Origin of the sequence: Weizmannia acidilactici, assembly GCF_008974185.1 — a bacterium.
GTDB lineage: Bacteria > Bacillota > Bacilli > Bacillales > Bacillaceae_C > Weizmannia > Weizmannia acidilactici.
Genome location: NZ_BKZP01000009.1, coordinates 1 through 57,671, shown reverse-complemented (window position 1 = coordinate 57,671; position 57,671 = coordinate 1). Strand labels below are relative to the sequence as shown.

Annotated in this window: 51 protein-coding genes, 1 pseudogene and 1 riboswitch; of the genes and pseudogenes, 16 read left to right on the top strand and 36 right to left on the bottom strand. The window is 48.6% G+C overall.

Annotated elements, in window-relative coordinates; translation table 11 throughout:
• Positions 1-1,281 precede the first annotated feature (1,281 nt).
• Together BpJC4_RS05800 and BpJC4_RS05795 are read right to left on the bottom strand one after the other, a co-directional pair.
• A pseudogene (locus BpJC4_RS05800) lies at positions 1,282-1,797 on the bottom strand (amidohydrolase family protein); the annotation flags it as partial.
• Positions 1,798-1,897: 100 nt separating this feature from the next.
• Complete coding sequence (locus BpJC4_RS05795; protein WP_253724293.1) at positions 1,898-2,365, bottom strand: PucR family transcriptional regulator ligand-binding domain-containing protein; 468 nt, start codon at positions 2,363-2,365, stop codon at positions 1,898-1,900.
• 197 nt (positions 2,366-2,562) lie between these two features.
• On the opposite strand from BpJC4_RS05795, the gene lutA reads away from it, so the two are divergent.
• From lutA to BpJC4_RS05780, 3 genes are read left to right on the top strand one after another with little or no spacing between them, the layout of a single operon-like run.
• On the top strand, positions 2,563-3,282 hold the full coding sequence (lutA, locus tag BpJC4_RS05790) for a lactate utilization iron-sulfur protein LutA (RefSeq protein WP_151679922.1): 720 nt from the start codon (positions 2,563-2,565) through the stop codon (positions 3,280-3,282).
• A gap of 26 nt (positions 3,283-3,308) precedes the next feature.
• Positions 3,309-4,730 carry a LutB/LldF family L-lactate oxidation iron-sulfur protein gene (locus tag BpJC4_RS05785; RefSeq protein ID WP_151679921.1) on the top strand — a complete coding sequence of 474 codons (1,422 nt, stop codon included), beginning with the start codon at positions 3,309-3,311 and terminating at the stop codon, positions 4,728-4,730.
• Between the two features lie 21 nt (positions 4,731-4,751).
• Positions 4,752-5,471 (top strand): LutC/YkgG family protein, encoded by a 720-nt coding sequence (locus BpJC4_RS05780; RefSeq protein ID WP_151679920.1) that lies wholly within the window; start codon positions 4,752-4,754, stop codon positions 5,469-5,471.
• Positions 5,472-6,235: 764 nt separating this feature from the next.
• On the opposite strand, the gene bcaP is transcribed toward BpJC4_RS05780, so the two are convergent.
• Positions 6,236-7,645 carry a branched-chain amino acid transporter BcaP gene (gene bcaP, locus BpJC4_RS05775; protein WP_151697634.1) on the bottom strand — a complete coding sequence of 470 codons (1,410 nt, stop codon included), beginning with the start codon at positions 7,643-7,645 and terminating at the stop codon, positions 6,236-6,238.
• 1,041 nt (positions 7,646-8,686) lie between these two features.
• On the opposite strand from bcaP, the gene BpJC4_RS05770 reads away from it, so the two are divergent.
• Positions 8,687-10,078 (top strand): tetratricopeptide repeat protein, encoded by a 1,392-nt coding sequence (locus BpJC4_RS05770; RefSeq protein WP_151679918.1) that lies wholly within the window; start codon positions 8,687-8,689, stop codon positions 10,076-10,078.
• Between the two features lie 323 nt (positions 10,079-10,401).
• Here BpJC4_RS05770 and BpJC4_RS05765 read toward each other — a convergent pair whose 3' ends face one another.
• The 5 genes from BpJC4_RS05765 to BpJC4_RS05745 all read right to left on the bottom strand — a co-directional run bounded on the left by BpJC4_RS05765 (position 10,402) and on the right by BpJC4_RS05745 (position 14,777).
• Positions 10,402-11,475, bottom strand: a complete 1,074-nt coding sequence (locus BpJC4_RS05765) for an ABC transporter substrate-binding protein (RefSeq protein ID WP_151679917.1) — start codon at positions 11,473-11,475, stop codon at positions 10,402-10,404.
• Positions 11,472-12,275: an ABC transporter permease gene (locus BpJC4_RS05760; protein WP_151679916.1), complete on the bottom strand. Its 804-nt coding sequence runs from the start codon at positions 12,273-12,275 to the stop codon at positions 11,472-11,474. Before BpJC4_RS05760 ends, BpJC4_RS05765 begins: the two co-directional genes overlap by 4 nt.
• 9 nt (positions 12,276-12,284) lie before the next feature.
• On the bottom strand, positions 12,285-13,076 hold the full coding sequence (locus tag BpJC4_RS05755; RefSeq protein ID WP_151679915.1) for an ABC transporter permease: 792 nt from the start codon (positions 13,074-13,076) through the stop codon (positions 12,285-12,287).
• The gene (locus BpJC4_RS05750) at positions 13,066-14,172 is read right to left on the bottom strand and encodes an ABC transporter ATP-binding protein (RefSeq protein ID WP_151679914.1); all 1,107 of its coding nucleotides are present in this window, start codon (positions 14,170-14,172) and stop codon (positions 13,066-13,068) included. The genes BpJC4_RS05755 and BpJC4_RS05750 overlap by 11 nt, the downstream gene beginning before the upstream one ends.
• 62 nt (positions 14,173-14,234) lie before the next feature.
• Positions 14,235-14,777, bottom strand: coding sequence for a helix-turn-helix domain-containing protein (locus BpJC4_RS05745; protein ID WP_172967521.1), 543 nt, complete (start codon positions 14,775-14,777; stop codon positions 14,235-14,237).
• A gap of 288 nt (positions 14,778-15,065) precedes the next feature.
• A riboswitch (Lysine riboswitch) is annotated at positions 15,066-15,260 on the top strand.
• A 101-nt stretch (positions 15,261-15,361) separates the two neighbouring features.
• Between BpJC4_RS05745 and BpJC4_RS05740 the strand changes: the two genes are divergently transcribed.
• Both BpJC4_RS05740 and BpJC4_RS05735 read left to right on the top strand, forming a co-directional pair.
• Positions 15,362-16,858 (top strand): amino acid permease, encoded by a 1,497-nt coding sequence (locus BpJC4_RS05740; protein ID WP_172968277.1) that lies wholly within the window; start codon positions 15,362-15,364, stop codon positions 16,856-16,858.
• A gap of 316 nt (positions 16,859-17,174) precedes the next feature.
• A complete protein-coding gene (locus BpJC4_RS05735) occupies positions 17,175-18,671 on the top strand; it encodes a peptide MFS transporter (RefSeq protein WP_151679912.1) in 1,497 nt (498 codons plus the stop codon).
• A 511-nt stretch (positions 18,672-19,182) separates the two neighbouring features.
• On the opposite strand, the gene BpJC4_RS05730 is transcribed toward BpJC4_RS05735, so the two are convergent.
• The 3 genes from BpJC4_RS05730 to BpJC4_RS05720 form a co-directional block, all read right to left on the bottom strand.
• Entirely contained in the window at positions 19,183-20,538 is a 1,356-nt protein-coding gene (locus BpJC4_RS05730; RefSeq protein WP_151697633.1) for an amino acid permease, read from the bottom strand.
• A gap of 433 nt (positions 20,539-20,971) precedes the next feature.
• The gene (locus BpJC4_RS05725) at positions 20,972-21,538 is read right to left on the bottom strand and encodes a nitroreductase family protein (RefSeq protein ID WP_151679910.1); all 567 of its coding nucleotides are present in this window, start codon (positions 21,536-21,538) and stop codon (positions 20,972-20,974) included.
• Positions 21,539-21,625: 87 nt separating this feature from the next.
• Positions 21,626-22,558 (bottom strand): aldo/keto reductase, encoded by a 933-nt coding sequence (locus BpJC4_RS05720; RefSeq protein WP_151679909.1) that lies wholly within the window; start codon positions 22,556-22,558, stop codon positions 21,626-21,628.
• Positions 22,559-22,709: 151 nt separating this feature from the next.
• Here BpJC4_RS05720 and BpJC4_RS05715 point away from each other — a divergent pair, with 151 nt between their 5' ends.
• Positions 22,710-23,204 carry a spore coat protein gene (locus BpJC4_RS05715; protein ID WP_151679908.1) on the top strand — a complete coding sequence of 165 codons (495 nt, stop codon included), beginning with the start codon at positions 22,710-22,712 and terminating at the stop codon, positions 23,202-23,204.
• A gap of 362 nt (positions 23,205-23,566) precedes the next feature.
• Here BpJC4_RS05715 and hxlB read toward each other — a convergent pair whose 3' ends face one another.
• From hxlB to BpJC4_RS16495, 11 genes are all read right to left on the bottom strand, one after another.
• Positions 23,567-24,118, bottom strand: coding sequence for a 6-phospho-3-hexuloisomerase (hxlB, locus tag BpJC4_RS05705; RefSeq protein ID WP_151697632.1), 552 nt, complete (start codon positions 24,116-24,118; stop codon positions 23,567-23,569).
• Positions 24,115-24,735, bottom strand: coding sequence for a 3-hexulose-6-phosphate synthase (gene hxlA / locus BpJC4_RS05700; RefSeq protein WP_151697631.1), 621 nt, complete (start codon positions 24,733-24,735; stop codon positions 24,115-24,117). The genes hxlB and hxlA overlap by 4 nt, the downstream gene beginning before the upstream one ends.
• Positions 24,732-26,036: an MFS transporter gene (locus BpJC4_RS05695; RefSeq protein WP_151697630.1), complete on the bottom strand. Its 1,305-nt coding sequence runs from the start codon at positions 26,034-26,036 to the stop codon at positions 24,732-24,734. The genes hxlA and BpJC4_RS05695 overlap by 4 nt, the downstream gene beginning before the upstream one ends.
• Before the next feature lie 24 nt (positions 26,037-26,060).
• Positions 26,061-27,020, bottom strand: coding sequence for a sugar kinase (locus BpJC4_RS05690; RefSeq protein WP_151697629.1), 960 nt, complete (start codon positions 27,018-27,020; stop codon positions 26,061-26,063).
• Positions 27,007-27,762 carry a sugar phosphate isomerase/epimerase family protein gene (locus BpJC4_RS05685; protein ID WP_151697628.1) on the bottom strand — a complete coding sequence of 252 codons (756 nt, stop codon included), beginning with the start codon at positions 27,760-27,762 and terminating at the stop codon, positions 27,007-27,009. The genes BpJC4_RS05690 and BpJC4_RS05685 overlap by 14 nt, the downstream gene beginning before the upstream one ends.
• A 108-nt stretch (positions 27,763-27,870) precedes the next feature.
• Positions 27,871-28,023, bottom strand: coding sequence for a hypothetical protein (locus tag BpJC4_RS16085; RefSeq protein ID WP_172967519.1), 153 nt, complete (start codon positions 28,021-28,023; stop codon positions 27,871-27,873).
• Positions 28,024-28,107: 84 nt separating this feature from the next.
• Positions 28,108-29,142, bottom strand: coding sequence for a LacI family DNA-binding transcriptional regulator (locus BpJC4_RS05680; RefSeq protein ID WP_061565037.1), 1,035 nt, complete (start codon positions 29,140-29,142; stop codon positions 28,108-28,110).
• A 449-nt stretch (positions 29,143-29,591) separates the two neighbouring features.
• Entirely contained in the window at positions 29,592-30,947 is a 1,356-nt protein-coding gene (locus tag BpJC4_RS05675) for a PFL family protein (RefSeq protein WP_151697627.1), read from the bottom strand.
• Positions 30,948-30,969: 22 nt separating this feature from the next.
• Positions 30,970-31,239 (bottom strand): ACT domain-containing protein, encoded by a 270-nt coding sequence (locus BpJC4_RS05670; RefSeq protein WP_151679906.1) that lies wholly within the window; start codon positions 31,237-31,239, stop codon positions 30,970-30,972.
• A 252-nt stretch (positions 31,240-31,491) separates the two neighbouring features.
• Positions 31,492-31,704 carry a carboxymuconolactone decarboxylase family protein gene (locus tag BpJC4_RS16500; RefSeq protein WP_253693473.1) on the bottom strand — a complete coding sequence of 71 codons (213 nt, stop codon included), beginning with the start codon at positions 31,702-31,704 and terminating at the stop codon, positions 31,492-31,494.
• A 124-nt stretch (positions 31,705-31,828) separates the two neighbouring features.
• Positions 31,829-31,936 carry a carboxymuconolactone decarboxylase family protein gene (locus BpJC4_RS16495; protein WP_253693489.1) on the bottom strand — a complete coding sequence of 36 codons (108 nt, stop codon included), beginning with the start codon at positions 31,934-31,936 and terminating at the stop codon, positions 31,829-31,831.
• Between the two features lie 197 nt (positions 31,937-32,133).
• On the opposite strand from BpJC4_RS16495, the gene BpJC4_RS05660 reads away from it, so the two are divergent.
• The gene (locus BpJC4_RS05660; protein ID WP_151697626.1) at positions 32,134-33,303 is read left to right on the top strand and encodes a MalY/PatB family protein; all 1,170 of its coding nucleotides are present in this window, start codon (positions 32,134-32,136) and stop codon (positions 33,301-33,303) included.
• A gap of 433 nt (positions 33,304-33,736) precedes the next feature.
• On the opposite strand, the gene BpJC4_RS05655 is transcribed toward BpJC4_RS05660, so the two are convergent.
• Positions 33,737-34,381 (bottom strand): SDR family oxidoreductase, encoded by a 645-nt coding sequence (locus BpJC4_RS05655; protein WP_151679904.1) that lies wholly within the window; start codon positions 34,379-34,381, stop codon positions 33,737-33,739.
• Positions 34,382-34,443: 62 nt separating this feature from the next.
• On the opposite strand from BpJC4_RS05655, the gene BpJC4_RS05650 reads away from it, so the two are divergent.
• A complete protein-coding gene (locus tag BpJC4_RS05650) occupies positions 34,444-34,728 on the top strand; it encodes a hypothetical protein (protein WP_151679903.1) in 285 nt (94 codons plus the stop codon).
• Positions 34,729-34,860: 132 nt separating this feature from the next.
• On the opposite strand, the gene BpJC4_RS05645 is transcribed toward BpJC4_RS05650, so the two are convergent.
• From BpJC4_RS05645 to BpJC4_RS05625, 5 genes are all read right to left on the bottom strand, one after another.
• Positions 34,861-35,949, bottom strand: coding sequence for a phosphomevalonate kinase (locus tag BpJC4_RS05645; RefSeq protein ID WP_253724292.1), 1,089 nt, complete (start codon positions 35,947-35,949; stop codon positions 34,861-34,863).
• Positions 35,950-36,185: 236 nt separating this feature from the next.
• The gene (gene mvaD, locus BpJC4_RS05640; protein WP_151679901.1) at positions 36,186-37,166 is read right to left on the bottom strand and encodes a diphosphomevalonate decarboxylase; all 981 of its coding nucleotides are present in this window, start codon (positions 37,164-37,166) and stop codon (positions 36,186-36,188) included.
• Between the two features lie 3 nt (positions 37,167-37,169).
• A complete protein-coding gene (gene mvk, locus BpJC4_RS05635) occupies positions 37,170-38,117 on the bottom strand; it encodes a mevalonate kinase (RefSeq protein ID WP_151679900.1) in 948 nt (315 codons plus the stop codon).
• A gap of 357 nt (positions 38,118-38,474) precedes the next feature.
• A complete protein-coding gene (locus tag BpJC4_RS05630) occupies positions 38,475-39,827 on the bottom strand; it encodes a tripartite tricarboxylate transporter permease (RefSeq protein WP_151697625.1) in 1,353 nt (450 codons plus the stop codon).
• 2 nt (positions 39,828-39,829) lie between these two features.
• A complete protein-coding gene (locus BpJC4_RS05625) occupies positions 39,830-40,069 on the bottom strand; it encodes a hypothetical protein (protein WP_151679898.1) in 240 nt (79 codons plus the stop codon).
• Positions 40,070-40,207: 138 nt separating this feature from the next.
• Here BpJC4_RS05625 and BpJC4_RS05620 point away from each other — a divergent pair, with 138 nt between their 5' ends.
• Complete coding sequence (locus BpJC4_RS05620) at positions 40,208-41,740, top strand: glycosyltransferase family 2 protein (protein WP_151697624.1); 1,533 nt, start codon at positions 40,208-40,210, stop codon at positions 41,738-41,740.
• A gap of 353 nt (positions 41,741-42,093) precedes the next feature.
• On the opposite strand, the gene BpJC4_RS05615 is transcribed toward BpJC4_RS05620, so the two are convergent.
• Positions 42,094-42,288, bottom strand: a complete 195-nt coding sequence (locus BpJC4_RS05615; RefSeq protein WP_151679896.1) for a hypothetical protein — start codon at positions 42,286-42,288, stop codon at positions 42,094-42,096.
• A gap of 110 nt (positions 42,289-42,398) precedes the next feature.
• On the opposite strand from BpJC4_RS05615, the gene BpJC4_RS05610 reads away from it, so the two are divergent.
• From BpJC4_RS05610 to BpJC4_RS05600, 3 genes are all read left to right on the top strand, one after another.
• A complete protein-coding gene (locus BpJC4_RS05610; protein ID WP_172967518.1) occupies positions 42,399-43,379 on the top strand; it encodes an NERD domain-containing protein in 981 nt (326 codons plus the stop codon).
• Between the two features lie 152 nt (positions 43,380-43,531).
• Positions 43,532-45,367: a glutamine--fructose-6-phosphate transaminase (isomerizing) gene (gene glmS / locus BpJC4_RS05605; RefSeq protein ID WP_151679894.1), complete on the top strand. Its 1,836-nt coding sequence runs from the start codon at positions 43,532-43,534 to the stop codon at positions 45,365-45,367.
• Positions 45,368-45,694: 327 nt separating this feature from the next.
• Positions 45,695-46,630, top strand: coding sequence for a cation diffusion facilitator family transporter (locus BpJC4_RS05600; RefSeq protein ID WP_151697622.1), 936 nt, complete (start codon positions 45,695-45,697; stop codon positions 46,628-46,630).
• On the opposite strand, the gene BpJC4_RS05595 is transcribed toward BpJC4_RS05600, so the two are convergent.
• Positions 46,616-47,101, bottom strand: coding sequence for a hypothetical protein (locus BpJC4_RS05595; RefSeq protein ID WP_151679892.1), 486 nt, complete (start codon positions 47,099-47,101; stop codon positions 46,616-46,618). The genes BpJC4_RS05600 and BpJC4_RS05595 overlap by 15 nt on opposite strands.
• A gap of 190 nt (positions 47,102-47,291) precedes the next feature.
• Here BpJC4_RS05595 and BpJC4_RS05590 point away from each other — a divergent pair, with 190 nt between their 5' ends.
• Positions 47,292-48,746 carry a S8 family peptidase gene (locus BpJC4_RS05590; protein ID WP_151697621.1) on the top strand — a complete coding sequence of 485 codons (1,455 nt, stop codon included), beginning with the start codon at positions 47,292-47,294 and terminating at the stop codon, positions 48,744-48,746.
• A gap of 475 nt (positions 48,747-49,221) precedes the next feature.
• Positions 49,222-49,863, top strand: coding sequence for an FMN-dependent NADH-azoreductase (locus tag BpJC4_RS05585; RefSeq protein WP_151679890.1), 642 nt, complete (start codon positions 49,222-49,224; stop codon positions 49,861-49,863).
• A gap of 42 nt (positions 49,864-49,905) precedes the next feature.
• On the opposite strand, the gene BpJC4_RS05580 is transcribed toward BpJC4_RS05585, so the two are convergent.
• The 5 genes from BpJC4_RS05580 to BpJC4_RS05560 form a co-directional block, all read right to left on the bottom strand.
• Complete coding sequence (locus BpJC4_RS05580; RefSeq protein ID WP_151679889.1) at positions 49,906-50,904, bottom strand: NAD(P)/FAD-dependent oxidoreductase; 999 nt, start codon at positions 50,902-50,904, stop codon at positions 49,906-49,908.
• A 69-nt stretch (positions 50,905-50,973) separates the two neighbouring features.
• Positions 50,974-51,972, bottom strand: coding sequence for a FecCD family ABC transporter permease (locus BpJC4_RS05575; protein ID WP_253724291.1), 999 nt, complete (start codon positions 51,970-51,972; stop codon positions 50,974-50,976).
• On the bottom strand, positions 51,969-52,997 hold the full coding sequence (locus BpJC4_RS05570; RefSeq protein ID WP_371862176.1) for a FecCD family ABC transporter permease: 1,029 nt from the start codon (positions 52,995-52,997) through the stop codon (positions 51,969-51,971). The genes BpJC4_RS05575 and BpJC4_RS05570 overlap by 4 nt, the downstream gene beginning before the upstream one ends.
• 30 nt (positions 52,998-53,027) lie before the next feature.
• Positions 53,028-53,957, bottom strand: coding sequence for an iron-hydroxamate ABC transporter substrate-binding protein (locus tag BpJC4_RS05565; protein WP_151679887.1), 930 nt, complete (start codon positions 53,955-53,957; stop codon positions 53,028-53,030).
• Between the two features lie 59 nt (positions 53,958-54,016).
• Positions 54,017-54,832 carry an ABC transporter ATP-binding protein gene (locus BpJC4_RS05560; protein ID WP_151679886.1) on the bottom strand — a complete coding sequence of 272 codons (816 nt, stop codon included), beginning with the start codon at positions 54,830-54,832 and terminating at the stop codon, positions 54,017-54,019.
• 236 nt (positions 54,833-55,068) lie between these two features.
• On the opposite strand from BpJC4_RS05560, the gene BpJC4_RS05555 reads away from it, so the two are divergent.
• Positions 55,069-56,577, top strand: a complete 1,509-nt coding sequence (locus BpJC4_RS05555) for a sensor domain-containing diguanylate cyclase (protein ID WP_151697619.1) — start codon at positions 55,069-55,071, stop codon at positions 56,575-56,577.
• Positions 56,578-56,666: 89 nt separating this feature from the next.
• On the opposite strand, the gene BpJC4_RS05550 is transcribed toward BpJC4_RS05555, so the two are convergent.
• A complete protein-coding gene (locus BpJC4_RS05550) occupies positions 56,667-57,551 on the bottom strand; it encodes a nuclease-related domain-containing protein (protein ID WP_253693461.1) in 885 nt (294 codons plus the stop codon).
• Between the last annotated feature and the right edge of the window lie 120 nt (positions 57,552-57,671).

Here is a 57,671-nt window from a genome sequence, read left to right as displayed (position 1 = left end):
ACCTTCTAGATTGTTCTCATTTCAATTCATGATATTATTTTAACGCATATCTTTAGTTTGATAAAATGGTAAATTGCTAATTGGATAAATAATATATGGGGATTTTTCCGTTATATGGCAATCAAGTAGGAGGAGGTGACTAACCTCCGTCCTCTCACACCACCGTACGTACGGTTCCGTATACGGCGGTTCCATGAAGTCAGTCGGATAGTGATTTGGTATCTCACTATCCGTTATGCTTTTCTGTCTCTCCTTAAACCACTTTAGTTCTCAGCCCTCTCAATGTCTCCCACAGAATTCACCGTTTCTATCCATTGAGTAAGTCCATCTTTGGATTGTCTGCTTCATTGAACAAAGTGAAATTCGAGTTTATTCCACACTCCTTCATGGTTCAGTCCTTCCAAATGAGGAACTACCTTATTTGTACTATGACCTCTGCTGACTTCTGACTGTTCAATAACCTATCACTAGGTTAGTTACCAACTGAGTCGGCATATCAGTCAGACCTCCCTGGGTAAGACTGCACTCTTTCCCTCCACCTATCTGCCTCATTTACGCTGTATCACCTTTGGCAGTACGGACTTTGCTTTGTTACGCAAGCTCATCCAATGATACCTAGCCTTGTATGAGGTTCATGTTCCTCAAGAATCGGAGGTTTGCCGCCCGCTTCCTTCAGATTCCGCATCACTACGAACACCCTTGCGTTAGGCTATCGCTACTACTGCCTTCGCGTTTCGGGACTTTCACCCTATAGCGTGCAGCCATGCTAGGCGCACCGTAGAAAAGCCCGGCAGCACCAGGCTGTCGGGCATTCAATGTTTGCATCATAATGGAAAGGCGGTTTTTTTACATTTTCTCTGTATATGACTCGTTGATGATCGCAAAATTCACGAGACTCCTGCGGGAAAAGCGAGCAAGAAGAGACCCCTCGTGCTGAGGGACGAGCGAGGAGGCTCTCGGCACGTGCGGAAAGCGATTGAATTTCGCGATCATCAACATTCTCAGATAACATTACCTTACATAAAAAAAGGGGTGCCCACTGGTCAATCTACTGACTTTTGGGACAGCTCCCTCTAATTCCTGCAATCACATTTTTAGCGGAAAATATTTTCTTCCTTCCGGCGTACGGCAGTATTGAAAAACCTTTATTTTTTGTAAAGGTGACAGCGGACCCATACACATCTTCCACCGCTTTCGAAATTTTAAATCCATTTTCGAGCAGATGTCAATCTCGGATTTTTCTTGTTTAAATAATTCTGATTCGCGCATGAACCTCCTCCTTTATACAGTGGCTGCAGCCGGGAACTGTAAAATGCCTTCATTGAATTTTTTCCATTTGAGATATTTTCCGCTCCCCGGTTCACCGACAAACTGTTTGTCTTTGATAACGAAATTTCCGCGGCATAAAACGGAGACCGGCTCCCCGATAATTTCCATCCCTTCAAATGCGCTGTAGTCTACGTTCATATGATGGGTTCTCGCGGAAATCACACGCTTCACTTCCGGATCAAAAATCACCAGGTCCGCATCTGCCCCTACTGCAATCGTTCCTTTCTCCGGGAACAAGCCGAACAGTTTCGCCGGCTGGGTGGAAACAATATCGACAAACCGGTTTAACGTCAGGATGCCTTTTTTCACACCTTCAGAAAAGAGAATGCTGATCCGGTCTTCAATAAACGGTCCGACGTTCGAAATTTTCGAAAAATAATTGCGCCCGAGCTGTTTTTTTCCGTTAAAGTTAAAAGAGCACTGGTCTGACCCGAGCGTTTGCAGAATTCCTGCTTTTAAAGCGTTCAATCGTTTGCGCAAACGGCAGCATATCCGGCTGCTCCATATCTCTTTGGGTGCATACAATGATGCCGTAATCCGCATTTTTCCCGAAACCGAATTTGGAAAGTTAGTTCTGGATATGCTCCTTATCCAACCCCGGATTGAAAAGCAGTTCCACGAGGGTTTGCTGTGCGAGGGTCTGCCTGTGTTGTTCCATCATCAAAAACTGCACCGTGATTTTGATCAAATCGGCAACCCTGAGTTCCCAAGGCATTTGAAAAACAGGGAAATGATGCACATCGGCGAACTGAAAGACCTTAAGCGGAATTTCCGGAATATAAGGGCCCGTATTGATGACGATCCCAGCCGCATGCCGCTGGAAAGCAAATTTGACCATCTCCGTTAATTTTTCCGGATCATTTGCCATGCTGATCCCAGTCGTGACAAGCAGCTCGTTCGGCTTGAAAAATTGCGCCCAGTCCACACTCTCCGTCACATTGACCCCCGCCACCGCCCGGCTGATCCCCGCTTTCCCGGAAACAAGCGCAATCCGGCTGAAGGCGGGCAGTTCAACAAGTTTTTCCAACGTCACCATAGTTCCACCCCCTCCGTAAAAAGCATTTATGTTGTATAATGTTTTTCAGTGGTCAAGACTTTCTCAAACGGTAAAATAAAAAGAAAAGGGTTTCATTTCTTGCAAACTCTTTCATTGCCAAGTTTTCACTATAAGGAGTATAATAATATAAATCCGATCATCTGATGATTTATCTAATTTTTAAGAAGGTGAAAACTGTGAAAGTGAGTTTGTTCATCACTTGTCTTGTCGATATGTTTAAAGCGGATGTCGGGAAAGCAATGGTGGAAGTGCTGGAAAGGCAGGGCTGTGAAGTCGATTTTCCAAAAGGCCAGATCTGCTGCGGGCAGCCGTCCTACAATAGCGGCTATTTGGAAGACACAAAGCCTGCGATGAAACAAATGATGAGAACGTTTGAAGACGCCGATTATGTTGTTTCACCGTCGGGCTCGTGCGCGTATATGTTCAAAGAATATCCGAAAATTTTCGCGGGAGACCCGGAATGGGAGCCGAAAGCGAAAGCATTGGCGGAAAAAACGTATGAATTTACGCAGTTCCTTGTGGATGTTTTAAAAGTCGAAGATGTCGGGGCAAGCCTGCACGGCAAAGCCACGTACCATCCTTCATGCCATATGACGCGCCTGCTCGGCGTGAAAGATGCGCCTATGAGACTATTAAAACATGTACGCGGCCTTGAATTTGTCCCACTGCCAAACGCGTTGACATGCTGCGGATTCGGCGGCACATTCTCCGTAAAAATGAGCGAAATCTCCGAGCAAATGGTCGATGAAAAAGTGGAACATGTTGAGGAAACGGGCGCGGACTATTTAATCGGCGGCGACTGCGGCTGTTTAATGAACGTCGGCGGCCGGATGCAGCGAAAAGGGAAACCGATTAAAATCATGCATATTGCCGAAGTCTTGAACAGCAGGGATTGAAAAAACACGGTAAAGGGGTGAAACAAATGGGTTTATCGATCAGTGACCAAAAGTTTAAAAGTAGAGTGGAAGAAGGCATCCGGGACGATTTTATGCGGGGCGCCGTCCGAAGTGCCCAGGAGCGGCTCCAGACAAACCGGCTGGCGGCTGCCAATGAACTGGGGAACTGGGAAGAATGGCGCTCGCTCGGCGAAGAAATCCGCCAGCACGTCTTAAACCATCTGGACTATTATCTCTATCAATTAAGCGAAAATGTTTCGAAACGCGGAGGCCATGTGTTTTTTGCGCAGACCGCTGATGAGGCAAGCCAATATATCAAAGAAGTCGTGCAAAAAAAGAACGCGAAAAAAGTGATTAAATCGAAGTCGATGGTGACAGAAGAAATCGGCTTGAATGAATACCTCCAGGAAGCGGGTTGCACTGTGGTGGAATCCGACCTCGGCGAATACATTTTACAGGTCGGGCAGGACCACCCTTCCCACATCGTCGCGCCTGCCTTACATAAAAACAAAGAACAGATCCGGGACGTGTTCAGGGACCGGTTGGGCTACACGGGGACGGAAAAGCCGGAAGAACTTGCCCAATTTGCGCGTGAGGTGCTGCGCAAAGAATTTTTATCCGCTGAAGTCGGCATTACGGGATGCAATTTTGCGATTGCCGAAAGCGGTTCTGTCGGCCTTGTCACGAATGAAGGGAATGCCGACATGGTCACGACGCTCCCGAAAACGCAAATCGCCGTCATGGGAATGGAACGGCTTGTCCCGACTTTTGAAGAATTTGAGGTTTTGGTAAGCCTGCTGACAAGAAGCGCGGTCGGGCAGCGGCTGACGAGCTATATTACGACAATTACCGGTCCGAAAGAAGAAGGCGATGTCGACGGTCCGGAAGAATTCCATCTCGTCATTGTGGACAACGGGCGTTCCGATATTCTCGGCACCGAATTCCAGCCGGTGCTGCAGTGCATCCGTTGTGCGGCCTGCATCAACGTCTGTCCGGTCTACCGGAATATCGGCGGCCATTCGTACGGTTCGATTTATCCGGGCCCGATCGGCGCGGTATTAAGCCCGCTGCTCGGCGGCTACGACAACTACAAAGAACTCCCGTACGCTTCATCGCTTTGCGGCGCCTGCACGGAAGTCTGCCCGGTCAAAATCCCGCTGCACGAGCTGCTGATTAAACACCGCCAAGTGATCGCGGAAAAAGAAAAACGTTCGCCGGTTGCAGAAAGGCTGCTCATGAAGGCGTTTGGAATCGGCGCTTCGAAACCGGGGCTTTACGGCATGGGGGCAAAAGTTGCTTCTAAAGTCGTCCGCCCGCTTTTGAAGGATGATACGATCCATAAAGGACCGGGGCCGATGAAACCTTGGACCGATGTGCGCGATTTCCCTGCGCCGAACAAAGAAACGTTTCGCGACTGGTTTGAAAAACGCAAAAAAGAAAATCAATAAGGGGGTAAGGAGGCAAGCAAAATGAACGGAACCATCCAAAATCGGGACGCATTTTTAGCGAACATTGCAGGCAAGCTCGGCAGAAAACCAATGGCTTCAGGTGTAAAACGCCCGGATTACAAGCACAAGCCGCAATATGAAGTGTTGCCGCAGGCCAGCAAAGAAGAACTGCTTGAAGTTTTAAGGCAGCAGTCGCTCAACGTCCACGTCGATTTTTTTGAAACAGATGTAAAGGCTTTGCCGGGAAAACTGAATGAAGTAGTTGAACTGTACGGCGGCGGGCCGGTTTCGCTTTGGGATGATCAGCGGTTCGAAACATTCGGCTTAACCCCGCTGATTCAAGAAGGCTGGCCAAAGATGGGGATGGATGTGCATGTGTGGGACCCGGCCATCGGCGAAAAAAATATCAAACTTTGCGAGAAGGCGAATGTCGGCATTACGTTCAGTGATATTACACTCGCCGAATCGGGCACGGTCGTCCTGTTCAGCAGCAAGGAACGCGGCCGGTCGGTGAGCCTTCTGCCGAAAACGTACATCGCAATTGTGCCGAAAAGTACGATTGTGCCGCGCATGACGCAGGCCGCCATCCAAATCCGTGAGAAAATCAAAAACGGCGAAACGGTTCCGTCTTGCATTAATTTTATTACGGGGCCAAGCAACTCCGCCGATATCGAAATGAACCTCATTGTCGGCGTCCACGGCCCGGTAAAAGCGGCTTATCTTGTGGTGAATGATAGGTGAACACCCCCCCCGATTGCAGTGAACGCATTTGCGCAATCGGGGGGTGTTTAATCTGTATTATATTCACCATACTTCATACCAAATGGAAAAAAACTGCAAAAAAAAATCGAGTAGGAGGAGATAACTAACCTCCGTCCTCTCACACCACCGCACGTACGGTTCCGTATACGGCAGTTCCATGAAGTCAGTCGGGTAGTCTCACTGTCCGTTATGCTTTTCTGTCTCTCCTTAAACCACTTTAGTTCTCAGCCCTCTCAATGTCTCCCACGAAATTCACCGTTTCTGTCCACTGAGTAAGTCCATCTTTGGATTATCTGCTTCATTGAACATGGTTCAGTTCAGTCCTTCCAAATGAGGAGCTACCTTATTTGTACGATGACCTCTGCTGACTTCTGATTGTTCATCAATCTATCACTAGACTGGTTACCAACTGAGTCGGCGTTTCAATCACCGGGTAAGACTATTTCCCTCCACCTATCTGCCTCATTTACTCTATATCACCTTTGGCAGTATGGACTTTGCTTTGTCTGGTAAGCTCATCCAGTAATACCTAGCCTTATATGAGGTTCGTGTTCCTCAAGAATCGGAGGTTTGCCGCCCGCTTCCTTCAGATTCCGCATAACTACGGACACCCTTGCGTTAGCTATCGCTACTACTGCCTTCACGATTCGGGACTTTCACCCTATAGCGTGCAGCCATGCCAGGCGCACCAGTAAAACGGACAGCCCACACAGGCTGTCCATTTTTTATTATTGATTTTCTATTCAAGCTGATTTTTTTGTTTCAAGCTGCAGTGCGCTGTGCCTGTAGCCATATGCGAAGTAAACGACCATGCCGATTGCAAACCAGACAACGAAGCGGATCAGCGTTGCCGGCTGGAGCCCCGCAATCAATGTGCCGCAGGCCAGAATCCCCAGGACCGGAACAACCGGAACGAACGGCGTTTTAAACGGGCGTTCAAGATCCGGGCGCTTGTAGCGGAGAACGATCACAGCCGCGCATACGATGACGAACGCAACCAAAGTACCGATATTGGTCAGTTCTGCAACGATATTGATTGGCAGAAAACCTGCAGTCACAGCCGTTACAATCGCAACAAGAATAGTGGAAGTTGCCGGCGTTTTATGTTTTTCACTGACTTTTCCGAAAACTTTAGGTAAAAGCCCGTCGCGTGACATTGCAAATAATACGCGTGTCTGCCCGTACATCATCACAAGCAGTACGGAAGTGATCCCGCAGATCGCCCCGACGGAAACAAGTGCCGCTCCCCAGTGGATGCCGATTTGCTGCAGCGCATAAGCAACAGGGGCAGAAGCAGCTTCCGGTTTGCTGAAAATACTGTATTTTACAACCCCGGTTAAAATGGCAGAAACAACGATATACAGAACCGTACAGATCAATAGCGAATACAAAATTCCGCGCGGCATATCCTTTTGCGGATTGCGCGTTTCTTCCGCGGCTGTCGATACCGCGTCAAATCCGATGTAGGCAAAGAAAATCACTGCGGCACCGGAAATCACGCCTTTGAAACCGAACGGCATGAACGGATGCCAGTTCACCGGTTTGACATGTCCGACTGCCAGTACAATGAACAATAATACAACTGCGACTTTAATGCCGACGATCAGGCCGTTTAAACGCGATGTCTCTTTAACGCCCGAAATCAGGAGCAATGCAATCAAGCCGATGATCAGGATTGCCGGCAGATTTACGATGCCGCCGTCCATCGGTGCAAGCGTCAGTGCTTTTGGCAGGTGGATGCCGATGTTATTCAGCAGGTTTACCGCGTAACCGGACCAGCCGATCGCAACGGCCGCAACCGCAACGCCGTATTCCAGGATCAAATCCCAGCCGATCACCCATGCCCAAAACTCGCCGAGCGCCGCATACCCGTAAGTATAAGCACTTCCCGCTACCGGCACCATTGCCGCAAATTCCGCATAACAAAGAGCGGCAAATGCGCAGGCGAGGCCGGATAAAATAAAGGAAATGACGAGTGCCGGCCCTGAATAGTTCGCCGCAGCCACACCGGTCAAGACGAAAATACCCGTCCCGATAATGGCGCCGATTCCCAGCAATGTAAGGTCCAATGAGCTAAGCGCTTTTTTCAGCCCTTGTTTGCCCTGCGTTTCTTCTACAAGACGAGTGATTGCTTTAGTCTTAAAGATGCTCATGTAGTATCCTCCTAGTAAATTAGTATGATTACATTTTCTATTATACTTTTAACTGAAAATTAATCAATATAAAAATATAATTAAATTATTAAAAATTTAGCATTGTAAGATATTGTTACAACCTGCATTTTATTCCTGCCCATTCACACACTGGAAGGCGGATTTCCCTTGGACCCTTTTGGCCTAATCGTAAAGGTTTCTTGCAAATTGGTGTTATTATTCATCTTTATTTTGTAAACTTTTTTGCAGCCATACGCCCTGATCTTCAGTGTGTCTTCAAAGTATGTGTAAAATATTTCTCGAGGGAAAAATAGGGATCGATCAGCCTGTATACAAGCACTTCATAGGCAATAGGGAATTTGAGCAAGATTTTTAGGTTTTCATATCTTCACCTGGATAAGGGGCAATCCCAAAATCCTTTAAAAGGCTGAGAATACATGATGATCGCTAATTCCTGAGACTCCTGCGGGAAAAGCGAGCAAGAAGAGACCCAGTGTGTTTGAAGGACAAGCGAGGAGGCTCGCGACGCTTGCGGAAAGCGAGTAAATTTCGCGATCATCAAAAAGAGGTGCCCATATTCCCGGTTTAAAGGCTTTTTGGATTGCCCTTATCCAGAGAAGCAAGCAAAGCGCGGTAGCCAAAAGTGTACAAAAAGTGTTCACCGGAGGAACAGCCTACGGGTTAGAAGGTCGGGCAAAAACCTGGGGACGCAGACTTTTTAAGTAGTCAAAGCTACAGAGTGTTCTCAGCGTTAACCCAAATGATCCTAAGACCATTATCTAGGAACATCACGAAACGCCCAAGTCCCAAATTGATGTTTTCGGGGCTCGCCCCGAAAACATCAAAGATTCACTTGTCAAAGAACAATCATTCAACTGGATATTGACTCATTTAGTAGGATCGAAACTTATTATACGAGAGTGTCTGGAAATCACTGATTTTTAAACGATGTCGAGAAAAACTTGACACATACGCCTTAAAACCCTGCCACATGTTTTCCCTTTTTATATGTTATAATCAAACTATCGAGGAGGGGATTTTATGGCAGCCCAATTGACCATTATGGACCATAAGCACACCGTTCAGGCGGAGATCGAAAGGATGGCCGTTTTTTTACAGGGAAAAATCGTCGAGGTTTCAGGGGATGACGGCCGGTTGTGGTACCTCTTTTTTTACCGGAACCAGTATTTAAACGCCATGCCGACAACGAAAATCAAAAGAGGCTCTATTTTGGCCCACGCTTTCCGGGACGGCATCGTGTTTAAAGCACCTGATCCGCTGATCCGCATTCTTTTCCAGGCAAACCGCAACTTTAAGAAAATCAGTTTTGACCACCTCACAGGAAAAATTGAGAAATTGTTTACACCCCATGAAACTGCTTTGATTGCCACATTTTTTGAATCATTTGTCCCAAAACGGAAGCTGTTTGAATATATCCAGTCCATTTTTTATGAATACCGCCGCAACGGGCAATTGCTGCAATGCGCCCGCATTCTCCGCATTTTAACGGACTTTGCGCCGAAGCAAAGCTGGGTCAAACAAATTTCCCGCGATTTGAACTTGATTAAATATGAAAAACTGTACCGAACGGTCTCACCAGAACTGATCCAAAAAGACAGCCTCTATGCCGAAAAAATATTGTATAAGGAAATGAATGACGAAGCGTCTTTTCAAAAGCTGGTTAATCTGCTCCGTTCACAAAACCGCTGGCTGGATGAAACCGTATTGTGGATCCGGAAAATGGAACAGGCGCCATCGGATTCCGGTTACTCCGCCCTGCTGGATCTGCTGGACGGGCATTTGGCAGTACAGGATAAAATGGCCGTGCTGGAAAACCTCTATTCCCGCGCACCCCATTACCAACCGCTGCAGGAAGATTTGCTGGAATATTATCTAAAAATGAAACAGCCGGAGAAATTGATCCCAATGGTCCTCGATCCACAAGTGCAGCTTGGCGGGGAACAAGCCGAAAAAATCTGGAAAATGCTCGCATCATGGAATTTGGATGAAGGTGATGTTGACATTGAACCGCTGAACCGGCTTGCCCCGTTCTTTGCCGGGCACCCTGCACAGGCGGAAACATTCCTGGAAAAATGTATAACCCATCTGTTCCGGAACCGGGATACTTCTTATATAAAAGAATGGCTTCTTCCGTTTAAACAGGCGCTTGGAGCTTTGCCGGTAATCCGGAAAGTGGAACAAATGCACGGAATGGCCGACGACCCCGACCGTCAATCGGCACTCGGGGAACTATACTTTGAGTTTGGGCAGTATGAAAAAGCGATTGAATGTTTCAGCTGGGAAATGGAATTAAAGGGGAACGATCCGAATCCGGTCAAATGGCTGTCAAAAATCTACCATGAGCTCGGCATGCACTCCGAATCGAAAGCTTACCGGAATTTGTATATTGATATGGAAAAAAGAAGGGCGTAATGAGGGGCGGTGCCGACTCAAGACAGGATGGTTGGGGGCCGGATTTAATTTGGAAGGTTGCTACATTGGCTGGCTTGAAATGTCTAATTAGGACCCTCTATGAGACATTTCGGTTCCGGCTCCTCCGACTTTTGTCTAATTTGGACCCTCTATTAGACATTTCTACCGCGGTCCTCCTGTCATTTGTCTAATTGGGCTCTTCTTTGAGACATTCCGGCCGCGGATTTCCCGGCTATTGTCTTTTTCCTGTAACCGTCCTCCAGCCCCAGCCGCTCCCGGTACCCCTCTAAAAAAACTGCCCCGCTCTTTGCGGGACAGCTTCTTTATTTTGTATGCATTTTAAACTCCAAAAAGAGCTCGTTGTACCGGGCGAGATTTTTTTTGCCGAGGTTTTTGTATACTTCCAGCTTTTTCGTCATCGCCACGTCCGGGTAGAAGCGCTTATCGCCTGCGATCGATTTCGGCAGGAGCTTGAGCGCCGCTTTGTTCGGCGTCGAGTAGCCGACATACTCAGCATTTTGCGCGGCATTTTCCGGGTCAAGCATAAAATTGATGAACCTGAGGGCACCGTCCACATTTTTCGCTGTTTTCGGAATGACCATATTGTCAAACCAAAGATTCGAGCCTTCGCTTGGCACGACATAGTTCAGTTTTTTGTTTTCCGACATGATCTCTGCCGCATCGCCGGACCATACGACGCCGATCGAAGCTTCCTCGTTTGCCAAAAGCATCTTGATTTCATCGCCGACGATCGCCTTCACATTCGGCATCAGACGATCAAGTTTCGCTTTTGCCTGCTCCAAATGTTTTTCATTTGTATCGTTCAGCGAGTAGTGCAGGCTGTTGAGGCCCATGCCTATCACTTCGCGGGCGCCGTCCACAAGCAGGATCTCATTTTTCAAATCTTTGTCCCACAAATCATTCCAGCTTGTGATTTTTTTGCCGCCCAGCATGCTCGAATTGTACACAATCCCGACCGTGCCCCAGAAGTAAGGAACGGAATACTTATTTCCCGGGTCAAACGATAAATTGAGAAACCGCGGGTCAATATACTTTAAGTTTGGCAATTTAGAATGGTCGAGCGGGATTAAAAGGTGCTCTTTTTTCATTTTCTCTATCATATATTCAGACGGGACCGCAACATCAAACGTCGTGCCGCCCTGAGAAATTTTTGTCATCATCGCTTCGTTGGAATCGAAAGTTTGGTAGATGACTTTGATGCCGGTCTGCTTTTCAAATTTTTTGATCAAAGCCGGGTCGATATAGTCCCCCCAGTTATAAATCGTCAAAGTGTTGCCGCCGGCGTAGCCTTCCGTTTTATTCAAGCGGACCGTGAGAAACTGCAAGGCAAGCGCGACAACGAGAACCGCGGCGAAAGCGCGCACCAATTGTTTCATTTTCTTACCCCCATTCCGTTTGTGCGGGCCTGACGCTGATTAATCAGGTAGTACCCGATCACAAGGATTATGGAGAAGAAAAAGAGCAGCGTCGACAATGCATTGATTGTCAGCGAAATCCCCTGGCGCGCCCGCGAATAAATTTCAACGGAAAGCGTGGAGTAGCCGTTGCCCGTGACGAAAAAAGTGACGGCAAAATCATCGAGCGAATACGTCAGGGCCATGAAAAAGCCGGCAAAAATCCCCGGTGTAATATACGGGAGAATGACTTTTGACAACACGTCCCACTGGCTTGCCCCGAGGTCGCGCGCCGCATCGATCAAAGTCGGGCTCATTTCCTGCAATTTCGGCAGCACCATCAGCACCACAATCGGGATGCAAAAAGCGATGTGCGAAATCAAAACGGATGTAAACCCAAGCTTGATCCCCGCAATCGTAAACAAAATCAGGAAAGATGCGCCGATAATGACATCCGGGCTGACAATGAGCACATTATTGAAAGACAGCAGCGTGTTTTTCGTCCTTCTTCTTTTCACAAAGCGGATGGCGAGGGCCCCCATCACGCCGATGACGGTCGAAATCGCGGAAGCAAGAAGCGCAATGACAAGCGTATTGATGACAATAATCATCAGCCTTGTATCGTGGAACACTTCTTTATACCATTCCCAGGTGAAGCCGGTAAAATCATGCATATTGCCGGCCTTATTAAATGAATAGTACATTAAGTAGAAAATCGGCGCGTAAAGGACAATAAAGACGAAGATCAGATAAAGGTTTGACAGTTTCCATTTTCTTTTCATGTTCACCCCTCACTTCCGATTTCCTGTCAGGATCATGATGATGACCATCGCAATGATCAAAAAGACGGCAATCGCAGAACCCATACCCCAGTCCTGCGTGACGAGGAAATGCTCTTCAATCGCAGTGCCGAGCGTAATGACGCGGTTTCCGGCAATCAGGCGCGTAATCATAAAGAGCGACAGGGACGGGATAAAAACGGCCTGGCATCCCGATTTGACGCCGTCCAACGTGAGCGGAAATACGACGCGGCGGAAAGTGGTCCATCTCGATGCCCCGAGGTCGCGCGCCGCATCAATAAATACCGGATCCAATTCTTCCAGGGCGTTATAAATCGGCAAAATCATAAACGGAATAAAAATATAGGTTGAAACAAATAAAAAGCTGAAATCGGTAAATAAAATCTGCTTTTGCCCGATGCCGATAAACTCCAAAAATGAATTGGCCGGGCCGAACGTGCCGAAAATGCCGAGGAACGCATATGCTTTTAACAGCAGGTTGATCCATGTCGGCAAAATGATAAGCAACAGCCACAGCTGCTTATGCCGGGATTTTGTCAAAAGATACGCGGTCGGATACGAAATGAGCAGCGTAAAAGCCGTAATTAAAAATGCGTACCAAAAAGAATTCAGCGCCATTTTCAAATAAACGGGCGTGAAAAATTTTTCATAGTTCACAAGTGACAAATGGCCTTCAATATCAAAAAAAGAATAATAGAGAATGAGCAGAATCGGCGCCACAACGAAGAGGACAATCCACAGCACGTACGGGACGAGGTATAAATTCCGCGCGTTAATTTTCATGACCCACCTCTTCGTACGTTTCCAGGCGTTTGTCAAATTCCTCTTCCGTTTCGCCGAATCTCATGACGTGGATCGCTTCCGGGTCGAAATGGAGCCCTACCCATTCCCCAACTTTTGCTTTTTTCGTGGAGTGGACAAGCCACTCATTCCCCTCTTCGTCGTAGCAGCAAATTTCATAATGTACGCCGCGAAACAGCTGCGTATCGACTCGCACTTTCAATTTCCCTTTTTCCGGGCTTGTCATTTCCAAATCTTCCGGGCGGATGACAATTTCAACCGGCTCGTTTTTGTCAAAGCCGCGGTCGACGCACTCAAACTGCCGCCCGTTGAATTCGACAAGACAGTCGCGGATCATCTTGCCCGGGAGGATATTCGATTCGCCGATGAAATCCGCGACAAAGCGGTTGATCGGTTCATCGTAAATATCGGTCGGCGTGCCACTCTGCTGGATTTTTCCATTATTTATGACAAAAATCTCATCACTCATCGCCAGCGCCTCTTCCTGGTCGTGCGTGACAAAAATAAAGGTAATGCCGAGTCGGCGCTGCAGTTCTCGCAGTTCGTACTGCATCTCCGTCCGCAGTTTCAAATCGAGGGCGGAAAGCGGTTCGTCCAGCAAAATCACTTCCGGTTCATTGACGATCGCGCGCGCAATGGCCACGCGCTGCCGCTGCCCGCCCGACATTTCGCTGATTTCCCTGTTTTCATAGCCTTCGAGATTCACAAACTTCAGCGCTTCTTTTACTTTTTGGTCAATGGCGGCCTGCTTCATTTTTTTAATGCGCAGCCCGAATGCGACGTTTTCATACACATTTAAATGCGGAAATAAGGCATAATCCTGGAAAACGGTGTTCACCTGGCGCCGGTCGGCCGGCACATCGTTGACAATTTTTCCGTTAAAGTAAATATTGCCATTTGTCGGCCCTGTAAATCCGGCAATCAGGCGCAGGATCGTCGTTTTCCCGCATCCGGACGGGCCGAGCAAGGTGTAAAATTTTCCGCGTTCAATTTCAAAACTGACATCGTCCAAAACGGCGGGATCGTCATCGTATTGCTTGGTGACATGTTCAAAACGAATGATGATATTGCTGTCCATCGCTGTCCTCCTCTTTGTTTTTACAGATGATTAACGGATACGGGCATCACCAGGCAAAATGCTTACAGGTAAGATTCCGTGGCAACAAGCAGGAGCCTTGACCGCCCGTTTGCACCATTCACGATCTGGTGCTCATCCGACGCATGGTAGTAAATGGCCTCACCCGCTTTTGCACGGTATATGCGTTTGCCAAGCCTCACCATAATCCGGCCTTCCAACACATAAGCAAATGTCTCCGATAAAGAAGGCTCAAATGTTTTAAATTCCCCTTTTTCCTCGAGCGTCAACAAAATCGGTTCCATTTCCTTTTCATTGGATTCCGGCACAAGCCACTGGATTTTGTAGCCGCGCTCTTCATCCGCATAATCGGTCTGGTCGTCTTCCCCGTATACAACTTTCTGCTCGCGCTCTTCCTCATCGAAAAATTCTTTCGGAGTGCAGCCAAGCACTTCCAAAATATTGAAAAATGTGTCGATTGACGGTGAACTCAAATCTCTTTCCAGCTGTGAAATATAACCTTTGCTTAAGTCGGTACGTTCCCCCAGTTCTTCCTGGGTCAGGCCTTTTTTCAACCGTAAATTTTTAATCTTTTTGCCTATTTCCATCATAAAACCTTCCATACTGTTTAACATTTGTAAACTTCTAAACAATAAAGTTTTACAAAAGTAAACTAAAAGTTTACTATCAACTGTATTATACAAAAAAGCACTTAAATGTCCAGCAATTTTTATGTGGGGCTATTTGATAAGCGGATCCCTCACGGACAACGACAATCTTTTAACAGAGCCTTCTCTCCGGCAAAAACAGCCTGGCAATCCTTCCCTATTGATTTTCCGTCAAAAACGAATATAATAAAAATAGTACTTCAATTGAATAAAAATCCTCATCAAATCCGGTGAGGTAGAGGTCGCAGCTTTTATGAGTAAGTTGGGTGAGACACGGGTAAAGTTAAGGACCCCGATTGAAAGGAAAAGCTGCCGAAATGTGGCGGAGGATCCCGGACCGCCATGTTGGGGCTGTTTCCGAACAGGAACAGAACTGTCACATATGCGCTAATCCTCTCGCATATGTGTTGAGCTATCTACGGAAGGTATGATGGAGGGTATATGCGACATGCCGCTGGTCTCCACGACCGCGGCATTTTTGTTTATTCCCTGCTCCTTCCCATCACAAAAAGGAGTGTATCAACATGGATGACATCTATAAAGGGCAAAGCACTGCAGCCGGAACAGGACCGGTTGCCATTCCGAAAACAGGAGAAGTTACGGAGCTGAAACGGAAGTTAAAATCCCGCCACCTGACGATGATTTCGCTCGGCGGATCGATCGGGACGGGGCTGTTTTTGGCAAGCGGCGGCGCGATCCACAGCGCAGGGCCGGGCGGAGCGCTTTTGGCCTATTCGTTAATCGGCGTCATGGTGTTCTTTTTAATGACAAGCCTCGCGGAAATGGCGGCGTATATGCCGGTTGCCGGGACATTCAGCACGTATGCGACAAAATTTGTGGACCCTGCATTGGGATTCGCGCTCGGCTGGAATTACTGGTACAACTGGGCAATTACGATTGCGGCCGAATTGTCGGCGGCCACGATTATTATGAAGTTTTGGTTCCCGCACACGCCTTCCATTGTATGGAGCGCGGCATGCCTTGTCATTATGTTTTTATTAAATTACTTGTCTGTAAAAGGATTTGGGGAAGCGGAATACTGGTTTTCCATCATTAAAGTCGTGACCGTGATCGCTTTTATCGTGGTCGGTGCTTTGATGATTTTCGGCATTATGGGCGGCAAAGCGATCGGCTTCCACAACTTCACTGTCGCAGACGGCCCGATCCACGGAGGATTTTTGGCCGTGCTCGGCATCTTTATGGCAGCCGGCTTCTCTTTCCAGGGAACGGAGCTGCTCGGAGTTGCGGCCGGCGAGAGCGTGGAACCGAAGAAAACGATTCCGCATGCGGTGAAATCCGTGTTTTGGAGAATCTTGCTCTTCTATATTTTGGCGATTTTTGTCATCGGCCTGTTGATCCCGTTTACGGATTCGAAATTAACGGCCGACGACATTACGATGAGTCCGTTTACGATTGTGTTCCAGCGCGCCGGGGTTGCGTTTGCGGCGTCGGTCATGAATGCGATTATTTTAACCGCCGTGCTATCCGCCGGAAACTCCGGCATGTATGCTTCAACGCGGATGCTTTGGGATTTGGCACGTGACGGAAAAGCGCCGAAATTCCTCGCGAAGCTGAATAAACGCGGCGTCCCGGTAAATGCTTTGATTGTCACTTCCCTTGTCGGCACGCTGGCATTTCTCGCTTCCTTTTTCGGCGACGGGGCAGTGTACAACTGGCTGCTGAACGCATCCGGCATGTCCGGTTTTATCGCATGGCTCGGCATTGCCATCAGCCATTACCGTTTCCGCCGCGCTTATGTCGCGCAAGGAAAGGATTTAAATGATCTTCCTTACCGTTCGAAATGGTTCCCGTTCGGCCCGATTTTCGCGTTTACCGTTTGTGCGCTTGTCATTCTCGGCCAAAATTATTCCGCATTTTTAGGTAGCCACATTGACTGGAAGAGCGTGCTTGTCTCTTACATCGGACTTCCGATCTTTATCGCTGTGTGGCTCGGCTATAAATTTGCGAAGAAAACAAAAATGGTTTCGTTGCAGGAATGCGATTTGAGAAGAGAACAATAATGTTGGTAAAAACCCGCGGGAAGGTACCGCGGGTTTTTTTGCGGAGCAACCCGGACCTACATATTATAAAAATCAGAAGGTTATCATTTTATATAATAATAGAAAATTATTTTTTAAAATTAGAGGAAAAACCGTTGTCTCATGCGGTTTTTCCTCTGAATTTATTATTTTAAAATATAATTTTGGAAATAAATTTATCTTTATTTTTTTTTAGTTTTACGCTAATATTTATTCTATCGTGTTCATTCCGTTCATATTCCAGCACTTATTTTTCAGTCAATTCCAACAATTTATATTTCAATAAGGAGGCAATTGAATGTCAGCAATCATAGATAGAAAAAAAATCCTGGAGACTGTGCCCCAGACAGGATTTTTCGGTCATCCGAAGGGATTGTCGACACTCTTCTTTACAGAGTTTTGGGAAAGATTTTCATACTACGGTATGAAAGGGATCCTCATTTATTACATGTACGACCGCCTGAAAAACGGCGGATTGGGCCTGGACCCTACGACCGCCGCATCCATCGCATCCATTTACGGTGCGCTCGTCTACATGTCGGGGATTATCGGCGGCTGGGTCTCTGACCGCCTGCTCGGTTCCGTGAAAACTGTTTTTTACGGCGGGGTGCTCATTATGCTCGGGCACATCGCACTGGCCATTCCGGCGGGGTTCCCGGCACTCATCGTTTCGATGGTGCTGATCGTGCTCGGCACCGGGTTATTGAAGCCGAACGCCGCTTCAACCGTCGGGGAATTATACGATGAGAAAGACTTGCGCCGCGACTCGGGATTCAGCATTTACTATATGGCTGTCAATTTAGGTGCGTTCCTTGCGCCGTTAATTGTCGGAACTGTCGGCCAAAAATACAATTACCATCTCGGTTTCAGCATCGCAGCTGTCGGTATGTTTTTAGGCCTCGTCGCTTTTTCGACAACGCGGAAAAAATATCTCGGCCTGGCGGGTTCTGTTGTACACAATCCGCTGACGCCGGATGAGAAAAAATCCACCTTTATGAAAATCGGATTGGGCACCATAGGTTTGATCATTATTTTGGCTGCCACGATTCCTACCGGGATATTAAACCTGGACCGCTTTATCACATTGGTCAGCATTTTAGGTTTCTTGATCCCGGCATGGTATTTCGTCATGATGTATTTCAGCAAAAAATCAACACGGGATGAACGTTCGCGCCTGTTGGCTTATATTCCACTGTTTATCGCGTCCATTGTGTTCTGGGCGATTGAAGAACAAGGTGCGAGTCTGCTTGCCGTTTATGCGGACAAGCGGACACAGCTCGATTTCGGCGGCTTCCATATCCTGCCGTCCTGGTTCCAAACCTTGAACCCGCTGTTTATTGTTGTGTTTGCGCCGGTTCTTGCTTCATTGTGGATGAAACTGGGCGACAGGCAGCCGTCGACGCCGGTTAAGTTTTCATTCGGATTGATTTTTGCAGGGCTTTCCTTTATTGTGATGATGGCGCCGGCTTACTTTAACGGATCCCACACCCTTGTGAATCCGTTATGGCTTGTGCTGAGCTACTTCCTCGTTGTCATCGGGGAACTTTGCCTGTCGCCGGTCGGTTTGAGCGTATCGACGAAACTCGCCCCTGCCGCATTCTCGGCGCAAATGCTCAGCCTCTGGAACTTGTCGGATGCAGCGGCGCAAACGCTGAACGCGCAGCTTGTCAAAATGTATGACGCCAACCACGAAGTCATGTACTTCGGCGTTGTCGGCCTCATATCGGCTGTATTGGGCGTTTTCCTTCTGCTCTATACACCGGTCATCAAACGGCTGATGAGAGGCGTAAAATAAAAATCATCATTGAAAAAGGCCGAGGTGGTTATGCCCCGGCCTTTTTTCTGTTTTGGCCGGCCCGGGGGCACCTTTTTAAATTAAGATTGGAAAACAGGCGGCCAATCTCCTCTTCGTTTTTCCGGAATCGGCGGAAACCGCTGGAATATCGGCGGCCTTGTTCTTGAAATCGGCGGAGAGGTCAAAAATATCGGCGAAAAGATGCAAAAAATCGACGAAAGGAAGAAAACTAAGGGAAGTAGGACGTACCCATATTTGAAAAAACTTAAAAAACGGCGGTCAAATCTAAAACTCTGCCCGTCCCATTCCAACCGAAGGAAGAATCGGCGGAAACTCCGGAGAAATCAGCGGACTTAACCAATAAATCAGCGGTAAGATCAAAAATATCGGCGGGAAAATCAAGATATCGGCGCAGGGTAGAAACGCTGCCTCTTTTAAAAATGGCATCTCATTTTGATACCAAAAAAACCCGTTTGGAAAAACCATTTTCCAACGGGTTTTTTAAAAGCTTTTACTTTTTCCGCATCAGCCCATAGGCGATGGCGAGAAGAATGAACCATACTGGCGTGACAAACAAAGCGACGCGCGTATCTTCCGCAAAACCGAGAACGACTAGGACAAAAACAAAAAAGGCAAGCACAATCCAGTTGATCAATGGCGCGAGCGGCATTTTAAACGTGATTTTTGCCGCTTCTTCCGGCATATATTTCCGGAAACGCAGATGGGCAATCAAAATGACGCCCCATACCCATATAAAACAGATTGTCGCGATACTCGTCACAAGCGTAAATACTTTGTCAGGCAATAAATAGTTGAGCAGAACCCCGACGAGCAGGACAGCTGTCGAACCGAGCAGGGCGGGCGCAGGCACGTTGCGGTTGTTCAGCCGCTTAAACATTTTCGGTGCCTTCCCCTCATCCGCCAAGGTGTACAGCATGCGGCTTGTGCTGAATATGCCGCTGTTGCATGAAGAGGCAGCCGAAGTCAAAACGACAAAATTGATAATGCCTGCTGCAGCCGGTACGCCGATATCAGCAAACACTTTGACGAACGGGCTCGCATTCGGATTGACGCGATCCCAGGGATAAATCGACATAATTACGAAAAGTGCCCCGACATAAAACAGCAAAATCCGCAGTGGAATTTGGTTAATGGCCCGCGGCAGCGTTTTCGACGGATCTTCCGCTTCCCCGGCCGTCACGCCGACCAGTTCAATCCCGACGAAAGAAAATATAGCCATTTCAAATGCGAGCAGGAAGCCCCTCGATCCGTTCGGGAAAAAGCCGCCGTGCTGCCACAAGTTGGCAAATGAAGCATGTGTTCCGTTGCTTTTAAATCCGGCGAGCACAAGCACAATCCCGATTATAATCAACGCAATAATTGTAACGACTTTAATGATGGCAAACCAAAATTCAATCTCGCCGAACGCTTTTACGGTTGCGATATTGATGAGAAAGAGCACAGCGACGCAAACTAGGGCCGAGACCCACTGCGGCACATGGGGCGCCCAAAATTTTACATACACACCGACCGCTGTAATTTCGGCAATGCCGGTCACAATCCAGCAAAACCAATATGTCCAGCCAGTAATAAAACCTGCCCACGGGCCGATAAACGTTTCGGCAAAGTGCGTGAATGAGCCTGTAGTCGGCTTGTACATCAATAATTCACCGAGCGCCCGCATCATAAAGAAAAGGGCCACGCCAATAATGAGATAAACAAGCATAATAGACGGCCCGGCAAAATGGATCGAGTTCCCCGAACCGAGAAACAGTCCTGTCCCGATGGCGCCCCCGATCGCAATTAATTGAATGTGGCGGTTTTTCAGCCCGCGTTCCAATGCTTGTTCATTTGAGGTTTCTCCCATACCGATCAACTCCTTTATATGTACACCATTGTGTCCCATCTGAAAAAAAATGCCGACTTCATGATTATAACATAACGAACGGCAATCCCCTTTGCCCGCCATTGCGGCGAATGCGCTTTCTGAAAGGATGCAAAAATTCAGCGATTTTCCAGCCTTCTTTTTAGAATACACAAAAAATTTGGCAAACAAAACTTTTGTTTTTTCTTTCGCGGCAGACAGCAAAAATTTGCCGAGTGTCCGCCCTCGCTTCAGGCAACCAACTGCCCGTCTACCCCCGGGCCGTCTTTTATTCGTGTGCCGGCCGCCCTGTTTGAACCTGCTCCAGTTTTGTCCGGCAACATCCAGCGGCCGCTTGCCCCCGTGTTTGAACCCGAAGTTTTTAATGCGGCAAATAAACAAAAAACCGGCCTTGGGCGGGAGCCGGCATAGAGGTTTAGTCAAACCACTTTGTTTTTTCTTCTGCAGGTGTACGTTGCGCTTTGATATCCATTTCTTTTTTCGGATAGCCGACATATACGAGCCCGGCAACTTTATCTGCCGGTTCAAGGGCAAGATATTCTTTCAATTCCGGTTCGTGAGCGATCTCGCCGGTTCTGACGATGGTCGCCAAACCCAGTTCGGTTGCTGTGAGCAGCAGGTTTTGGATCGCGCAGCCGGTTGCGACAATTTCTTCAATTTCCGGCACTTTTCCGGACGGGCTGACGGCAACCGCAATGACAACCGGCGCCCGCAGCGGCCCTTTCCGCGCTTTTTCTATCTTTTTCGCCACTTCTTCTTCGCTTAAGCCTTCCGTTTTCGACGCTGTGATGCGCGCCATTTCTTCACCGAGTTTAACGCGGCCTTCGCCTTTAAACACGCGGAATTTCCACGGTTCCGTTTTTTTATGGTTCGGCGCCCACGTGGCCGCTTCGAGCAATGTTTTAACCACTTCATCGGGCACATCTTTTTCAGCCGTAACCCCGATGGAACGGCGTGATTTGATCAGATCCATAACGCCCATTGTTCCCAACTCCTTTAACGTTTCTAATTTTAAGTATATGCCAGGAAAATGAAGCCATCAACGGTAAACTACTTTTTCACCGTGAAATCATTTGAAAATCTCGCTGATGTTTTGGACATCTTCCGCCGTGAGATCAACTTCCAATGTTTTCAGATTGTCTACCACCTGCTCCGGCCTTTTTGCACCCGGAATGACCGCGTCAATGGAATCTTGCGCGAGATACCAGGCAAGCACGACATGGGCAACGTCCGCACCTTTTTCTTCGGCAATCGCGCGGAGCTTGTCGACTTTTTCCAAATTGCGGATAAACGTTTCGCCCTGGTACAACGGATTTTTCGCACGGCTGCCTTCAAATTTTGTATCTTTCGTGTATTTGCCGGCCAGAATGCCCGAAGCAAGCGGGAAATACGGGATAAACGAGATGCCGTTTTCAGCGGTATACGGGAGCAAATCTTTTTCCGCCTGGCGTTTCAATAAATTGTACTCGGATTGCAGCACATCGACATAGCCATCTTTGTTCGCTTCTTTCAATTGCCCGATCGTAAAGTTGGACACGCCGATTGCACGGATTTTCCCTTGGTCTTTCAGTTCTTTCAAGGCGCCGACCGCTTCATCTTTCGGCGTATTTTCGTCCGGAAAATGGATATAAAACAAATCAATGTAATCAGTTTGCAGGCGTTTCAGGCTGCTTTCCACCGCGGCTTTTAAAAATGCCGGTGAGTTATCGAACACGACTTTTCCGTGCACGAATTTATGCGCGCCTTTAGTGGCGAGCACAACTTGATCGCGGCAGCCTTTTTCCTTAAGCACTTCACCGATCAATTCTTCCGACCGCTCCGGACCGTAAATAAATGCGGTGTCAAGGAAGTTGATGCCGTGGTCGATCGCGGTGCGCACCACTTCTTTCCCGGTTTCATCGTTCAGATTTGGATGGATGTTATGGCCGCCGACCGCGTTTGTGCCAAGCCCGATCGGATTGACGTACAAGTCTGTTTTGCCGAGCCTTGTTTGTTTTTCCATTTTTCACTCCGCCTTTCATGTCATTTTCATCCATATCATAGCAAATCACGGGGAAATGTAAAAATATTTCGGCTTCTGGTAATACAGGCACATGCTGTGGCTTTGCGAATACAAATGGGTTAGTGTGAGGAGTAAAAGGAGGGATCCGCCAATGCCGAAAACATTGGCCTGGCATGAAACATTGGAAATTCACGAGCTGGTTGCATCGCAAACGATTTGCCTGATCCAGTGCAAATCTTCTTTGAACAATGTGACGGATGATAGGCTCCGCGAACTGTATACTTTTTCTGTGCAGGCGCTGGAGAAAAATATCCGGGATTTGCTGCAATTTTATCCGCAGGCGCCGCGCGAAGAGGAAATGTTGGAAGATGAAGAGCGGCAGACCGGCACGGGGTTCCAGGCCGGCGAGCTGCTGAGCGCTTCGAAATCTGCGGTTAGAAATTATGCGATTGCGATTACGGAAACCGCAACGCCGGCTTTGCGAAATGTGCTCATCCGCCATTTAAACAGCGCGATCGACTGGCATGCGCGCGTATTCAACTATATGCATGAACATGGCATGTACCAGGCCTACAACTTAAGCCAGTTGCTGAACAACGATGTCCGGAACGCCAACCGGGCGCTGCAAATGCGGGAAGAAGAGTGAGTGATACCGGCGCCCGTGCTGCATTGAATGCGGCGCCAGCGAAGGAATAAAGATCAACCGGCACCTATTACGGCAAAATAAATAACGCCGGGAAAAAGGATGATATCAGCCGGCGTAAATGTGCAGGATAAAAAATGGAAAACCGCGGATCGATTGTTCGTCCGCGGTATATCCTTTCAACGATACTGCAAGCCGATCCGCAAACGGAATGGTCCGGCTCCGGCCCCGTATCCAGCGGGATAAGGAAAAGCCATATCTGCTGTTTTTTCCTGTGTTTCATTACCATTTTGCCTTATTCAGAAACCGGATAGCCAAATCCCGTTGCTTGCTCGGGCCCGTTCGCATTTGCGCTCTTCCATCTCTTATTCCAGATTGCTGTGCCGGCTCAACGCCGCTTCATCCCCCGATTTCTGCTGTCCGGCAATTTTCAGGCAAACCGCGTCAAAAAACAGATGGACGGACTGGTCGAACAATGAGCTGAGCGGCTGCCTGCTTTCAATTTCTCCCGGCCTCCGGTATTTCGTGGCAGACGGAATATGGACCACGCTATCCGAAGTTTCCGCAAGCCTCGAAGACGGATCAGAAGTCACGCCCACAACAGATACCCCATTCTTTTTCGCTTTTTCCGCCGCTTGCACAACATTGGAAGTCGTGCCGGAACCAGAGACGGCAATCAATAAATCTCCCGGCTGAATGGAAGGGGTGATCGTCTCGCCGACGACAAACACATGGAAACCAAGATGCATGAGCCGCATCGCAAAAGACTTGGCCATCAGCCCTGAACGCCCCTCGCCCAATACGAAAATGCTTTTCGGAGAGGCAAGCATATCCGCAAGCTTTTCCACTTGTTCCCCGTCTATTTTTGAAAATACCGTTTGAATTTCATTTAAAATGACTTCTATTTCCCGATTCATTTCAATGCCTCCCAAGTTTCTTTTATCTTTCTTGCCGCAAGCAAAGGGTCACTTGCCTTGCTGATTGCCGAACCAACAATGAGCACATCCGGCTGAAGGGCGCGGACAGCAGCCAAATTTTCCAGTGAAATGCCCCCGGCCACCGCAAGCTGCTGGCTGCGCGATGCTGCACGGCGCCCCCAGGTTCCGCCTCCGCCTTCTTCCTGCTGGTCCTTGCTGATATGCTGGCAGACGATGATGTTTTCCAAACGGGCAATCTCCGCCTGTTGATGCGCCTGCGTATTCAAAAGGTCAACCATCACTTGCCTGCCAAACTGCCCGGCCGTATCCATACATGTACGGAGCGTGACAGGGGGAGCCGCCCCCATCACAGTCGCAATGTCGGCTCCCGCCCGAAAACAAAGTTCAAATTCGTACTTTGCATTGTCGAACGTCTTGATATCGGCGACCACCGTTTTGTCCGGAAACCGGTTTTTTATGTCATAAATGCTTTTGACGCCGAATTCTTTAATTAACGATGTGCCGACTTCAATCCATTCTATCGCTTTTTCCGCTTTTGCTGCAATTTCGATCGCTTCCTGGATCGTGAAACGGTCTAATGCCAGTTGAATCTTCATTTTAAAACCGCCTTTGCTTCAAGATTTTCCGGCGCCAGAGGAGACGCCTGCTTTTTTGTGCGGACCGTCAAGGTTAACAGAACCGAGACAAGGAGCGAAACCGCCATAAAGATAAAAGATGCCTGCGTGCTGCCCGTTGCCCCGTTTAAAAACCCGACAATGTATGCGCCAACAAAAGAGCCTAAAGCACCCATGCTATTGATAAAGGCATTGGCACTTCCGGATACATTTTTCGGCAAAATTTCCGGCATAATTGCGAAAAACGGCCCGTATGGCGCATACATGGCGCCTCCCGCAATGACAAGCAGCGCGTAAGAGAACCAGAAATTGGATGAACCGATCAAATAAGAACCGTAGAAAGCAATGGTGCCAATCAAAAGCGATACCCAGACAAATGTTTTGCGGTTTAACGTTTTATCGGAAAAATAGGAAACAGCGATCATGCCGATTGTCGCCAATAAGTAAGGAGCGGCAGACAACCAGCCCGTTGCTACAATATCCATATGGGAGGCCGCTTTTATCATCGACGGCAGCCACATGACAAATCCGTAAACCCCAATGCTCCATGCAAAATACTGGATCGCGAGAATAAGCACCGTCTTGTTGCGGAACATTTCTTTATATCCCGCTATCGCAATCATCCCTTTTTGTTCTTCTTTCATCTCAAATGCAATGTTTTTCTTTTCCTCATCTGTCAGCCACTTTGCTTCTTCCGGCTTATTTTCAACCAGCTTCCACCAGAAAAATGCCCAAATGACGGCCGGAATCCCTTCCACAATAAACATTCCCCTCCAGTCAAGCGCCTTTATCAAATAACCGGAAACTATGGACATCCATAAAACGGTGACAGGATTGCCCAAAATTAAGAAGGTGTTGGCACGGGAACGCTCTTCCTTTAAAAACCAGTTGCTCAAAAAGACGAGCATTGCCGGCATAACGGCAGATTCTACAACACCAAGGAAGAACCGGATCGGGTACAGCCATGCAACGTTATGGACCAGACCGGTTGCAGATGCAAGCAGGCCCCAGAGAATCAGGCTGACAAATACGAGCTTCTTGGCACTTCTTTTTTCTGCATACGCCGCGCCCGGAACTTGGAAGAAGAAGTAACCGAGAAAAAATAATGCTGATAAAAAGGAGGCAACACCTGTTGTGATATTTAAATCCTGTGCCATTCCGCCCGCTGCGCCAAAGCTGTAATTTGCCCGGTCAAAATAGGCAAGGCTGTAGGTAATGAAAGCGATTGGAACCAGATGCAAAAATCTCTTCTTGCTTGCGACATTTTTCAACGACTTTTCCATTCCAAAACACTCCTCTTTGTGGATTTAACCGTTTTTCACCGAATGCCCGTTCATAAATGCCAACAGTTCTTCCCGGGCCGGAAGCCCGTTTTTATCCCCGGAAGACATGGTTTGCAAAGCGCCAATTGCATTCCCTCTTTCCGCTGCTTCAAATGCTGTTAAACCGTCGAACAGGCCACTTAACACACCGGCGGCAAATCCGTCTCCGGCACCGACCGTATCAACAACTTTGGAAACCGGGACGCCCGGTACGGTATGCGCTTTCTTTTTCGTTGCCACATAGGCGCCTTTTGCCCCGAGTTTGACAAACACCATTTTGGCACCGCATTCGAGATAATATTTCGCGATATCTTCAGGCGCTTGATAGCCGGTCAAAATTTTTCCTTCTTTGATGCCTGGAAAAATAATGTCGGCCTGGCAGGCATATCTTTGAATCGTTTCCGACATTGTTTTTTCGTCTTTCCACATGGAAGGGCGCAAATTCGGATCAAACGAAACGGTGCTGCCTTCTTTTTTTGCTTTTTGTATGAGTGCTTCGCTCAGTTCCCGGACGGACGGGGAGAGGGCGAGCGGGATGCCCGTTAAGTGATAATGTTTGGCATGCATTTCTTCGAGTTCGGGAAAATCTTTGATCCCCATCCGGCTTGCGGCTGAGTTTTTACGGTAGTAATAAACACCCGGATCGCCTTCCGATACTTTTTCTTTCAATTGAAATCCCGTCAAGTTTTCTTCGTCTCTTTTAATCAAGGAAGTATCCACTTTTTCACGCTGCAGTTCCTGGATGATATAATCGCCAAGCGGGTCTGTTCCGACTTTGCTCAGCCACAGCACCCGGTACCCGAGGCGCGAAAGCCCGATTGCCACATTTGTTTCCGCCCCTGCCAGTTCTTTTGTAAAGTGCCGGACCGATGCGGGGTGGCCGGGTTCTTCCGCAATAAACATGCCCATCGCTTCTCCGAATGTCAGCACATCACACACTTTCATTTGCAAACACCTCTTCTTTCAGCAGTTCAATATAATCTTTCAAATCGTTTGTAATCGGAAATTCCAGCGCAATCGCAACATCTTTCGGCAGGAGGCGCAGCAACCGTTTCCATTTTTGCCTGCCGTTTCGGCCAATTGGGATCGTTTCGTAACCGGATGGCGTTTCCACCACTTCTTTCACGTGAATGTATACCACTTCGTTTTTTAAAGCAGCGGCGGCCTCTTCAGCATCTTCCCCTGTATAAGCCCAGTTTCCGATATCACAGGTAAAACGTACCGGAATGGCCTTGCTGCGGCATGCCGCAAAAAATGGCGCGAGCCGCTCTGCTTTTCCCCCGAGGGCGGTTTGATCATTCTCAATGGCCAGCAGGATGCCGGCACCCGAAAAACGGGCGGCAGCCTCGGCAAGCGCATCCATATCGGACAGGCCCTTCCGGTAGTTGCCCAATGAAAATTTGATGAGCTTTGCCCCGAGCTCCACAGCCTCCTGCCCATAAGGCGTTACGTCGATAACTTGATGATCCTCTCCAAATAAAGAAACCGGGCAAGAATAGTATGGGATCAGCCCCGCCTCATCGAGCATGCCTTTCACTGCGGGTAAAAGAGAAGCCGGATCTTCAAGCAGCTCCCTCCGGATTTCTACCCCGTCACATCCGGCCTCGCGGATGGCGGCGAATAACACCGGGTAAGAAAAAATGGCAGTATCCTGAAATGCATTCATGGTGACAAATAAATGGGCCATTGGTGTTTCCTCTTTTCTTATTTGTTGGAACCAGATTTCGTTTATGGATTGGGACCGGTACCATTTTTTGTGCCGGACCTGTATTTTATAGCTTTAGAGCGTGCGATGTTAAGATGTTTTTTGGATTTTTTCTTTTACTGTATCTATCGTTTTTGTCGTTTTGGATGCTTCTTTCCGGGAGCTCTCTTTTTCTTTTAATGGGACCGATACCATTACAGGGGAAAGCTGCCACTTCTTTTCTGACCAATCCCATGTTGGCATCTTTTCAAGCTATCCCGCAGGGTTTCAGCCTGTATCGTCGCTTCTTTTTAGGTGAAACCGGTCTCACTTTTCCTTAGGGGGAAGTTATCTCCCCGGGGCAGATCCCCTTTCAATCAAACGCGTCTGGTAAGAGATCGTCTGGGCCGGCGATTCGTCGTCCGCCAGCCGTTTTAAAATAAGCTCCATTACTGTTTTGCCAATTTGATAAGTCGGCTGTTCAATGGTAGTAATACCTGAAAATACGGCAGCTGCCCACTCCGGATTGTCAAAGCTCAGAAAACCGGTATCGCCAGGAATCTTATAGCCCTGCTCTTTCAGTTTGATAATGATTTTTAACGCGATGACACTGTTTCCGGCAATGATGGCCCTTGGTTCCTGGCTGGTGCGGGACAAAAAACCATTGAGCTTTTTCTCCAATTGGCTTTCGTCCTTGAGGTCCACTTCAAACAAGTCTTCCAGGCTCGGATGATCAGGGCCAGCCAGCCGCAAAGCCTCCTGAAATCCTGTATACCGTTCGCGCCGCGGGCTGACATGTGCAACCGGCTCTGTAAAATAGCCGATTCTTTTGTAATTTTTCTTTATCAGATAGGACACAGCCTGCATCACGGCCCCACGGTTATCAATTTCAACGGTATCAAACGGCAGCTCAGGAATTTTACGGTCAACCAGGACAATCGGGGTTTTGCCGTTTTCCGACAAGCTTTCCAAAAAATCGCTGTTTCCTCCCGTTGTTTGAATCAGCAGCCCGTCAATCTTATGGGACTGCAGCATGGAGATATACTCGCGTTCTTTTGCCGGCCGGTTATCAGAGTTGCAAATCAGCAAACTGTAGCCATGCTGCTTGCAGACATCCTCAGCCCCCCTTAAAATCGCCGTTGTATACGGGTTGGTAATATCGGCAACCAGCGCGCCAATCAAGTAGCTGCGGCTATTTTTCAGCCCTCTCGCCAAATTATTCGGGCGGTATTGGAGTTCATCGATCACCTGCTTGATTTTTTGCCGGGTTTTCGGTGACAATTCATGAAACCGGCCGCCTAAATATCTTGAAACGGTCGATTTCGACACGCCGGCCTTCTTTGCTACATCGTAAATCGTAACTTTCGCTTCTTTTCCCCTCATGTTATTTACCATCCATCTTTAAAATGAAACCGGTACCATTTGATTTCATTATAACAGAGTATGGAGAGCTGTCAAATAAAAAATAGCCTCCTGTTATTTCTATCCTGTTTGTAAAAATTCCATTGGCATTCCGGTCTGTTTTTTTTGGAAGGCTTGAGTCATGTTTGGGCAAATGAATCTATATGGCGGTTATTAACAACATAACATTCCATATAACCTGTTGTGTACTTAGTTCTTCTTGTCCATTGCACAATTTTGTTTCCACTCGATCTAGTGATCGCCATTTCATCCCGGTTTTAGGCCGCCGTATATGAAAAAGAAAGGGGCCACTGAAAAAGTAATTTTGTATTTTCCGTGCATACAACATATAGCTTGCAAAAAAAGCGTTGAAACACAAATAGCGGAGTGTCTCAACGCCTTTTCTATTTTGGTGGTGCTTTTTCAAGCGCTCAGTTTTTAAATGAGTGAATCGGGGCCGGGATTCTGCCGCCGCGGGCAATGAAGTCCGCTGATGACAAGGAATGGACGCCCATTACCGGCGCATGGCCGAGCAGGCCGCCGAATTCGACGCGGTCACCGACGTTTGTGCCCGGTGCTGGAATGATCCGGACCGCTGTCGTTTTATTGTTGATGACACCAATTGCAGCTTCGTCTGCGATCATCGCCGAAATCGTTTCGGCCGGAACGTCGCCCGGGATTGCGATCATATCGAGCCCAACCGAGCAGATCGCAGTCATCGCTTCAAGTTTCTCGAGATTCAAAGCGCCGCGGTTAACCGCATCGATCATGCCGGCGTCTTCGGAAACCGGGATGAACGCACCGCTAAGCCCGCCGACATGGCCGCACGCCATGACGCCGCCTTTTTTCACGGCATCGTTCAATAACGCGAGCGCCGCCGTAGTCCCGTGCGTACCGACCGATTCAAGGCCCATTTCTTCCAAAATATGCGCAACGGAATCGCCGACAGCCGGGGTCGGGGCAAGCGACAAGTCCACAATGCCGAACGGGACGCCGAGCCGTTTCGACGCTTCCATGCCGACGAGCTGGCCCATGCGCGTAATTTTAAACGCTGTTTTCTTCACCGTTTCCGCCACGACATCAAACGGCTTCCCTTTTACTTTTTCGAGGGCGCGCTTCACGACACCCGGGCCACTCACGCCGACGTTGATCGCAACATCTGCCTCGCCGACCCCGTGGAAAGCGCCGGCCATGAACGGATTGTCTTCCACCGCATTCGCAAACACCACTAGTTTCGCGCAGCCGAGCCCCTGCGAATCCGCGGTCAGTTCAGCCGTTCTTTTAATGATCTTGCCCATGTCGCGGACCGCGTCCATATTAATGCCCGAACGTGTCGAGCCGACATTGACCGATGCGCAGACGCGTTCCGTTTCGGCCAGAGCCTCGGGGATCGAATCGATCAAAATTTTATCGCCTTTATGGTAACCTTTTTGCACCAGTGCCGAGAATCCGCCGATAAAATTGACGCCGACTTTTTTCGCCGCCGCATCGAGCGTTTTGGCAAAAGCGACATAATCTTTTTCATCCGTTGCACCGGCAATCAGCGAAATCGGCGTGACCGAAATGCGTTTATTGATAATCGGGATCCCGTATTCCGACTCTATATCTTCCCCAACCTGGACAAGATTTTCAGCCAATGTCGTAATTTTATCGTAAATGTTCCGGCGCGCTTTTTCCCCGTCCGCGTCGATGCAGTCGAGGAGCGAAATGCCCATCGTAATCGTGCGGATATCGAGTTTTTCTTCTTCAATCATGCGGATCGTTTCAAGTATTTGCTTTGTTTCCATTGTTTGTGTCATCCCTCACTTTTTACAGGCTGTGCATCGATTGGAAAATTTCTTCGCGCTGGATTTTGATCTGTACCTGCAATGCTTCTCCTTTTTTCGCAAGGGCTTTTTTAATTTCGTCAAAACTTGCTTGCGCATTCGACAAATCCAGCATCATCATCATCGTAAAATAGCCGCTCATGATTGTTTGGCTGACATCGAGAATATTGATTTTCATCTCCGCCAGCTGCGTGCTCACACCGGCAATGATGCCGATGTTGTCTTTGCCGATTACCGTCAAAATTGCTCTCATTTTGTCCACTCCTGTTTTGTAAAAAAATTCATACTATCAATATCACAAATTTTCGCTGTCTTGTCTATGTAGATTTTTGGAATTTAACCGGATTTTTATTTTTCTCAGGCGAATTTCAAATGCCCGCAAAAAAGCGGTGGACTTATGCCATTGGCAGCCGCTCACCGCTTTTTATACATCAATCATATTGGCGATATGCATGCAGGCTCCGCCAGCTGCCAGCGCGCCAGCAATGAGGATTGTCTCTGCCAGCTATTCTTCTGTTGCGCCCGATTTTTGCGCCGCTTTGGCGTGAGCGTCAATGCAGTAAAGGCACTCTGAGCAACGGCAATCCGTACTTTTACGAGCGGGCAGTTTGTCGGCTTTCATGGTTGTGCTGTTGACGGAATGGTACGCTTCGAATCCGTCTTTTGCAAAGCGGTTCATGTTTGCGAGTTTCTTTGTATTCGATTTTTTATAGATCATATCATCGACATCTTCAATGAGGGCAAGCTGCATATGGACACTGTGGGCAACCGCGCCCCCACTTCAAGTGCCGCAGCATCAAAAGCCGCTTCCGCCAATTCTTCCAAGCCCACGCCTGCCGCTTTCACTTTTTTCGTATGGATATCGTGCAGTACGGGCACTCTGTCGCATGGGCCACGGCCACTGCGAGGATTTCTTTTTCCCTGCTTGAAACGGCTCCGTCTTTGAACACCACGGCATTGAACCGGCCGAACTCTTCCGCCTGTTTCTGCGCGAGATCTTTTCATTTTGACAGATGGTAGAGCTGCTTTTCCATACAAGCATATTGGGATACTTGTCTTTCATTATATCCCTGCCATTCAAAAATGAGTATTCATCCTCCTCCGTATGGTAAAATGAAAAGAAATCAAATTTCAGGATGGTGATCAAATGGCTGTGTTTGACTTTGATACTGTCATCAATAGAGAAAATACTGCTTCCGTCAAGTGGGAGCAGGTGAAACAGGTTTTCGGTCAGGAAGATGTGCTGCCGATGTGGGTGGCCGATATGGATTTCAATCCGCCGCATGAGGTGGCAGAAGCAATTAAAAAAAGGATTGAGCACGAAATCCTCGGTTATACGTTCATCCCGGATTCCACCGGGGAAGCCATTCAGGCATGGCTGAAAAAACGGCACAACTGGGAAATCCATCCGGCATGGATTGCGTACTGTACCGGCATTGTTCCTGCGATCAGCACGGCGATCCAGGCGTTTACCGAACCGGGCGACAAAGTGCTGCTGCAATCCCCTGTGTACCATCCGTTTTTCCGTATGGTTGAAAAAAACGGGCGCGTGGTCGCTAACGCGCAGCTCAAGCTCGTTGATAACTGCTTCGAAATTGATTGGGAGCAGTTTGAAACGCGCCTGAAAGAGGGGGCAAAACTGTTTTTGAGCTGCAACCCGCACAATCCGGGCGGGCGCGTCTGGACGAAAGAAGAGCTCGCCAAAATGGCCGATCTTTGCGCACAGTATAACTGCCTGTTTTTATCCGATGAAATCCACTCCGATCTTGTGTACCCGCCGCATGTACATACGCCGGTCGCTGCGCTGGGAGAAACATACCGGGACATGACGATCACTTGCGTGGCGCCGACAAAAACATTCAACCTGGCCGGGCTAAAAGCTTCCGCTGTGATCATTCCGAATCCGGAGCTGCGTAAAAAATTCAAAGATGTCCAGGCGGTGAACGGCACATCGGCCCTAAATACGTTCGGGATTGTCGGCATGGAAGCGGCTTATCGATACGGTGGCGAATGGCTCGATGCCCTGCTCGTTTATTTAAAGGAAAACATCGATACAGCAGCGCGGTTTATCGCGGAACGCCTGCCGCAGATCAAAGTGATGGAAACGGAAGGGACTTATTTGATGTGGCTGGACTGCCGCGCATTCGGGCTGAGCGAGGATGAATTGAAGGATCGCCTCTGGAAAAAAGCCAAACTCGGCGTTGAGATTGGCAGAAAATTCGGCCCCGGCGGAGAAGGGTTTGTGCGAATCAATATCGCCTGCCCGCGTGAAACGCTGATGGAAGGATTGTCCAGGCTGGAAAAAGCTTTTGCATGAGGAAAAAAGGGGCATTCCAAAATCCAGTTCACAGGCTTTTGGAATGCCCGGATTTAAAGACCTCTTTATGGCTGAAATTCCGGCAAAATTTTCTTTAAAGCAACACTAGACTAATTAGAGCAAAAATGATTGAAAACGGGCTTAAAGTCCGCATCAGAACCACTTTCAGGGGGAAATTTTGATGAAACGGTCCTGACAAAGCTTCTCAGAACCGTTTCATCGGGGAATTTTTGCTCTAACGGTCGTAACAAAACTTCTAAGGATCATTTTCACGGAGAAATTTCCCTCTAACGATCCTGAGAGAGATTCTAACAACCGTTTCGAGACGAATATTTTCCTCTAATGGGCCTAGAAGGGGGTGCTGAATACCTTTTTCAAGCAAAAGGGCCTTTGGAAAAGCACCTTTTGCCGCAGTCGGAATGCCCGGCTCTTTTTATATGCTTTTTAACTCTGCTTCAATCGGTGTGTCCCCGGAAACAAGGTCGAATGCTTTCCGGTATGTGTTCGGTTCATCGAGGCTTGCCAAAATCGTTCGCGCCACGTCTTCGCGCGGGATCGTACCGCGTTTTAAATTTTCTGATGCCTCGACTTTTCCGGTGCCCGGTTCATTCAGCAAACCACCCGGCCGGATGATCGTGTAATCCAACTTGCTCGCCTGCAGCACGCGGTCCGCATAATGTTTCGCCACATAATACGGCTTGATTGCTTCATTCCAGTTTTCGCGGTGATGCGCCTGCAGTGCACTCACGATGATGAAGCGGTCAATTCCTGTCTGTTCCGCTGCTTCCATCGTTTTGACGGCGCCGTCCAAATCGACAAGCAGCGTTTTGTCCGCTCCGGTATGCCCGCCCGATCCGGCAGTGAACACGACCGCATCGCAGCCGGTAGCCGCTTCTGCAATTTCATCCACTGTCCCTTCAAGATCCGCCAAAATGGTTTCCACACCTTTTTGTTGGAAAAACTCAACCTGTTCTTCTTTCCGCACCATGGCGCGCGGCGTATGCTTTCCGCTCTTTTGCAGCAGATCAACAAGGATTTTCCCGATCTGCCCGTTTGCACCGACGACAAGTACTTTCATCGGCTACCCATCTCCTTTCGTTTTTTTCCATTATTTCAAATGAAAAACGAAGAAGCAAATGATTGGGCATGCTTCGCGAAGCAGTCAGGGATTTTTATCGAGTTTCGCTGGTTTCCGAGCAGGTTCCATTGACCTTTCCTTTCTCCTTGGAAAAAGGAGACTCGCATTTAAAACGCACAGCTGATTTTTTCATCCTTTCCGCCGATTTTTCCGATGTTTCCGCTGATTTTTTAATCCCACCCGCTGATTATGGAAGCTTTTTCGCCGATTATGCTCCAAGAAGGCTGTGTTATGTTAACTCTATTGGCCAACGAATGCCTTTTTCGAGGTTCCACCCTCTTGAATGACTCTTTTTGTACCGATTAAAAACGCACAGCTGATTTTTCTTTTCACTTTGTAAAATCGTTCGCGTGCTCAAAATCTTTTTCTACGGGATTCCCCCAAAAGCGAAAAAATCCGCGGCCATTTCGCGGATTTTTTCATTCAATGACGGACACGCCCTGGGTGGAAACCTGCAATGGAAGCGGCACAATTCCTGCCTTCTCCCAAGCTGCATGTAAGGCAGCGGTTTTCTCTTCTCCGTCCACAAACGCAATGCCGCAGTCCCCGCCGCCTGCACCCGATGATTTGCCGGCGCCAAAGCGGTCTGCGATATCAGCGAGCTGCTTCAGCTTCTCCGTTTCAATGTCCGTATCGGCGTATGCACCGAGTTTTTGCAGCGCACGGCGGTTTCGTGCAATGCTGGCCAGTGCCCCCGCCGGATCCTGCCGCGCAAAGCTTTCCGCAAGTTTTTCGACCACTGTCGTGCTTTCTTCCAAAAATGCTTTGTATTTTTCCAGTGAAGTTTTCTTCAAACGGCCGATCCTTTCCACCATCAGGCCGGTTGCTGCCGATTTTCCGGCCCACCCGGCGCAAAACTGCAAACCCTGCGGAAGATCGAGCCTTTCAATCGACAAATACGGCCAAGGTTCGTCCAAAAGTCTGCTGATCCGGCCTTTTTCCAATTCGGAAAAAATCCAATCCGGGCGGAATGCCGTGTATTTGATCCACCCGCCGTACACGGAAGCTGCAATGTCAGCGCCCGACCCGTTTCCCTGCGTTTTTAAGTGGGCGATGCTGGCCAGTTTAAAAATCGTTTCTTTCGTTTCCGGAAGTCTCTCATATATATGCAGCAGCGCAGAAAAAACGGCAGCCAGAACCGCCGCGCTGGAGCCAAGCCCGTATTTTTGCCCGGTCGCAGCGTCATCCAGTTCGCTCGTCACCGTCAAATGGAGGGAGCGGAGGGCAATCGATTTTTCTTCAAGCAGCCGGTGAAAGACGGCGAGGGCATTTTGAATAAAACGAAGCTTTGGATCTTCACAGTCAAACCGCACCGCTCCGCCTTCCCAACGCCAGGCAGCGTGCGTGATGCCAAGCTGAGGCAAAGAGAAAAGATTCTCTGTGCTTTCTTTTACATCTATTGTGATGTAACGGTCAACCGCCGAAACGATCGCAGGACAGCCGGGCTCGATGACCGCGTATTCGCCGGCGATCATCAGCTTGCCCGGCGCCTTGACTTGAAAATGCATACCTATCATCTCTATCTGTTGGAATAAAATAACTACCATTACTTTTTGCTGTGCACAATTGATCCCGGGATGGCCCATTCAAAAAAGGGGCAATAGCCGAAACGGACCCGCCCGCACCAACTCCCGGCCTTAACTTTGCCGGACATCCGCAAACTTAATATCAAAACGGCCGTCACTGCTCCAGGCCTAAACTTTGTTGCGGAATAAAAAACGCCGGTGCCTCTGTAAATCTAACATCAATACGGCCCGTAACTGACCCCCGGGCCCGGGTGGCAGATGAAAACACGCTGGACACCCGGGATTGCCGCGAGGGTTTCGCGCACCGCTTCTTCATCTTTCCGCCCGCACAAGACTTTTACATTCGGGCCGGCATCAATCGTAAAATACGCTTCGATCCCACGTTCGCGCAAAAGTTCCACTTCCCGCATGACATCAAGGGTGGCACTTTGCCAGTATAAAAACGGCGGGTCGGCCCCGAGCGTTGTCGCATGCATTTTCAGGGCGTTGGCTTCGAGGATACGCCCGAGCAATGCAAAATCGCGCCGGGCAATCGCGGATTTTGCGGCGGCCAAGTCTTTTTCCACCGTTTCGAGCCAGCCTGCATAAAACGGGGAAGTTTCCACCGTCCGTTTCATCCCTTCCCTGCTCGAAATTTTTTTCTGTTTGGACTCGAGGAGACAGGACAAAATGCTGAGTTCCCAGTCGTCTCTGCCGAGGAGCGGGACGGCGTACGAATCGGAGCCGTCCGCTTTTTCGCCTTTTTGCCACTCGACAAAACCTCCGTAAATGCTGCGGCAGGCGGAACCGGAACCTTGGCGCGCAAGCTTCGACAGTGTGCGGCCGTCGACCTGAAGGCCCAATGCTTTTACCGCAGCAGCCGCGAGTGCCGCCATGCCGGATGCGGAAGAAGCAAGACCGGCCGCGGTCGGAACTTCGTTTTCCGACTCGATCACCGCGTACCATTTTGCGCCCGCAAAATCCCTGATTTTATCCATAAACCGGGAAATTTTTGCCGTTTCCGCTGCTCCGGCCGGCTTTCCGTTCAGAAAAAATCGGTCTGCTTTAAGGGCCGGGTCAAACACCACTTTTGTCGTCGTGTAAAACTTGTCCAATGTAATGGAAAGGCTGCTGTTCATCGGGAGGAAAAGTTTCTCGTCCCGTTTTCCCCAGTATTTAATCAGGGCAATATTCGTATGGGCCCTTGCCGTTGCTTCCATCCCTCATCGTCCTTCCAGTGAAAAATACCACGTCTTTATAGCGCCGGCTCTTTGCAGGGCTGCAGCAACCGTTTCCGCCTTTTCCCGGGTTTCGGCGAGTGCAATTATGCAGCCGCCCCGGCCCGCGCCGGTCAGTTTTGCTCCAAGCGCGCCGGCCGCCCGAGCCGCACCGGTCAAATCGTCAAGCCCCGCATCGCTTACCCCCAAAGCGGAAAGCTGCGCCTGTGCTTCATTCAACAGCTGCCCGAGCCTGAACCCGTCTTTTGCATCCAACGCTTCTTTTACTTCGTATACAATTTTCCCGAGCCGCCCAATTGCCTTGTTGACCATTTCAGGTTCATATTGCCGTTTTTCCCTGATGCTTTTTACGGCCAAAGATGTATCGTGGATCCGCCCGGAATCGGCAACGACCAAATAAAACCGCAGGGAGACCGGCATCGGGCGGACCGGTTTCCCTTTTTCAAACCAGATCGGGTGGTCGTTGATGACTGTCATCATGTCAATGCCGCTCGGATTGCCGTGAGCGAAGTTTTCGGCAATTTGCACGAGCCGCTCCAATTCGGCTTCAGACAGTTTCCTGCCAAAAAATGCGTACAACCCGCGCACGACCGCAACCGCAACCGCTGCGCTGGAACCGAGGCCGCGCCCGATCGGAACGGTGGATTCCAGTTTGATCACAAGATTTTCAGCCGGCTCGTTTAACGTTTTTAATGTTTCTTTTGCACAGGCGGTAATGCCCATCATTTTCGGCGGCGCTTCGTCCATTGCCCCCGTGTAATACAAGCAGTCAATGGAGAGCGGGCCCGATTTCCGGATGACGTTCGCTTCCACCTGCACGAGATGGAACGGAAGCGCGATCGCCGGTTTTCCATAAACGACGGAATGCTCCCCGGCCAAAATCAATTTTCCGTGTGCTGTCCCGGTTGCTGTTTTGCCGGGAATTTTTATCATTGTAACCCCTCGCTTTCCCTCTTGCTTGAAAAATTTTTGCCATACAACTGCGGGCGCCTGAAAATGGTATTTTCGTCATTTCAAAAAGTCTTCTCTTGGATTGTGAACACCTGTAATTGCGCCGTTCGCGGAAAAATTTTCTCTTTAAGAAACCGCGGATCGCTTGAGCTTGTCTGTCATCAATTCGCGAAAGACATGTAAAATTTTTTACCGATCCATAGACCTGCGTCTTGCAGCGATCATTTCTTTTACGTCCATAAAAAGAGCCATTGCTTTGCACGCTCTGTCAGCGTAACGTGCGCGCCATGAAATTCATTGAACAGCTATCCTCATAAAAAAATTTCTTTGCCCAATTCATCAATGGAACAGCGTTACGAGCCATGGCGCCGAATACAACGTCATAAACATAATACCGTAATTGACGCCCCAGCGGTGAAGGGTGCCACTTATAATCCCTATCAATAATACACCAAAAACGTTCATCCAGCCCGCGTCCATGTACGCAAGCAGAAGGACAAGGCCGAAAAACAGCCCAAGAATCGCTTCGTGCGGCACTTTTTTAAACACAAACGCACAGATCGGCTGGGCATATTTTATCGCAATAAAATACGTGATGACAATGCCGATACCCGCGCCAATGATCGTAGCCCAGACAAAATCTCCGCCCGATAAAATGTGGTGCATATTGTGTTTCAGCGTAAAAACAGGCGGCGCGTTAAACAGCGCGTTGGCCGGCCCGATGGCGACAGGCGAAAGCGGAATGCCAAGGGCGATCAGCGGAATGAGCGCGCCTGAAATATAAGTGGCGTTCGCGAGCCCGTTCATGCCGACAATGGCAACCGAAGCTTTTTTTACCGGATCTTTTATCCGGCTTGCAAACAGTTCCCCTAAAAACGTCGTCACGCCGACAGGGCTTAAAATGAACGTAAAGCAACCGATGACAGAAGCGAGCATTCCCGTGGCCCATTCCCGTTTGTCCATCACATGAAACGGATTTAACTGTTTTCTTTCGTAACTGTTATTCTTCAGCACAATTTTTTTCGCTTCAAAACGTTTCAGGCTTTCCCTTTTATCCCGGTTCAACAGTTCAAAAAGGGTGAGGATAACCGGACCGATCGTAATGCCTAAAAAGAAAGAAATTGATACCGTCGTGTCTTTTGGCACGGCGCCGGTTCCCCAGTACAAATAGCGAAGGCCTTCGATCAGCAGCGAAAACGGTAAAATCGAAGCAAGCGCAAGCCATCTGTTTTTGCTCATGAGCGAAAGGAGCACAGCGCCTGCCAGGAATAACGGGTTGGCGTATTCTTTTATGGCACTGGCAAACGGGATCAGGCTTTTTGCAAGCAGCAGGCTGACCGGGACGCTGACAAGAACACCCAAGAAAGACCCGGCGGCCATTTTGCGGATGCTGAGATTGGCGAGCCCGTGTTTTTTCAAAGCGAGCGCATGGTCGACAAGCGGGCTTGTCATGACGCCACCCGGAATGCCTGCGACCGCGGCCGGAATCGAGTCCATCAAATTATTGGCGACAACCGCCGAAATAAAGAAAGCAAGTACAACAACCGGCTGGACGCCTGTCAGCACGAGGACCAATGTAATCGGCACAAGCACCGCGGTTTCGTCCGTTCCCGGTACAATGCCGATGACGGTATAGATGACAGCTGCAAGCACGGCGGCCGCAGCCATTTGTGCGATTAATGCGATATCCATATTTATTCCCCTCTTTCTTCCTCTTCAAAAATCCGTTTTGGCCTGATGAGGATGGTACAAAGGGAAAATCCGATCATTGCGCCGATCAGGCCGAATAACAGCGGTTTCGGCGGGTCGTTTGGCGCCAAAAAATAACCGCCCATAGTTGTGAAACTATTCACAATCAGAGCGATAACCAACTCTTTAATGGAAACAATATCTTCCCAGACTTCAATCAGATCTTTTCTATGTAAACGAAACATCTTCATCTACTCCTGCCATGGTGATTTCCCGTATATTCTATCGAAAATCATTCTCAATTGCAACAAAAGCACGGCCGGTTTCATTTTCAAGAGGATTGAACATACTAGAAACGATATCAAGTTTATGGAGGATGTTTTGTGAAAATCAGCACCATACTGCCTGTTTATAATGTCAAAGCCTATTTGGACGCATGCATGGACAGCCTTGCCCGCCAGACATACCCGGCATACGAGATCATTGCAGTCGATGACGGCTCAAGGGACGGAAGCTGGAGAGTGCTGGAAAAGTGGGCGGAGCGCCTCCCGCAGCTGCGGATCATCCGCCAGAAGCACAGCGGCGCACCGGGCGGCCCCCGGAATAAGGGATTGGCGCTTGCCGGGGGCGACTACATCCATTTTTTGGATCCGGATGATACGATTGACCCGAATTTTTACGAAAGCTCGCTTCAATATATCCGCCGGCATGATCCCGATATGGTCGTGACCAATATTTTAAAATTTAATTCGAAACAGAAATGGCCGGTGTATACGTTCAAACTGCTCAGCCTTTTTCAGGAAAACCGGCTGACCAATTTATATGAAACAAAAAATCTCATCCATAATTTAGGGCCGGCCAATAAAATTTTTAAAAAGGAATTTTTAATGCGCAATAAGCTGCAGTTTCTCGAAGGGCGCCGCTTTGAAGACGTCCATTTTATCACCTGCTGCCTGTATTTGGCGGAAAAAGTGTTTATCAATTGCGATACGCATTATTATTGGCGGAAGCGCGAGCGTTTGCGCAATTTGTCAATTACGCAGAAAAATTTTATGTTCAGGGCCGTGAAAGACCGCGTTTTCATCCACCAGGAAATTGACCGGTTTTTGCTGGAACACGGCCTGCTTGGGCACCGCTATATTAAAGATATCCGCGCGGTTCTTGATTTTACGCGGTATGCGGCTAACTTTTACCGGTATTTGCCACATTCCCGCCGCCGCTTTTTCCCGCTTGTAAACAGCTATCTGCAGCATATTGATGAGCGGGCTTTCGCCTATGTGCCGGAACCCGAACTCGTGCGGGCGCGTTATTTTTTCCTGCGCAATCATATGGCATTTGAGTTTGCCGCAACCGGTTCTGCGTCCCGCGGCTATCTTCCGGTGAAGATGAATAAGCGCGGCAGTCATGTATTTGATTTCCGCCATTTGAAAGGGAAGCATGCGTTTGACCATCTGCTGCCCGCCACGATGCCGGTGCCGAAACATTTAATGCCGGAAAAAGCGGAGCTGCTTAAGGCGGACTTTTGCTCCCGCTCCCTGTCTTTAAAAGGGTTCGGCCAGATCGGTTACTTGCCGCCCAAGTCGAAAAAAGATGCCGGTATTGCGGTGATTTTACAAAACCGCACAACGAAAGAAGAAAGGCAGTTCCCGGCTGTCGTCCGGTTGATGCCGCCGGAAAGAAAAATCGGGTTTATTGCCGCGGTTGATGCCCGGCTTTTGGAAGACTGGCTTGCGCAGCAGCAGGTAGTCGACATTTTTCTTGAAGTGACAGCCGGTTGTTTATCGAAAAAGCTCCGGCTCCATGCCGATCCCCATGCAAAACTCGGAAACTACGGCCGGCTCGGTGAACTGTCAGTGACCAAATACGGGAATGTTTCAGTTGTTCCCGCCACGGCTGAGTTAAGAAAACGGGCGTGAGAATAGTTACCATAGGATGGCACTGCATCCCGGGAATAGGAGTAGTACAAGACCAATACACAATTTCGTATTTGGCATTGCATTTGCCCGAGCCGGTACTTTCGGTGAGGGTTCGTGTCCGCCTGCGATTTAGGATCTGGACGTCATTTAAATTTTTTAGGTGAGGCAAAAGGCGCGATCCTGATAGGTTGCGCTTTTTATCTAGTATACACGGATACCACCGGGTGTATATTTATGAGGACACACTGATTCTTTTGAGATTTCCGCCGATTTTTCCAATGTTTCCGCTGATTTCTTGGACCCCACCGCCGATTTCCAAACCTTTTTCACTGATTTTTTTCGGAATGTCGATGTTATGTTAACTTCTCCAGTATCCGGGTTCTATTCATGGTGCTCTCCCCCTCTTGAATGACTACTTTTGTATCAGTTTGAAACGAACCGCTGATTTTTACATTCTCTCCGCCGATTTTTCCAATGTTTCCGCTGATTTCTTGGACCTCACCGCCGATTTCCGAAGTCTTTCCGCCGATTTCCAAAACGGCTTCCAAAAGAAAATGCCCCGCCCCTAAAAGAAGCAGAAAATTTTCTCATCGATGCAGGAATTTTTACAAGTCGTGTTGAATACTAGTCCAAAAAAATTACAAAGGAGGATTTTCCGTTGATTGAAAAGAAACGAAGTATACCGTTCCGGATCCAGGTGGATGAGGCATTATTGCGAAGGTTGCCGCTCCATCATCCGAAACGCCCGGAAATTGAAAAAGATTTGGCAAAAAGAAAAGCGGGTTTCTCAGGGGAACAGAATCTCGACTATTATTTCAGCTTTCTGCCGGATGATGAGTTTTCCATCTATCATGATCTGCGCATTCAAAACGGCAACTATTATTTTCAAATTGATACTTTCATTTTAAGCCAGAATTTTGCTCTCATTCTCGAAGTTAAAAATATCAGCGGAACGATTTATTTCGATTCGGTTTTCCGGCAGATGATCCGCGAAAAAGACGGCAAAGAAGAAGGTTTTTCCGATCCTTTATCACAAGTCCAAATGCAGGAAATCCAATTAAAAGATTGGGCCGTAAAGCAGCATCTTCTCCTGCCCCCGATTGAAACCCTCATCGTATTCAGCAATCCCGCCACCGTTTTAAAAACTTCTTCCGCCCCGGGCATATATGAGAAAAAAGTATGCCACAGCCACCGGCTTCTGCAAAAAATCAAATCCCTTCAAAAAATCTACCAAAAAAATTTCCTAAGTAAAAAGGACATGCGGAAATGGAACCGGGTTCTACTCCAATCCGATACCCCGCTTGTGCATCAAGATCCGCTCCCTTTCGATCTGCAAACCGCAGAACTGCTCACGGGTGTCCAATGCCCCGTCTGTTGCCGGTACCGGATGAGGCGCCAACACAAAAAATGGTACTGCACGCATTGCGGTGCTTACAGCAAGGATGCGCACAAACAGGCGGTAAACGATTACTTCCTTCTTTTCCACCCTTTCCTTACCAACCAAAAATTATGCGAGTATCTTCATATACAATCCCCAGACTTATCAAAGCGGCTGCTGGCAGGCCTTAAGCTTTCACAAGACGGCGATAACCGGGGAAGAAAGTATTTCTATTCCTCCACTTTTACTGCGAATAAATAACAGGGGGCGCTGCTTGCAGCCATGCCGCACATTACGCCGGCATCGTACTTTTCCCATGCGGAATTGCTTTATTTCCACTCCCGATTCATGTTAGCATTAAAGTATGAATACATGTATTAAAGGAACTGAAGCGATACATTGAGGTGAACAAGATGAGTGGAATCGTAGGGTATATCGGCAAGCATTCCGCGCAGTCGATTCTGCTCGACTGTCTGAAAAAATTGGATTACCGCGGCTATGATTCCGCAGGCATTGCCGTATCTGACATGAAAACGATCGGACTCCGTAAAGAAAAAGGGCGCGTTGAAGATTTGGAAGCATCCCTCCAGCTCGAACCGATCCAGCCCGGCTGCCTCGGGATCGGCCATACAAGATGGGCCTCGCACGGCATGCCGACCGTGGAAAACTCCCATCCATTATGCGATGAAGAAGAGCGCTTTTACGTCGTACATAACGGCATTATTGAAAATTATCAGCAGTTGAAAAAATTTCTCATCGCAGAAGGCCACCATTTTCAAACGGACACCGACACGGAAGTCATCCCGCATCTGCTCGCGCATTATGATACAGGGAATTTTGAAGAAACGGTAAGGATTGTCATCCCGCAGCTAAAAGGGGCGTTTGCGCTTGCAATCATGGCAAAAGACCATCCGAACCAAATCATTGCAATTTCTTACGATAATCCGCTGATCATCGGCTTCGGGCACGGGGAAGCGTACCTTTCTTCGGATATCCCTGCACTGCTTCCATATATAAAAGAAATTTACCCGATCAAAAACGGGGAAATGGCGATTTTGACGCAGACGAATGTGGAAGTCAAGACGCTTTCCGGGGAGAAGATTTTACCGAAAAAAACAGCTGTGCACTGGAGCCATGATGAGCTCAGCCTGCAGGATTACGACCACTACATGTTAAAAGAAATTATGGAGCAGCCGGAAGCGATTAAACGCACGTTAAAAAACCGGTTAGCGGCCGGTGATGTCATCATTCCGGAAGTCGAGGAATTTTTCAAAGAACGGCAGCTTACCGATATTGAAAAAATTACCATTGTCGGCAGCGGCACCTCGCACCACTCCGGCATGATCGGCAAAAAGATTTTGGAGACGATGCTGGATATCCCGGTCGAAGCGGCGATTTCGTCTGAATTCAGCTGCGAACACGGCCATTTAAATGAAAAACATCTTGTCATTGTGATGAGCCAGTCGGGGGAAACGGCGGATACAATTTCGGCCTTGAAAAATGCGAAAAAATTCGGGGCACCGGTGATTGCAATTACCAATTATCGGAAAAGCACATTGGGAAGGAAATCGGACTGTCTCATTTATACACATGCCGGTCCGGAACTCGCGGTCGCCGCGACAAAAGCATACACCACCCAGATCACCGCACTCATTTTGCTTACGATTGTGCTGACGAAAAAACTGAACGGCCCTGGAGAGGATAAAATTCCTGTCCTGCTTGATGCCCTTCATTCGCTCGCCGATGATGTGGAAAAATGCCTCGTCATGACGCAGGATGCGATCGATCAATTCGCACAAGTCACCAATGACCAGGGGCATCTCTTTCTGATCGGGCGCGGGCTTGATTATGTACTGGCATTGGAAGGCGCGCTCAAACTGCAGGAAGTCGCCTATCTCCATGCCGATGCCTACGCGGCCGGGGAAATGAAGCACGGTACGATGGCGCTAATCACACCGGGCGTGCCTGTCATTGCGCTCGCTACGCAGCCGCATTTGCGCGATAAAGCGATCAATAATATTAAGGAGGTTAAGGCGCGCGATGCGTATGTTGTCGGCGTCACCACGACCGGGGATGACGAAGTGAGCGCGGTCGTTGATGAGGTGCTTTACATTCCGGAAGCCCATCCGTTCCTCATGCCGATTTTGGCGGCCATCCCGCTCCAGCTGCTCGCTTATTATGCGGGCACAGTGCGCGGCTACAACGTCGACCGGCCGCGCAATCTTGCCAAAAGCTTAACCGTAGAATAAAAATATGCCAGGCTGCACCAATAAAAAAGCGATGAGTACAGCAGCATGTGCTCACCGCTTTTTTATTGGCTCCGGTTCCTCACCCGCGTCCCTTCTTGTTTTCCCGTACCGGCCGGCCTTTCACGCCTTAACATAGATTATCATATAATATAAATTATAAACAAAGGGCATATTCTTTTATTTCAATAACAATTAGCAAAATAATATTGATTCACATTCTCAATTATATATAAAAAATTCGTTTTAATTGAGAATATCCCCTGTTCATTTTCTCTCCTTTGTGCTACAATACGGGGAAAAGAATAAAAAGGAAGAGGTGTGTGGTTGATGGACTATGATTATCATCACCTTCCCCATGTGAAAGTCCAGTCCAAGTCCAGAACGGCGCTTTGGGCAACGCTGCTCTTAACCTTGTTTTTTACATTCGTGGAAATTGCCGGCGGTTTGATCTCGCATTCGCTTGCTTTGCTTTCCGACTCTGCACATATGGCTTCTGACGTCATCGCACTCCTCTTCAGCATGCTGGCTTTGTTCATGGCGACACGCCCGCCAAACCGCAAGTATACTTTCGGTTATTTGCGCTTTGAGATTATTGCTTCTCTCCTCAACGGCCTCACGCTCACTGCCATTGCCATCGGAATTTTTATCGAAGGAATCAAACGTTTTATCCATCCGCAAACGATTGATTTTAAGTGGATGCTCATCATTGCGTCCATCGGGCTTGTTGTCAATATCGCCCTCACGGTTGTCCTGCACCGGAGCACAAAAGAAGAGGAAAACTTAAATGTAAAAAGCGCTCTGTGGCATTTTATCGGGGATTTGTTGAATTCGGCCGGCGTCATTATTTCCGCGCTGCTGATTTACTTTACGGGCATGAATTTTTTCGACCCGCTGATCAGCATCATCATCGGTGGTGTGATTTTTTACGGCGGCGCGAAAATTATCCGCGAATCTTATCTCATTTTGATGGACACCGTGCCGGACGGTTTTGACCTCGAACAAATCCGCGCCGATATGTACGCAATTGAAGGCATTGAAGATGTCCATGACATGCATCTGTGGAATATCTCATCCGACCACTGTTCGCTGACCGCCCATGTATTTGTTAAAAACGGGTGCGAACCGCTGCATGTCATTTTGGCTGTGAATCAAATGCTGGAAATAAAATACGGCATCCGCCATACAACCATCCAAACGGAAGATCCTGCCATCCATGACCATGCCGATTATCTCCGTCAAAAAAAACGTTTAGCCGGCGCCTGAAACAGGTGCGGCTTTTTTATTTTCCAAGTGGGTAATCCATTTGAAAAAAGCGAGCAGGATCAAAAGCAAAACCGGGTTCATAACCACCGAATAATGCAGTTTCCACCAGCCGTAATGAAAATAACCCCATGGCGCGGGAAGCAGAGCAAAGCTTTCATACATCAATAGCAACACTTCCCACCCGAAAATATATAGGACCTTTTTCATAAGCGACTTTTGGAGCGGAAACCAGTTGAGAAACAGGATATTGACAGGCGGAATCAGAAAGATCATGCCAGGCAGATTCACCCAATCAATGCCTTTTGAAAAATACCAATAGCCGTGGTATTTATAATCGACAAAAGTATCAAAAATCAATTGAAAAGCGATTGTAAATGTCCAAATTTGCACAACTTGGCACGGCGCCAGCCGCTTGTTGGCAAAAAAAGCAACCGTATTAAACAAGATGATGGCAGCAAAATACCCAATCATTTTTCGCCCTCGCAATCGGCAGTGAGTTTTCTTCAATAGCTTGTGTACATGCCGTTTTTCTATGCATCCGGGCTTCCGGACATTGCCGCGGAATCCACATGAAACCTTTCCAATAAAAACCGGCTCTCACAAACTTCCAATCTGCTATAATTGTGGAAACGGCATTGTTCAATTATAGGAGGGATTTTTCATGCCGGTTTCAAAATATTGGAGAAAATCTGTACTCGTTGCCTTATCTTTCCTCCTTGCTTTCCCGATTACGGCAGACCAGGTTCGGGCAAAAGGAAAAATGGAAAATGTAATTGTGACGTTTAAAGAAGATGTCCATAAAAAAGCGATCACGGAAGTCAACGGAAAAATCGAACAATCTTATGAACATATTCCGGCTGTGTCCGGTAAAGTGCCGGCATCCAGAGTGGCGGAGCTCGAGCATAACGATGAAGTCAAAAGCGTTGAACCGGACCAGCAGGCCGAAATCAGCGGGCAAACCGTTTCCTGGGGCATCGTGAAAGTAAAAGCATCAACTTCATGGAAATCCGGGGATACCGGCAAAGGCGTGAAAATCGCCATTATAGATACAGGCATCGCAAAACATGCCGATTTGTCCATCGCAGGCGGCGTTTCCATGATCTCATCAAGTTATAATGACAACAACGGGCACGGCACCCATGTTGCAGGCATTATCGGTGCCAAAAACAACTCGCTCGGGGTGGTGGGCGTTGCGCCAGGAGCCAGCCTTTATGCGGTGAAAGTCCTCGATTCAAAAGGAAAAGGGGACCTGGAAGATGTGATCAAAGGCATTGATTGGTCGATCGCGCATAAAATGAATATTATTAATTTAAGCCTCGGGGTCAAGGATTATTCGCCCGCCCTCAAACAGGCAGTGGATAAAGCATACAAAGCCGGCATTCTTGTCGTGGCTGCAGCAGGTAATAACTCTACATCCAAGACAAAATCCACAACGGACAATATCGATTATCCTGCCAAATATGCATCGGTCATTGCCGTAGGGGGAACCGATGAAAATAACGATCATGCGCCGTTTTCTTCCATTGGGAAAGAATTGGAAGTTTCAGCGCCGGCCATTGACATTCTCAGCACTTATATTTCAAAAGCGCACCCTTATGCCAGGATGGACGGCACTTCCATGGCTGCCCCGTTTGCCTCGGGGGCACTCGCCCTTTTGATCCAGAAATATCCGGGAAAAAGCGCGGCATGGATCCGTTCAAAACTTGACAGCTCGGTGCACGATCTCGGCCCGAAAGGAAGGGACGTTTATTTCGGCTACGGTCTTGTGCAGGCGCCCGGCCTTGCAGCAAGTGTTTCATCTGCGAAATCCTCTTTCCAGGCATCTTTGACGACCGACCATTCAACATATAAAAAGGGAAGTTCCATCCAGATCACCGAAAAAGTTTTCAATCAGTTTTCGAAAAAAGCCATTCCGGGAGCAACCGTCAAGTTAACGCTGAAAACAGCAAAAGGTGTTGTGAAAACCGTGACCGTGAAAACCAATACGAAAGGCACCGCCACCTACAAATTTTCAACGGCATCCCAATCGTACAGGGGAACCTACACGATTTCCGCAACCGTGAGCAAGTCCGGTTACTACACCCGCACCCAGTTCAAAACGGTAAAAGTGGAATAAGCGGCAGTGACGCCGCTTTTTTTGCGCAGTTTGCGTAACAGTTCTTTCCCCCTGCTACGCTGATTTATTGCACTTGCCCGCCGATTTTTTTGGCATCTCCGCTGATTTCCCGCACATGTCCGCCGATTTTTCCCCCACTTTCGCTGATTCCTCAATGATACTAGCAGGGAGACCGACAAAAGTTCCTGGCTCAAACCTGTTTTGAAGGGATTGCGGGGCATTTCTCCTGTTTCCCCCGCGGAAAAGTCTGCCATGGTTTCAACCGGGAACGCCAACCTTTGATACACGGCACCACGCCGTCACGGTTACAGTATCCGTTTGCGGAATGCTCACCCGGGCCTCACATTACAATATCTTGTCACATTTAAAAAACTCTATATGATTGCCGCTTTCATTTCACTATGTTACAATTTTCACATAGAAACAGAGGATTTTTTGTGAATAAGATCACAATCCACAACCGAGGTGAACGACAATGGCCCGTATTTTATTGATAAAATCTTCCCCACTCCCGGACGCGCTTTCCAGAAGCACGCAAATTGCCCGCATTTTTCTTGATGAAACATTGAAGCTGCATCCTAACGACACAGCCACTGAACTTGATTTGTACAATATGGACTTGCCGCTGATTGATCTGGATGTTTTAACCGCACGTGACAAACAGCGCCGCGGGGAAACCTTGACTGTTGAAGAAGCGGCAAAAATAAAAACACTTGATACACTGGCTGACCAGTTTATCGGGGCGGATAAATATATCTTCGTTTCGCCGCTTTGGAATCTCGGCATCCCGCCATTATTAAAGGCCTATTTTGATGCCATTACGGTCGCAGGCAAAACATTCGCCTACACCGAACACGGCTCCAAAGGGCTTTTGAAAAATAAAGTTGCCATCCATATCCACGGCTGCGGCGTCGTTTACTCCGACGGCAAAATTCCGCAGTTTGCCGATCCGTATGTGCGCGGGATTTTAACATTCTTCGGCGTAGATGTCCTCCCAACCATTTTTGTCGAAGGCATCGACGAACATCCGGAAAATGCGGAAGCCATTTTGGCAAAAGCGGCCGAAGAAGCGCGGGAAGCCGCAAAACATTTTGACGTTCATACCGTATTGGCTTAAGCAAAAAATTTCAGCGCCCGTTTCCAAAGCGGGCGCTTATGTTTATTTTGTGAATCTTTCATGATGGGTCGAATACATCGCCATCAGTTCGGCATCCGGAGAAATATATTTTGCCGCGCTGTTTACCGCAACCGGTCCCTCCGCAAACCCGCCGGCAATCAGTTTTAACTTATGCGGATAGGTCACGGCATCCCCGGCGGCAAATATACCGGCGATATTCGTTTCCATTGCTCCGTTTACCACAAAACGCCCTTCCTGCATAGCGAGTCCCCAGTTTAAAATTCCACCGTAGTCCCCGTAGATCCCATGGTTGACAATAACGGCATCCGCCTCTAGCCAATGCATTTCTCCTGTATCCGCATGTTCTATTTCCACACGCCGGATCGACTCCCCTTCCCCGTACAGTGATTTTATTTTATACGGCGTAAAAACTTCCGCTAATTTTTTCATTTCACAAACCTGCCGTTCAAATCCGCCGAATAGATCGCGGCGATGGATAACCGACACTCTTTCCGCTACCGGCGCCAGTTCATTCGCCCAATCAACAGCCGCGTTTCCTCCGCCTGAAATGACAACGCGTTTATTCCGGAAAACTTCCAGCTGCTCTATAGTATAATAAAGATTGCCGGATTCAAATCGTTCCGCCCCTTTTACATCCAGTTTGACCGGTTTAAAAATGCCGGCACCAGCCGTAAGAATGATTGTTTTTGTATGGTGGGGTTCCCCGTTATCCGTTTTTAAAAGAAACGAACCGTCCGGCATCCGCTCCAAACCGGAAACATGCCGGTTGCAGAGAATCGCGGGAGCAAATGTTTTTGCCTGGCCGATAAGCGCACGAACAAGGCCGGCACCGGTGACCGCCTGTATACCGCCGATATCGCGGATCGTTTTTTCCGGGTAAAACTGCGTTATCTTCCCTCCCAGCTCTCCGCTGCTTTCCAGCAATTTCGTTTTTAAGTTCCGCATGCCGCTGTAAAAGGCTGTAAACAAGCCGACCGGCCCTCCGCCGACAATGGTTACATCATATAAATCATCCGCCATGTTGATTCCTCCTTTTTCCAGATAGATCAAAGCACCCGCACAAATATCATAAACAGACTGGCAAACCGTTCAATTTTTCACCATTAAATACAGGAAATAAGGCGCGCCGATCACAGTCACGACAATCCCCGCCGGAATGCCGCTTGGATCAAGGATGACCCTACCGATCGTGTCGGCTCCCAGAAGAAGAACCGCCCCAAGTAAAGCGGCAACCGGCAGGAAAAAACGGTGCCGCGGCCCGACGAGTCGTTTTGCAATATGCGGGGCCATCAACCCGATAAACCCGATTCCCCCCGTCACGGACACAGATACCGAAGCAAGGGCGGCCGCTGTAAAGCCAAGCAAAAGATTTTCGCGCCCAATGTGCACCCCCAACCCGACCGCAGCATGTTCATGCAGGCTGAGTACATCAAGCGTATTCGATCTGAAAAACACAACCGGGACGAGAACGGCTATCCACGGCAACAGTGCAAGCACAAATGCCCAGTCATCCCCCCAGATCGTCCCCGCCAGCCAGCGTGCGATAAAATCATACTGGTCACGGTTGAAATGGGAAGCGAGCGCGATCATCGCACCGGAAAATGCCGAGGAAAGCCCCGCTCCGGTCAATACCATTCTCTCCGGCTGGATCCGCTCCCCTTTTTTGAATGACAGGACGTAGATCAAAACAGCAGCCGCTATGCCGCCGAGTAGTGCAAAAACGGGCAGAATATAAAGGAAGGACGACGGTTCAGACGTAAAAAAAGAGATAAAGACCGCAACCATTAAACCGGCGCCGGAATTGATCCCGAGGATACCGGGGTCGGCAAGTGGATTGTGTGTCATACTTTGCAGCACCGCCCCGGAAACTGCAAATCCGATACCGGCAAAAAAGGCAACAAGCATACGCGGCAGCCTGAATTCATATAAAATCAGATTTTCCGCATCCGTTCCGCGCCCGGCCAGAGTGGCCAACAGCCTGCCCGGGGAAAGCGAGATGTAACCCGAAGCCATGCCGGCAATAAAAACAGCAGCCAGCAAGAGGGCGGCGCCAGAGAAGGCAAAATAAAATTCCCACCGTTTCTTCACCGCAGTTTCCCTCCCCGCCTCGCAAGATAAAGGAAAAAGGGAACGCCAACCAGTGAAACGACGGCTCCGACCGGCGTTTCATACGGTGCATTGATCGTGCGTGCGGCCGTGTCTGCCAACACAAGCAGGACCGCGCCAAAAACGGCGGAACAGGGAAGGATCCAGCGGTAATCCGCCCCGACAAGGGACCTTGCGAGATGTGGAACCATCAGCCCGGCAAAAGCGACCTGGCCTGCAAGCGAGACGGCAGTACCGGCCAATATCAACACGATCAGGAGCAAAACGGTTTTCACCGCAAATGTACGCTGGCCGAGCCCTTTTGCTGTCTCCTCTCCGAAACTTAATACGGTAAGGCCCTTTCCCATCAGAACCGCCAAAAACAAACCGGCGGCTGTAACCGGAAGGACCAGTTCCAATTGGGGCCATGTGGTTCCCGACACCCCGCCCGCGCTCCAAAAAGCCAAGTCCTGTGACAGTTTGAAATAAAGGGCAATTCCTTCCCCCAAAGATGTCAGGAGCGCGGAAACAGCCGCTCCCGCCAATGTAAGGCGGAGCGGCGTTAAGCCCCCTTTTTTCAGCGATCCGAGGCCGAATACAATCCCCGCCCCTGCAGCCGCACCGATAAATGAAAAGAGCATTTTGGCGCCAAAAGAAGCGTGCGGAAAAAAGGCAAACAGGCAGGCCAGCCCCAAGCTTGCCCCCGCATTCAAGCCGAGCAGGCCGGGATCGGCAAGCGGATTGCGCGTCATGCCCTGCATGATGGCGCCGCTCACTGCAAGGGTGGCACCGACAACAGCGGCGCCAAGTTCACGCGGGAGCCTCAAACTCATGATGATGCGGTCCGCTTCCCTTGCCGGTTCATAATGAAAAACCGCCCGCCAAACGGCCGAAAACTGAATGTCCGCCGCACCCGCTGAAATGGCCGCCGCAATGCTTGCCACAAGCAAAACCATCCCGGCCGCCAAAACCGCCATTCCGGCCGGCCGCAGTGAAGCATGGCCGCGATTTTCCTTTTTAACTTCCATCTGTTTCACCGCCATCTACATGTATTTGAATCATTTTCCGGCTGACTGGAATTCTTTTACAAGGAGATCCAATTGTTTTTCCACGGAAATGGGATCATTAAAATAAAAGTTTTTCGAATCCACTTTGATGACACGGCCTTTTTTCACCGCCGGAAGATCTTTCCACACATCCGTTTTCATAAAAGCATTATCGCTTTGTCCGCCCCAGCTGGCCACAACAAAATAATCGCCGGCATATTTCGGGATGGTTTCCGTTGAAATGGCTTTATAACCCGGGCCCTGCACAACCTTTTTCACGGATTCTGGCATCTTGAGGCCGAGCGCTTGATAGATGACTTCCGTACCGCGCCCCCAGTTTTCTCCGTAAATATACAATTGCTTCGAATAATCCTCCAGTACCGTAACGGTTGCATTTTCTCCGATTGCCTTCTTCACTTTTTTGCTTGCCGCCTTTGATTTCTTATTCCATTCATTTACCCAAGCTTTGGCCTGCTTTTCTTTGCCGACGAGTTTGCCGATCTCGACAAATTGTTCCAAATAATTCCGTTTATCGTATGTATATGCAACTACCGGCGCAATTTTCGACAGCTTCTTGATGTTTTTGTCATTGCTGTACGCGATGATCAAATCCGGCTTGAGTGCCATGATTTTATCCAAGGAATCGGATGTCACGACTTCTGCCTTGTCCAATTTGTTTCCGTAATACGTATTATCTTTTGCATACTGGCTTACGCCAACCGGTTTGATGCCCAATTTCAAAAGATAGCCGGTATAGGTAAAAGTGGTGTCGACAACGCGTTTTGGCTGCACCGGCACTTTGACTTTTCCATTGTCAGCCTGGTAAGTTTTTTTCTCATCCGTTTTCTTATTTTCTCCGCTTCCGGTCTGATTCCCGCACGCTGAAAGCATAAGCAGAAAAATGAAAGAAAAAATCATAAAAGCCTTCGTGTGTTTTTGCATGTTTATCCTCCATCCTATTAATAATGATAATCATTATCAATTAAAATAAAAAAGAATTCCTATGCCATTTTTTCAATTGCCTGTCCGTATTCCTTAGCCAAATCATACGATAGACAAACCGGTTTTCCTGTTTTGCGGTCGAGGGCAATTTCCGCGTCAATTTGGAAAACGTCCCGCATCATCCCGCGCGTCATCACTGTTTCCGGACTTCCATGACGGTAAATCTCCCCGTCTTTCATCGCCACCATGTAATCGGAAAAACGCGCCGCCTGGTTCAAATCATGAATGACCATGACAATCGTCCGGTGTTCGGCCCGGTTTAAATGCTGTAAAAGTTTCAGCACTTCAAGCTGATGGGACAAATCCAAATAAGTGGTCGGCTCATCCAATAAGATGATATCAGTGCCCTGCGCGAGCGCCATCGCAATCCATGCCCGCTGCCTTTGCCCGCCTGAGAGCGCATCTACTTCGCGGTCTTTCAGCGGAAGCATGCCGGTTGCCTGTAATGCCCAGGACACGGCTTGATGGTCTTCCGCCTTTAATTTTCCCAAACCTTTTTGGTGCGGATACCTGCCGAATGACACAAGCTCGGATACGGACAAACCTTCCGGTGCATCAGGGGACTGCGGCAACATGGCCAGCTTTTGGGCAACTTTTTTGGTGGATTGTTTTACCACTTCTTTTCCGTCCAAATAGACTGCACCCCTGTTTGGAAAAAGAATGCGCCCCAATGTTTTCAAAAGCGTCGATTTTCCGCATCCGTTCGGCCCGATGATGGCTGTAATTTTGCCGTCCGGTATTTCCAGACTTATATTTTTAATGATTTCTGTTTCTCCATAGGCAACACGAATCCCATCGGCATGCAGTTTCGGCATAACAGTTCCTCCTGTAATTTTGTGACTATTCTTGAAAATGATTATCATTTTCATTTATATTTTATTTGATTGACAATTTTGTGTCAATTGCTTTTTTCATTGTTTTTCGCCGCTTTTGTATCCTCTGTTCGGATGATATGCCTTTACGAGATGGGAAATACGCCCCATAATATATATAAGAAAAATTTTAACCGCACGCCGGGGATGCGGCATGCGGGCGAAGGGACAAACAACGAGTGGGATTGCGCAAAAAAGTATTCATCTGGTCTGCCGTTTTACTAATCTTATTGCTGTTTTCGGTTTATTTTATCATCGGTTCCTTTCTTGAACATACGTATTCACATCTTGAGCAGGATCAGATGTACCAAAAACTGCACCAGTTAAACGACGTGTACAAAAACAGTTTGCAAAATTTGGGCGAATTCACCCATGATTATGCTGCTTGGGATGATACATATGCGTATATCCTTCATCCGGGGAAAAAGTATGAAGCCTCCAACCTCGTCCCAGGCACCTTCGCTACATACGACGTTGATTTTGTCGTTTATTTGAATGCCGGGCAGCAGATCGTCTACGGCAAGCAATACAATCCAATTACCCGTAAATTAGAAAACATCCAAAGCACCGCTTGGATCCGCCGGTACCATCTTGCACGGCTCATGCGGCCGGGTGAAAAAAAATCCGGGCTGATCCGCTCCGGCAACGAAATTTATATGGTTTCAGCGCAGCCGATCCTCAAAAGTTCCGAGCAGGGGCCTTCCAGAGGGACGCTGATTTTCGGAAAAAAACTGGATGACGCCCAAGTTCGCAAACTATCAAAAATTGCCGGGTTCTCAGCATCGCTCTCTTCAAAGCCGAAACCGTCCGAAAATGCATCTCCTTTTCGGGTCAAAACCTCCAATGAACATGCGATCAAAGGTATCCTAATATTGAATGATTTGAATGGAGACCCGGCTGCCACGCTGTCCGTCCAAAGCAAGAGAATCATCTATCAAAAAGGGCAGCAAGCCATTTTTGCTTTTTTAATCACTTTGCTTGCTGTCGGAGCGATTCTTTTGCTCGCACTTTATTTTGCGCTCGATCATCTTGTCGTTTCCAGGATCGTCACACTCATCGAAACGATCCGCTATATCCGGCAAAGCGACCGGCTTTCAGCGCGCGTGCTTGCAAGGGGGAAAGATGAAATCGGGGGTTTGGCTAAAGAAATCAACGGCATGCTGTCCTCCCTCCAAGCTTACCAGCAGCAACTTTCGAGGCAGGCCTTTTACGACCCGCTTACCCATCTGCCGAACCGGCTTTTGCTAATGCAGAAACTGGACGAAATCACGAAAAAACAAGACGGGCATACAGCGATTTTGTTTCTTGATTTGGACGGATTTAAAGAGATTAATGATACATACGGGCATGCTTGCGGAGATATGCTGCTTGTGGAAGTCGGACGCAACGTGCTCCGGCAGCTGGAGGAAGGGGATTTATTTTGCCGCCTTGGCGGGGATGAGTTTATCATGCTCCTTTCAAACTGGGCAAACCGGACGGAACTGCTCGGCAAAGTCCACGCTGTGATCCGTGAAATAAGCCGACCTGTTGAAGTCGAAAGCCGGGATGTCACGGTGACGGTCAGCATCGGCATTTCCCTTTACCCGGACAACGGAACGGATCCGGAAGAACTCATCCAAAAAGCGGATGAGGCGATGTACCGTGCAAAAAGGGCCGGCAAAAATTTATACGATTTTTATGCGTTTTAATGCCGGTTCCCCGCCCCCCCAAGCTGCACCTGAGATTTTACACCCTTCCTGCTCCACATTCATTGAGGAAGGGAACTTCTTTCGGAAAGCTACCAACAGAGGCCCATTTCTTGGAGCAGTTTGGCAGTTTTTTCGGCGCCAAGGCGAAGAAAATCGCATAGATCCTGTTCAACCGCTGTTTTGCTGACAAGCAGAAAGAAATCTTCAATGGCCTGCCGGTGGGAAATTTTATCCGCATGCCCGCAATATTGGCAACGCCACACTTCATCTTTGTATTCCATTTCAAAACGCCGGCATACCGGGCATCGGACGCCCATGTACATCGCATCCCAATCGATTTTGAACGGAAAAATTTCAGCCGGCGGATGATGCGTCAATAAATGTTTTTCCCATTTTTTGAAATGTTTGCTGTCCAACACAGGCTGGCCGTACAGATCTCGCAGCCTGTTGATTTTGTAAACGGCCTGGTTTGCCAGGCAGATTTTTTGCTCGTCGGCGGTATTGGCTGGAGGAGCTTTCACTTCAGCTGTTTCATGGCAAAAGATAACCAAATATTCCACCGGCAGTTCCGGCAGATGCCGCGCCCGTGCCCAAGCCTGCAGGAAGCGTTTTTGTTTTTGGAGGCGGTAAAACGGATCGGGCCAACCTTTTTCGGCCTTCCCTTTGTGCTGGATCAGCTGGTCAAAAGCCGGATCCATATAAATCGTGTCGGACAGGTGGTTGTATTCGATGATCAGAACAAAAGCACGCGTGAGGATGAGTGTATCGATGAGCGTACGGCTGCTGCCGTTTTTAAAGGGGAGACCCTGGAAAACGAGGAGGCCGTCCCGCGGGAGAAACGCTAAATAGTCGTCCGCCCTCTTTTCCCTTTTGTATTTCGCCTTTCTTTTTTCGACATACCGCTCAATATCCCGGTACATCGGATGCCTTTCGGGAAGCCTTCTCAAATAAGCCTGCCCAACCTGGATTTCCACGGGACATTCCCGCTTTTTTGCGATCACTTTTGATTTCCCCTTTTTAAGGATGAGTCTTTTTTATTTTATTAGAAATTTTTATTTTTATTCGAAACAGTTGACATCAAACTGTGATAAATG

Excerpts from the sequence above, each read along its gene's own strand:
- BpJC4_RS05770 (WP_151679918.1), top strand. The coding sequence starts at position 8,687 with ATGGCAGCCCAATTGACCATTATGGACCATAAGCACACCGTTCAGGCG.
- BpJC4_RS05720 (WP_151679909.1), bottom strand. The coding sequence starts at position 22,558 with ATGGAAAAACAAACAAGGCTCGGCAAAACAGACTTGTACGTCAATCCG.
- BpJC4_RS05600 (WP_151697622.1), top strand. The coding sequence starts at position 45,695 with ATGGACTATGATTATCATCACCTTCCCCATGTGAAAGTCCAGTCCAAG.
- BpJC4_RS05795 (WP_253724293.1), bottom strand. The coding sequence starts at position 2,365 with ATGGTGACGTTGGAAAAACTTGTTGAACTGCCCGCCTTCAGCCGGATT.
- BpJC4_RS05750 (WP_151679914.1), bottom strand. The coding sequence starts at position 14,172 with ATGGACAGCAATATCATCATTCGTTTTGAACATGTCACCAAGCAATAC.
- BpJC4_RS05660 (WP_151697626.1), top strand. The coding sequence starts at position 32,134 with ATGGCTGTGTTTGACTTTGATACTGTCATCAATAGAGAAAATACTGCT.
- BpJC4_RS05715 (WP_151679908.1), top strand. The coding sequence starts at position 22,710 with ATGCCGAAAACATTGGCCTGGCATGAAACATTGGAAATTCACGAGCTG.
- BpJC4_RS05735 (WP_151679912.1), top strand. The coding sequence starts at position 17,175 with ATGTCAGCAATCATAGATAGAAAAAAAATCCTGGAGACTGTGCCCCAG.
- BpJC4_RS05570 (WP_371862176.1), bottom strand. The coding sequence starts at position 52,997 with ATGGAAGTTAAAAAGGAAAATCGCGGCCATGCTTCACTGCGGCCGGCC.
- glmS (WP_151679894.1), top strand. The coding sequence starts at position 43,532 with ATGAGTGGAATCGTAGGGTATATCGGCAAGCATTCCGCGCAGTCGATT.
- BpJC4_RS05565 (WP_151679887.1), bottom strand. The coding sequence starts at position 53,957 with ATGCAAAAACACACGAAGGCTTTTATGATTTTTTCTTTCATTTTTCTG.
- BpJC4_RS05755 (WP_151679915.1), bottom strand. The coding sequence starts at position 13,076 with ATGAAAATTAACGCGCGGAATTTATACCTCGTCCCGTACGTGCTGTGG.
- BpJC4_RS05645 (WP_253724292.1), bottom strand. The coding sequence starts at position 35,949 with ATGCATTTTCAAGTCAAGGCGCCGGGCAAGCTGATGATCGCCGGCGAA.
- BpJC4_RS05595 (WP_151679892.1), bottom strand. The coding sequence starts at position 47,101 with ATGATTGGGTATTTTGCTGCCATCATCTTGTTTAATACGGTTGCTTTT.
- BpJC4_RS05740 (WP_172968277.1), top strand. The coding sequence starts at position 15,362 with ATGGATGACATCTATAAAGGGCAAAGCACTGCAGCCGGAACAGGACCG.
- mvk (WP_151679900.1), bottom strand. The coding sequence starts at position 38,117 with ATGATAAAAATTCCCGGCAAAACAGCAACCGGGACAGCACACGGAAAA.
- BpJC4_RS16085 (WP_172967519.1), bottom strand. The coding sequence starts at position 28,023 with ATGCCAACATGGGATTGGTCAGAAAAGAAGTGGCAGCTTTCCCCTGTA.
- BpJC4_RS05560 (WP_151679886.1), bottom strand. The coding sequence starts at position 54,832 with ATGCCGAAACTGCATGCCGATGGGATTCGTGTTGCCTATGGAGAAACA.
- hxlB (WP_151697632.1), bottom strand. The coding sequence starts at position 24,118 with ATGAATCGGGAAATAGAAGTCATTTTAAATGAAATTCAAACGGTATTT.
- hxlA (WP_151697631.1), bottom strand. The coding sequence starts at position 24,735 with ATGAAGATTCAACTGGCATTAGACCGTTTCACGATCCAGGAAGCGATC.
- BpJC4_RS05675 (WP_151697627.1), bottom strand. The coding sequence starts at position 30,947 with ATGGAAACAAAGCAAATACTTGAAACGATCCGCATGATTGAAGAAGAA.
- BpJC4_RS05695 (WP_151697630.1), bottom strand. The coding sequence starts at position 26,036 with ATGGAAAAGTCGTTGAAAAATGTCGCAAGCAAGAAGAGATTTTTGCAT.
- bcaP (WP_151697634.1), bottom strand. The coding sequence starts at position 7,645 with ATGAGCATCTTTAAGACTAAAGCAATCACTCGTCTTGTAGAAGAAACG.
- BpJC4_RS05745 (WP_172967521.1), bottom strand. The coding sequence starts at position 14,777 with ATGGAAATAGGCAAAAAGATTAAAAATTTACGGTTGAAAAAAGGCCTG.
- BpJC4_RS05625 (WP_151679898.1), bottom strand. The coding sequence starts at position 40,069 with ATGTTTCGTTTACATAGAAAAGATCTGATTGAAGTCTGGGAAGATATT.
- BpJC4_RS05690 (WP_151697629.1), bottom strand. The coding sequence starts at position 27,020 with ATGAAAGTGTGTGATGTGCTGACATTCGGAGAAGCGATGGGCATGTTT.
- BpJC4_RS05680 (WP_061565037.1), bottom strand. The coding sequence starts at position 29,142 with ATGAGGGGAAAAGAAGCGAAAGTTACGATTTACGATGTAGCAAAGAAG.
- BpJC4_RS05725 (WP_151679910.1), bottom strand. The coding sequence starts at position 21,538 with ATGGGCGTTATGGATCTGATCAAATCACGCCGTTCCATCGGGGTTACG.
- BpJC4_RS05730 (WP_151697633.1), bottom strand. The coding sequence starts at position 20,538 with ATGGGAGAAACCTCAAATGAACAAGCATTGGAACGCGGGCTGAAAAAC.
- BpJC4_RS05655 (WP_151679904.1), bottom strand. The coding sequence starts at position 34,381 with ATGAAAGTACTTGTCGTCGGTGCAAACGGGCAGATCGGGAAAATCCTT.
- BpJC4_RS05580 (WP_151679889.1), bottom strand. The coding sequence starts at position 50,904 with ATGGCGGATGATTTATATGATGTAACCATTGTCGGCGGAGGGCCGGTC.
- BpJC4_RS05585 (WP_151679890.1), top strand. The coding sequence starts at position 49,222 with ATGGCCCGTATTTTATTGATAAAATCTTCCCCACTCCCGGACGCGCTT.
- BpJC4_RS16500 (WP_253693473.1), bottom strand. The coding sequence starts at position 31,704 with ATGATCTATAAAAAATCGAATACAAAGAAACTCGCAAACATGAACCGC.
- mvaD (WP_151679901.1), bottom strand. The coding sequence starts at position 37,166 with ATGGAAGCAACGGCAAGGGCCCATACGAATATTGCCCTGATTAAATAC.
- BpJC4_RS05670 (WP_151679906.1), bottom strand. The coding sequence starts at position 31,239 with ATGAGAGCAATTTTGACGGTAATCGGCAAAGACAACATCGGCATCATT.
- BpJC4_RS05760 (WP_151679916.1), bottom strand. The coding sequence starts at position 12,275 with ATGAAAAGAAAATGGAAACTGTCAAACCTTTATCTGATCTTCGTCTTT.
- BpJC4_RS05630 (WP_151697625.1), bottom strand. The coding sequence starts at position 39,827 with ATGGATATCGCATTAATCGCACAAATGGCTGCGGCCGCCGTGCTTGCA.
- BpJC4_RS05785 (WP_151679921.1), top strand. The coding sequence starts at position 3,309 with ATGGGTTTATCGATCAGTGACCAAAAGTTTAAAAGTAGAGTGGAAGAA.
- BpJC4_RS05765 (WP_151679917.1), bottom strand. The coding sequence starts at position 11,475 with ATGAAACAATTGGTGCGCGCTTTCGCCGCGGTTCTCGTTGTCGCGCTT.
- BpJC4_RS05780 (WP_151679920.1), top strand. The coding sequence starts at position 4,752 with ATGAACGGAACCATCCAAAATCGGGACGCATTTTTAGCGAACATTGCA.
- BpJC4_RS05590 (WP_151697621.1), top strand. The coding sequence starts at position 47,292 with ATGCCGGTTTCAAAATATTGGAGAAAATCTGTACTCGTTGCCTTATCT.
- BpJC4_RS05685 (WP_151697628.1), bottom strand. The coding sequence starts at position 27,762 with ATGGCCCATTTATTTGTCACCATGAATGCATTTCAGGATACTGCCATT.